We start from the raw sequence: 56,055 nt of genomic DNA, 5'->3' as shown, positions 1-56,055 counted from the left end.
TGCAGCTCCGCATGTTCCACCGCAGCGGCCCGCGCCTGATCATGGCCGCAAGCCGGGCACCACAGCCGGGCGGGATAGACCAGATGGCCACAACTGCAACATTGGCTGACCTTGATGCTCATGGTTCCTCCCGGGCCAACACCGCGGCGTTGGCGCACATGCCGTAACGCAACTGCACCATGCCGTAGCCGGTGGCCACGCCGTGGCGCGCGCCGCGCACCTGCCGGTCACCCGCCTGTCCCAGCAACTGGCGAACCACCTCGACCAAGCCATGCATGCCGCCCGCCGTGCCGGCTTGCCCGGCGGACAACTGGCCGCCGGCGGTATTGACCGGCAAGTCGCGGCTGGCCAGGCGGCGCGCGATGAAACCGGGCAGATCGTCCGCCTTCGCGAAGCCCAGATCGCACAGCTGCGCGAGCGCCATGGCGGGATAGTCGTCATAGACACTGACCACGTCCACCTGCTCCGGCCCCAGGCCCGCACGCTGCCAGAGCGCAGGCGCAAAGCCGGCGATGCCGGTCTGCAGCCCGTCTCCTTCCTGCTGGTCGCCGTTATAGCGGGCATCGCTGGCCAATAGCCTGACGCGGATCCCCGCCGGACGCGCGCTCAGCACCAGGGCGCAAGCGCCGCTGACCACGGGCACGCAATCCATGCGCCCCAAGGGAGGCGCGACCATGGGCGCCGCCAGGTACTGTTCCAGGCTCAGGGGTTGGCGATACGCGGCATTAGGATTCGCCGCCGCCCATTGCCGCTGCGCCACGCACAGCGCGCCATAGTCTTCCCGCGTGAGCCCCGTCTGCGCCATCTGCCGTTGCGTGAGCATCGCGAACAAGGGGTTCGGGCCCTCGCAGCCCAAGGGGCTGAGATAGTCGCGCGCGCTGCGGTTATAGCCGCGCACCAGTCCGGCGAAATCGGCCCCGATGAAATGGTCTCCCGCCACCAGCACGATCGTCCTGGCCTGCCCGGCTTCCAGCGCGAGCCAGGCCTGCCGCAGCAGATTGATGGCGCTGGCGCCCCCCATCTCGTCCTGCATGCACCAGTTCAGCCGCAGCCCCAACTGCCACGCCAGATCGATGGCGCGGTCCGGACGCAGCGTGAACGAGGCCACGCCCAATCCGTCCACGCGATCTGGCGCCAACCCCGCGCTGCGCAGCGCCTGGGCGATCGCCTCGGCCATCAGGCCGGCCGTGCTGATCATGGGACCGGGATGGCGCAGGGCGGGCGTTTCGCCCACGCCGACGATGCCCGGGCCGCGGGCCGCGCTCACGCCGACTCCTCGCGCGGCGGTTCGCGCGTCAGCAACAAGGTCAGCACGGTAACCGCGGCCATGCCCACCAGGAACCACGCCACGGGCGTCGCCGATTCATACTTGCGCAATAGCGCCATGGCGATCAACGGCGACAAGCCCCCGGCGAAAACAGAGGCCAGCTCATGTCCCAACGCCAGTCCCGTGTAGCGGACTTCCGCGGGGAACAGTTCGGCGAAGTACGCCGGCTGGGTCCCGATCATGGCGGCATGGCACACCGTGTTGCCCAGGAAAAACGCCAGGAAGATCCACACCGGCTCCTTGGTCTGCACCAGCCAGAAGAACGGAAAAGCCACCAACACCAGGCCGGCCGAACCGATCAGGTACACCGTGCGCCGGCCGATCCGGTCGGACAGGTGGCCAAACCAGACCAGGGTCCCCAGTTCGATAAACATCGACAGCAACACGCCGCCCAGCATGACGTCGTTGGGTATGCCAAGGAACTTGCCATAGGCCAGCGCGAACGCCAGGAAGATGTACGAGCCGCCGTTCTCGGCCACGCGCAGCCCCATCGCGGTAAAGACCTGGCGCGGATAGCGGCGGAACACCTCCACTGCCGGCATGCCGCGCTTGGCCGTCTTGGCGGCCTGCACGAACTCATCGCTTTCCGGGATGTGCTTGCGGATGTACAGGCCCACGCCGAAGATCAGCACGCTCAAGAGAAACGGCAGGCGCCAACCCCAGCTCATGAAGGCCTCCTGCGGCAGCTGCTGCGCCAGCATGAAGACGCCCGACGACAGCACGAAGCCGCCCGCCACGCCCAATTGGCTGAAGGACGAGAAGTAGCCGCGGCGCTTGCCCCCGACCGCCTCGCTGATCAGCAACACGCCGCCGCCCCACTCCCCGCCCGCAGCCGCGCCCTGCAAGATGCGCAGCACCACCATGGCCACCGGCGCCCAGAAGCCCACCTGATCGTAGGTGGGCAGCAGCCCGATCAGGAACGTGGCCGCACCCATCAGGCCCAGGGTCCATTCCAGCGCCAGCTTGCGGCCGTAGCGGTCGCCGATATGGCCGAAGATCACGCCGCCCAGCGGCCGCGCCAGGAATCCCACGGCGAAGCCCGCAAAGGCCCCCATGGTGCCCAGCAGCGGATCGGTGCCCTTGGGAAAGAACAATTCGCCGAACACCAGCGCCGCCGCCGTGCCGTAGATGAAGAAGTCATACCATTCCATCGCGTTGCCTGCGACGGAGGCCATCACCACGCGCCGCGTGCGCTTTCTGCGCGCATCGTCGCCAGCGGCCGCGGCCGCCCCCTTGTATGCCATCGTCATTGCCGCCCCTTGTATGTTTTGAATGGAACCATGGCGCTCAGCGCGCCACGCGATAGCCGGCGGCGTCCCGGTCCCAGGCGTCGCCAGTGATACCTTCATCCCGCAACTGGAACTTGCGGATCTTGCCGTTCTCGGTGCGCGGCAGGTCGTCCAGCACGCGCAGATAGCGCGGCACGGCGAAATACGGCATGCGAGGCTGGCAGAAATCAAGCAGCGACTGAGGCGGGACGGCCTGCCCGGCCTTGTAGACCAGCGCCGCCATGACCTCGTCCTCGGCCAATTCCGAACGCACCGCATAGACCGCCACGGCAGCAACCGATGGATGCGCCAGCAGCACCTGCTCCACCTCGTACGAGGAAATGTTCTCGCCGCGCCGGCGGATCGCGTCCTTCATGCGGTCCAGGAAGCGGAAGTAGCCGTCCGCGTCGCGAACCACGCGGTCCCCTGTGTGGAACCAGAGGTTGCGCCATGCGTCCACCGTCTTGTCGTCCATGCCGAAATAGCCGGTGGCGATGGCGAACGGCATGCGCGCGCGCAGCAGCAGTTCGCCCGGCGTGCCGTCGGGCACTGCGGCGTCGTGCTCGTCGGCCGCCATCGCGTCGAATTCGGGCGCGGCGCGACCCATCGTGCCTGGGCGCTGTCCGGCCAGCGTGCCGCCCAGCGCGAAATTGGTCTCGGTGGAGCCGTAGCCTTCCAGCAGCGCGATGCCGGTGCGCTCGGCAAACGCCGCGTGGAAGCGTTCGGGTACTCCTGGCGCCAGCGCAATCCGCGCACGGTGGCGCCGTTCGGCCGCGGCAGGCGGCTGCGCCAACAGCATGGGCACCATGGCGCCCAGCAGATAGGTCACCGTGGCGCCCGTGGCCTCGAGCCGGTCGAAATAGCGGCTGGCCGAAAAGCGTTCATCGCAAACGATGGTCGCGCCCGTGACCAGGGCCTGGAAGCAGGCGTTCAAGGCATTGGTATGAAAAAGCGGAAGGCTCGTGTAGAGCACATCGCTGTCGGTGATTTCCAGATTGCGCGCGGCGATCCTGCCCCACCAATAGAACTGCGCGTGCGGACAGCACACGCCCTTGGACAGGCCGGACGTGCCCGAGGTGTACAGGATGGCCAGGGTATCTCCCGGCCCGACGTCGGCCGCCGGCGGGAGCGGCGTGTCCGGGGCGGGCGGCGGCGCGCTGGACGGGACCGGGAGCGCGTCGGCATCCCCGTCCAGCAGCCAGATGCGGTTCAAGGCCAGGGACTGCGTGTCCAGTACCGCCAACGCGGGACAGGACGCGGCGTCGGCCACCAGCAACCGGCAACCGCTGTTGGCCAGGATGTGCTGCAACTGCATGCCGCGCGACGCCGTGTTGATGGGCACCACCACCGCGCCCAGCCAGCCGCAGCCCAACACGATGGACAGGAATTCATGCCGGTTGCCGGCCATCAAGCCGACCCGGTCGCCCCTGGCGACGCCGGCCGCGGCCAGGCGCGCCGCCCACGCCGCCGCATGATCGGGCGCATCGCCATAGCGCAGCGAGCCGCCCGGCGCCTGCACCCACGTCCGTTCGCCCCAACGGGCGCCCTGTTCCAGCAACAACGACGGCAGTGTCAACGCATGCATGGCGGTGCTTCCCCTGTGTTGCGGCCATCGGCAAGCGTTGCCCCAGCCCTTTGAAATTAGTCTAGGAATCAACTATTTATATGTCAAATTTATGGATATTATTTATCTTATAAATCAGGCTGATATGAGAGGCATGCATGGACTTCGATCTGAACCTCATGAGGGTTTTCCTGACCGTGCTGCACGAGCGCAGCGTCACCCGGGCGGCGCAGCGCCTGAACCTGACGCAGCCCGCCGTGAGCTACGCGCTGGCGCGCCTGCGCGAAAAGTTCGACGATCCCTTGTTTGCCCGCACCGCGTCCGGCATGCAGCCCACGCCGGTGGCGTTTGCCCTGGCCGAACCCATCGAACGCGGCATGAACAGCTTCGCCGAAGCCGTGAGCCTGCGGCAGCGCTTCGAGCCGGCCAGCAGCACCCGGCGCTTCCGCCTGTCCATGTCCGATATCGGCGAAATGGTGTTCCTGCCGTCACTGATGGAACGCATCCACGCCCTGGCGCCGCGCCTGCAAGTCGAGGTATTGGAGATTCCATTGGAACGGCTGCCGCAGGCGCTCAAGGAAGGCGAGGTCGATCTCGCCATCGGCAACCTGGCCGGGCTGGGCAGCGAAACCTGCCATGCCGAACTGTTCAGCGAGCGCTACACCTGCATGGGACGGCGCGGCCATCCGGTCTTGTCGGCCGGCCTGACGCGCAGCCAGTTCAAGCGGCTGGACCACATCCTGGTGGCCTCGCGCGCCAGCGCCCACCGCTTGCTGGACGACGTGCTGAGCGAGGCCGGGCTGCCGCGCCGGCCGTATCTGACCTTGCCGCATTTTTCAGCGGCGGCCGAGATCGTGCGGCGCACCGATCTCACCATGACCTTGCCCCTGCGGGCGGCGATCTGGTTCAACCGGGACGACGCCTTTCAGATACGTCCATTGCCCATCGTCCTGCCGCCGCTGTCCGTGACCGTGCATTGGCACGCGCGCTTCGAAAGCGACCCCGGCACGGTCTGGTTGCGCCGCCTGGTGGTGGAGACGCTGGCGGACCCTGCGTGAGCCAGAGCTGGCCACGCAGGCTCTTACCGCCGCGCACTACCTGATCGCGGCCAGCATCAGGTCCAGGTTCTGCACCGCCGCGCCCGACGCGCCCTTGCCCAGGTTGTCGAACACCGCCGTCAGCAGCACCTGTCCCTCCCGAGCATTGCCATAGACCGCCAGGCGCAGATCGTTGGTGCCATTCAAGGCCTGTGGATCCAGGTGGGTATGGGCGGCCGCCTCCTGCGGCGCCACCACCTGCACGTGCCGCGCGCCCTCGTAATGCTGTTGCAGGCAGGCGTGCAGGCGCTGCATGTCCACGCCCTCAGGCAGCAGGCGCAACTGCAGCGGCACCGTCAGCACGATGCCCTGGCGATAGGCGCCATAGGCCGGCACGAACACCGGCCGCTGCGTCAGGCCGGCATGGCGTTCGATTTCCGGCGTGTGCTTGTGCGCCAAGCCCAGCCCATAGAGCTGGAACGCCGGTCCGCCGCTGCCATCCGCGGCCTCGTAGGCGTCCACCGCGGCGCGGCCGCCGCCGGAGTACCCCGACACAGCATGGATCACCACGGGATAGTCGGCCGGCACCAGCCCCGCCCGCAGCAACGGACCCAGCAAGGCAATCGCGCCCGTGGGATAGCAGCCGGGATTGCTCACGCGCCGGGCCTGGGCGATCAGCCCGGCCTGTTCCGCATTCATTTCCGGGAAACCGTAGACCCAGCCTGGCGTCGTGCGGTGGGCGGAACTGGCGTCTATCACCCGGACTGCGGGATTGACGATGGAAGCGGCGGCCTGCCGGGCGGGTTCGTCGGGCAGGCACAGGATGGCGATATCGCAGCCGTTGATGGCCTGCGCGCGGCGCTGCGGGTCCTTGCGTTCCGCCTCGGGCAGCGTCAGCAGCCGCAGGTCCGTGCGCCCATTCAGGCGTTCGTGGATCTGCAGGCCGGTGGTGCCCTGGTCGCCGTCGATGAAAACTAGAGGATGGGTCATGGCGCTTGCGTCCTGGATCAAAGGGGGCGCCGGAAGGTTCCGGGCGCAGGACCTCATCATCGGTCCAGATCGTAGATAACAAAAGTCGAATATCATGACTGTCCAATTCAGCTTTCCTGAACGAGACCGTCATGCGTGAAATCAGCCTGGACCGCCTGCGCACCCTGGTCGCCATCGCCGACCTGGGCTCGTTCGCCGACGCGGCCCGCGCGCTGCACCTGGCGCCGCCCACCATCAGCCTGCACGTGGCCGACCTGGAGGCCCGCATCGGCGCGCCGCTGCTCACGCGCAAGCGCGGCCAGGTCCGGCCCACCTCCATTGGCGAAACCCTGCTGGAGCGCGCGCGCCGCCTGCTGGCCGACGCCGACCAGGCGCTGGATGACGTGCAGCGGCAGGTGCAGGGGCTGGCCGGGCGCGTGCGGCTGGGCGCCTCCACCGGCGCCATCGCCCATCTGCTGCCGCAGGCCCTGGAAACGCTGGGGCGCAATCATCCCGGCATCGACGTGCAGGTGGCCGTGCTGACTTCCCAGGAGACCCTGTTGCGCCTGGTCGACGGCTCTCTGGATGTGGGCCTGGTGGCTCTGCCCCAGCCGCCGCTGGAAGGTCTGGTGCTGCGCCCGTGGCGGCGCGACCCGGTCATGGCCTTCCTGCCCGCAAGCTGGAAGGCGCCCGCGCGCCTGACGCCGGCCTGGCTGGCCGAACGGCCGCTGATCCTGAACGACGCCAGCACGCGGCTGTCGCGCCTGACCGGAGAATGGTTCGCTGCCGCGGGCCTGAACCCGCGCGCCCGTATCCAGCTGAACTACAACGACGCGATCAAGAGCCTGGTGGCCGCGGGCTACGGCGCCACCCTGCTGCCGCACGAAGCCACCGCGCCGCAGCCGGATCCGCGCATCGAAATGCGCCCGCTGCGGCCCGCACTATGGCGTCCGCTGGGCATCGCGCACCGCGCCGGGCAAGTGGAGCAAGCCACCCGGCACGTGCTGGACGTCTTGTGGGAACTGCGGGTCTCAGCGGCCCGCTGAAGGCGTGCGGCGGAAGTAGGCGTTGCGCTGGCTTTCCTCGCGCAGCCGCCGCGCGCGCGAGCGGAACAGGTCCTTGCGCCCCACGATGCCCACCAGCCGGCCGTTGGCCCGGTCCAGGATGGGCACGCGCCCCGCGCCGGTCAGCGCCATGCGGTCGGCGATCTGGCTGGCCAGCTCCTCGGGATGGCCGTACACCAGGTCGCGGCCTTGCAGGGCATCACCCAGCGTGCGTCCGGACTGCTCGTCGTCGATCGCCCAGGCCAGGGTGTCGGCGCGCGTGACCTCGCCCACCACCACGCCTTGCGCGTCCAGCACCGGGTAGCTGGTATGCACCGGCTGCGCCGTCGTGAAATGCGCGATGGCCTGCGCCACCGTCCAGTCGGCCGGCAGGGTCTCGACCGGCGTGGTCATGACCTGGCTGACGCGCAGCAAGTCGAAAGGATCGACGCGGTACTCGCGGCTGATATGGTGGCCGCGCCGCGCGATTTTCTCGGTCAGGATGGATCGCTTCAGCAGCAGCACGGTGACCCCATACGCGAACACGCAGGCCGCCAGCACCGGCAAGAGCGCACCCATGTCGCCGGTCAGCTCCACCGCGAACAAGGTCGCGGTCAGCGGCGCGCGCATGGTGCCGCCCATCATCGCGGCCATGCCCAGCAACGCCCAAAAGCCCGGATCGGCCTGCGGCAGCAGAGGCGTCGCCAGCGCGCCCAACGCGCCGCCGAATATCAGCAGCGGCGCCAGCACCCCGCCCGAGGTCCCCGAGCCCAGCGCGACGGACCAGATGATGACCTTGACCACCAGCAACAGCAGCACGGCCTGGAACGCCAGATCGCCCGCCAGCAGATGGCGGATGTTGTCATAGCCCACGCCCAGCGCCGCCGGCTCGATCAGCCCGCCGATGCCGATGACCAGGCCGCCAAAGGCCGGCCACCACATCCAGTGCAGAGGCAGTTTTTCGAACAGGTCCTCGGCGGTGTAGACCATGGACGTCAGCACGCCCGACCCCAGGCCCGCCAGCACGCCTACGACGGCGCAGGCCAGCAGATGCGCGGGCGTGAACGACAGCGCGCCGGCGTAGGCGAAGATCGGTCCGGCATCCAGCACGAAGGCGCGCGTGGCCGCCGCCACCAACGCGGCCATGGCCACCGGCAGGAAGCTGCGCGGCTTCCATTCGAACAGCAGCAGCTCGACCGCCAGCAGCACCGCCGCCAGCGGCGTGGCAAAGATGGCCGTCATGCCCGCGGCGGCGCCGGCCACCAGCAGGGTCTTGCGCTCGCCGTCGTCCAGGTGGATGGTCTGCGCCAGCAGCGAGCCGATGGCGCCGCCCGTCATGATGATGGGGCCCTCGGCGCCAAACGGGCCGCCCGTGCCGATGGAGATGGCGGAAGACACCGGCTTCAACACCGCCACCTTGGGCTGGATGCGGCTCTTGCCGATCAGGATGGCCTCCATGGCTTCCGGAATGCCGTGGCCGCGGATCTTCTCTGAGCCATAGCGCGCCATCAGACCAATGATGAGACAGCCCACGACGGGAATGGCGACCGAGGCCAGCCCCAGTTGCCCCGTCGTAATCGGCATGTCCGCGAACGAGAACTGGTGGTGATAAGCCAGGTTGGTGCACAGCGCGATCAGGCGCAGCAAGGCCCAGGCCGCAGCCACGCTGGCCAGGCCGACCGGAATGGCCAGGCCCATGAGCAGAACCACGCGCTTGTCCGTGGTGAAGTCGCCCAGGCGCAGCGCGGCCCGGGCAGAGGAAGAAGTGGGAGGCATGTTCGAAGGGAGGAAGAATCTCGCAGGGATTTGCGAAATGTCATATATATCGTATCACGACATATATTAGAATTGGTCGGGTGAAACAGCACCCGCCCCCTCCCCAGTTGACCGCCACGGACTACGAACTGCTGGCCGACTTCCGCTACGCGCTGCGCCGCTTTGCCGCCTTCAGCGAAAACGCCGCCGCCGGCCTGGACCTGATGCCGCAGCAGCACCAGGCCCTGCTCGCCATCAAAGGCACCCGCAAGAGCACGCCCAGCCGCCGCGGCCTGTATGTGGGCGAAATCGCCGAACGCCTGCTGATCCGTCCCCACACCGCCGCCGAACTGGTAGGCCGGCTGGCGCGCCTGGATCTGGTCAGCCGCGAAGCCGACCCCGAGGACGGCCGCCGCGTCGAAGTGGTGCTGACCGCCCGCGCCGAGCGCATGCTGGAAGACCTGTCGGCCTCGCACCTGGAAGAATTGCGCGCCATGCGCCCGCTGCTGACGCGCCTGCTGACCCGCATCGGCGACGAACCCGGCGACGCCTGAACCCGCCTGGCTGCATAAGCTTATTCAGCGCCGCCAGTCCCCGCGTGATAAATTGTCGCCCCGCGACATATCGATGCGCGAGGAGATCGTTTTGGGTGTAGCAATAAAGCGCTGGCTGGGCTCGTTCGCGCCAGCGCCGGTGGGCGTCAACGGACGCGAGAAACTTTACGGCGTGCTGGGCGCGCTGCTCGGCCTGTTCTGCACGGAATGGGTGGGCCGCCACGCGCTGGGCGACGCCAGCCCCTGGTTCATCGCCCCCATGGGCGCCTCCGCGGTGCTGCTATTCGCCGCCCCCGCCAGCCCGCTCGCCCAGCCTTGGTCCATCATGGCCGGCAACCTGGTATCGGCCCTGATCGGCGTGTTCTGCGCCCAATTCATCCCCGTGCCTGGCGTGGCCGCCGCTGCGGCGGTGGCCCTGGCCATCGGCGCCATGTTCTCGCTGCGCTGCCTGCATCCGCCCAGCGGCGCGGTGGCGCTGACCGCCGTGCTGGGCGGCCCCAGCGTCGCCAGCCTGGGCTACGGCTTCGCGCTGTGGCCGGTGGCGCTGAACTCCGCCATCTTGCTGTGCATCGCCGTGGTCTTCAATGGCGCGCTCAAGCGCAACTATCCGCGCCGCCACGCCGACGCGGCCGCGGGCCACAACACGCGCGACCTGGCGCCCAGCGCCCGCCTGGGCTTCAGCCTGGCCGACCTGGACGACGCGCTCACGCAGCGCGGCGAGCTGCTGGACATCAGTAAGGAAGACCTGGAAGAAATCGTGCTGGCCGCGGAAATGCGCGCCAGCGTGCGCCGCTTCGGCGACGTGCATTGCGCCGACATCATGTCGCGCGACGTGGTGACGGTGCAGGCCCAGGACCCGCTGGACTACGCCGTGCGCCTGTTCGACAAGCACCGCCTGCAGGCGCTGCCGGTGCTCGATTCGGCCGGGCGCTACGCAGGCATGGTCAGCCAGGGCGACGTGCTCGCGCGCCGTAGCCGGTTGGCGGCCGTGGTGGCGGACGCGGACGCCGCGCCCGACCTGCTGGTGGCCGACTGCATGCGCAGCGAAGTTCCCTTCGCTACCCCCGGCCTGCCCGCCATCGAGCTGGCCCGCCCCATGTCGGACAGCCTGCATTGCGTGCCGGTGCTGGATGAAGCGCGCAACCTGGTCGGACTGGTCACGCAATCGGACCTGGTGGCGGCGCTCTACCAGATCGCGCTCGCGGCCAGTTCGCAGGCGCCGGACCCGCATGCCCAGCGGCTGGCCGCGTAAGCGCCAGCCCTCCGTAGCCCTACGGATTCCTGCCCGCGCCGGCCGCAAGGCATAATTTCAGGCGTGAATCCCCTATCGCGCGCACGCGCCTTCTTCTGCTGGCTGGTCCTGTTCGCCCTCGGCGCCCTGTGGATCGGGCGGCAGGATTACGTCGACCAGTACGAGCGCTTCACCCAGAGCACCAGCGTGGCACAGCGCATGCTGAGCCAGAAGACGGTGCAGCATGAAGCCGTGCTGGCGACCCTGGCCGCCCTCTCCCATCCTCCGGCTCCCGAACGCCTGTATCCCAGCCTGCAACCTGCCATGCCGCAGTTGCTGGGGCTGGGCTACCTGCCTGGCGGCGCCTGGAGCGGCAGCGTGGCGGAACCTGCCGGCCTTGCAGCCGCCGTCGAACGCGCGCGCGGCCTGGCGCGCCCGGTGACGCTGCCGGTGGACAATGCCCGCTACTGGCTGGTGGCGCCTTCAGGCTGGAGCCTGCTGTTGGACGCCCGCCAACTGGTGCCCGCCGCCGACTTTCCTTCCGGGCTGGCCAACCTGACCCTGACCGTGGACCAGACGCCGCTACCGCTCCTGGACAAGCAGCCCGACGCCGGCGTCCTGGGCTGGCCGCTGGCCCTGCAAAAGCCGCTGGGCGCGGCCAGCCAACCCTTCCAGATGCGCAGCACGCGCAAGCTGACCCCGGGGGTCTGGCCCTGGGCCACCTGGCTGGCCTGGGGTCTGGCCAGCGCGCTGCTGGTGGCCGGCGCCGCCGCCTGGCAGCGTTCGCGCGCCCAGGCCCGCCGCCAGCAGGAGCAACTGCGCCTGGGCGCCATGGCGCGCCTGAGCACGCTGGGCGAAATGGCCGCCGGCATCGCCCACGAACTGAACCAGCCGCTGACCGCCATCCTGGCCCAGACCCGCGCCGCCGAGCGCCTGCTGGACGACGAAGAAGAACGGCCTGCCGTGCGCCATGCGCTACTGGCCAGCGCCGAACAGGCCAAACGCGCCGCCGACATCATCAGCCGCATGCGCGCCCTGGTGCAGCCCAGTTCGCCCGCCCGCCGCGAAGCGCTGGATCCCGACGCGCTGGTGGCATCGCTGCGCTTCCTGCGCGAAGCCGAACTGGCGCGGCAGGGCATACGGCTGAGCTGGCACAACGCCAGTCCCGGCGTGCGCCCGCTGGGCGACCGCGTGGCCCTGGAGCAGATCCTGCATAACCTGGTGCAGAACGCCGCCGATGCCCTGGCTGGCGTTGCGGGCCCGCGCCAGATTTCACTGGCAGGCCGCGTCGAAGGCGACGACTACCTGTTCAGCGTCAGCGACACCGGCCCCGGCATCGCCGCCGACGCGTTGCCGCGCCTGTTCGCCCCCTTCTACACCACACGGCCGCAAGGCATGGGCCTGGGACTGGCGCTGTGCGAAACGCTGGCCGGCTCCATGGACGGCCGCATCGCCGCGCGCAATCTCAGCCCGGCAGGCGCCTGCTTCACGGTAAGCCTGCCGCGCTCCGGCGCCGCCGCATGACTACGCAGGACATTCCCATGCTCGAACAATCCCCGCTGGTATATCTGGTCGACGACGACGACGCCGTGCGCGACGGCCTGGCGCTGCTCTTGCGCAGCGTCGGCCTGCGCAGCGAGGGTCACGGCGATCCGCTGGCCTTCCTGGCCCAGCTGCATCCGCAGGCCATCGGCTGCGTGGTGCTGGACATTCGCATGCCCGGCATCAGCGGCCTGGACGTGCTGAGCCGGCTGGCCGAACAATCGGACCTGCCGGTGGTCATGCTGACCGGTCACGCCAACGTGGACCTGTGCCGCCGCGCCTTCAAGGGCGGCGCCATGGAGTTCCTGCAAAAGCCGGTGGACGACGACGTCTTCCTCGACGCCGTGCAGGCCGCCGTGCGCACCCACATCGCCAGCCGCGAGAAGCTCGCGGTGACCCAGGCCGCGCAGGAACGCCTGGACAAGTTGTCGGGGCGCGAACGCGACGTGCTGGAACGCGTCGTCCAGGGCCTCAGCAACAAGGAGATCGCGCGCGAATTCGACTTGTCGCCGCGCACTGTCGAGACCTACCGCGCCAATGTCTTCGCCAAGCTGGAAGCGGAAAACCTGGCCGGGCTGATCCGCGAATACGCGGGGCTGCTGGGCTAACGCCCGCGCACGCTGCAAGCAGCCTTGCGCAGTCCGCCTCCGTAGCCCTACGGAGCCCCCAGCGTAGCCGACCGAATACCGCGGATCGGCCGCCATCCTTAAGCTGTCTGTTCCTGTCACCGACCCACTAAGGACACAGACATGTCGCCCAAACTCATCGCCTTCGCCACCCTGTTCGCCTGCGCCGGCGCCGCCAATGCCGCCGTGCTCACCGAAAGCAACCTGTCCATGGCCGACGCGCAGAAGCTGGCGACGGCCACCGTCGCCGCCTGCCAGGCCAAGGGCTACAACGTCAGCGCCTCGGTGGTGGACCGCGCCGGCCTGCTCAAGGCTTTCGCCCGCTCGGACAATGCCGGCCCGCACACCATCGAAGCCAGCCGCGCCAAGGCATTCACCGCCGCGTCGGCCAAGACCCCGACGCTGACCATGCTGGAAAACGTGCAGAAGAACCCGGCCGCGGCCACCCTGACCGACATCCCGGGCTTCCTGGTGCTGGGCGGCGGCGTGCCCGTCAAGGCCGGTACCGCCGTGATCGGCGCCATCGGCGTGGCGGGCGCGCCCGGCGGCAACCTGGACGCGCAGTGCGCCGACACCGCCCTGCAAGAGAACGCCGCGCTGTTCAAGTAAGCCGCAGCAGGACTGGGCGCGGCGCGTTTGCCGCGCCGGCGGCATCGCGGTAGGCTTGGGGCGCCATGCCCCAGCCTGCCTCCCTGTCCCTGCTCGACGCCGTCTTGCGCCGCACCGCCCGGCGCTATCGCGTGCCGGCCGTTTCCAAGATAGCTGTCGAGGGCGCCCCGCCCGCCACCGCGCTGGCCGTCGCCATCGAACAGGCCCGCCTGTCGCTAGAAACCGGCCCCCCCCCCGCCCGCCATCAAACAGGCCTTTCTCGATGCCCTGGCGCGCCTGATCCGCGACGCCATGCGCGAGTCCGACGGCGATCCCGTGTTCCAGGCCATGCTGTTGCGGCACCGCCTGGCTCCCGTGCGCGAGTACGCCTCCCTGGCCGCCCGCGCCGCCCAGGACCGCCGTGAGGTCATCGCCGCCGCCAACGCCATCGCCCATCCCGCCAGGATCGAACGCATGCCAGTCGGCGCGGCGCGCGAGGCCATGGCGGCCCTGCAGGCGGCGGCAGCATCCGAATCATGGACGGCATTGCCGGAAGCCGCGCGTCGTCTTCTGAGCCTGCCTGCCGAATCGCAGCCCGCCGCAGCCTCAACCGTCCTCGACCGCCTGCTCGCAAGCCCAGCGCTGGCGCATCTGCAACGACTGGACGTCCTGGCCGCCGATGCCGACGTGCGCCGCTACCGCGCGCTGTGGGAACGGCAGGGCCCGCGTCCGGGCAGCGCCACTGCCCTTGCTGAAGGCAACGCGTCGCGGCTGCGCGGCGACGCCGTTGAAGCGCAGGCCTTGCAGGCGCTGGAAGCCCTGGCCCGCCGCCTCAACGACGCCGATGGCCCAGACAGCTACCAGGCCGTGTCCTCCATGCGCGTGCCGCCGTCGCTGCCCGCCAACGCCGAACGCGCCAAGAGCGAATGGGACGCCGCCCTGCTCCGCAAGACGGAAGACGCCAATGCGCCGCCGGCTTGGGATCTGTACCTGCTGCTCGAAGCCAAGGCCTCGGCCGACGCCGCCGCCACCGACTTCCCGCGCCTGTTGCGCGGCCTGCGCCTGCTGGCGCACGCGGACCCTCACACCGACTATGCCTTCAGCACGCGCCAGGGCCGCATCCCCCTGCGCGGCGCATCGCTGCGCGCGCTGCCCGCCGACGGCCCAGGGCTCGACACCCGCGTGCTCTATTTCTGCGACGGCCCGGCGGATGCCATTCCGCGCCTGCTCAGCGCCGCCAGCCGCATGCAGCTGCTATCCGCCCAACCCAGCCTGGACTACGCCGGCTGCTTGGCGCAGGGACTGGACGCGGCCCCGGAAACCCTGGAGCCGGTCTGGCGCCTGCTGCTGGAATCGGCGCAATGGACCGGCGTGCTGCAGCAGTACCCGACGCTATGCCAGGCGCGTGAGCTGATGGTGCATCCGGATGACCTGATGGCCGCGATCGAAGGCGCCACGCCCTGAGGCCGGCACCCGCCAGCCTATCAGCTCATTCCCGCCCGATCAGCCGGAAGTCCTGGCTGCCTTCGCGCTCCAGCTGCGCCACCAGCCCTAGCTCCCAGTCCAGGTAGTCCCGGAAGCCCTGATCCCGCGCAGCCAGATCCTCGAACAGATAGGGGCTGACGCTGTGGTCGTCGTCCCCGGTCAGCACGTCTTGCGCGCCACGCGCCAGTTCCAGGCCTTGCGCCGTCCAGGCGCGCGTGCCGCCCAGCAGGTAGCGCACTTGCCGCTGGCTGCGCCACGCCAGCTCGGCCGCCACAACGCTGGCCAGCACGCCGTCGGCGGAGGTCAGCACGACGGTCCGTCCACTATCCTCGGGCAGGAACTCGGCAACGCGGTCCGGCGCCGCGAACCGCGAACCCGGCACGTGGCCGCGCTCGTACGCGACCCGGGTATCGATGTCGAACAGCACGGCTTGACCGCTATCCAGCGCGGCGCGCAAGGCTTGCGGCCGCCACCCGCCCGCGTCTGGCCGATGCCGCAGCACCCGCCGCGGCTCGGGCCCGCTCTGCAATGCGGCCGACGCTGGAGGTCGGTACAGATAGACCTCCACCGCGCCCAACTGCGCCAGCCAGGCGCCGGTGGTCAAGGCGCGCACGCCGTCCCAATCCGCCAACACCACGCGGGCGCGGCGCGTCGCCAGGTACTCGTCCGTGGCCTGCACCAGCTGGCCGCCGGGCGCCCAGCGCCAGCCTTCGAGATGGCCGGTCTCGTACTCCTCGCGGGTGCGCACATCGAACCTGTAGAGCGTGCGCGCGCCCTGGTCCGCCTCGAATGCCTGCAAGGTGGCGGTATCGATATGCGCAATGCCCGCGCGGCGCGCAACATCGGCCGCCTGCTGGCGGGCCGCCGCCAGCGCCTCGGTTCCCGGTTCCGGCAGCGCGGCGTGCCTGCCATGGGCCAGTTCGCGACCCGACAGCAGCCATTCCATGGTGCCGTTGCGCAGCGACGCCACGCGGTTGGGTATGCCGGCGTCGATCAGCGTCTGCGCGCCGACGATGCTGCGCGTGCGTCCCGCACAGTTCACCACCACAAAGGTCCCAGGGTCCGGCGCCAGCTCGCGGATGCGATAGACCAGTTCCGCCCCGGGCAGACTGTGCGCGAAGGGCAGCGTGAAGTTGTGGAATTCCTCCGGCGTGCGACTGTCCACCACCACGATGTTGTCGCCGCGCGCCACGCGCTCGTCGAGTTCGTCCACGTCTATCCAGGGAGTGCGTTTCTCGTGTTCGATGACTTCGCCGAACGCCTTGCTGGGTACATTGGTGCCGGAGAACAATTCGCGCCCTTCCCGCTCCCAGGCGTCCGTCCCGCCGGCCAGCACCGAAATGTCGGTCCAACCCAGGCGCGCCAGCTTGGCCGCCGCCTGGTGCGCCAGCGTCTCGTTATCATCCACCAGCACGATGCGTGCATCGCGGCGCGGCGCCAGCCTGTCGATCAGCAGCTCCAGGCGCCATAAGGGCGCGGGCACCGCGTGCAGCAGATGGCGGCGCGCATGGCGGCCGGCTTCGCGCACGTCCAGCAAGGCGATCTCGCCCACGCCGCGCAATTCGTCCTGCAGGGATTGAGGGGAGATGCGCGCATGGTAGATCGCCGCAGGCGGCGAGAATGTGCGGTACGTGCCGCCCGCGGTGCTCTCGAACACCACGCGGCCATGCAGGCGGTCCAGCGCCAGCCCATAGAAATGCAGATGCGCGCCGGGTTCGTCACCCACCAGTTCGATCGTGTGCACGTCCTGCGGCCCCAGCACGATGGAGCTGCCAGGCGCCACATCCACGCGCTTGACGTGGCTCAGCACGTCGCGCAGGGGATCGGCACTGCGTTCGCGCGCATAGACCTCGTTGCGCTCGTTGCCTTGCACGCCGGCGATGATGGCCCAGGTCGTGTGGTCGTGCGGCGGCTGGGCCTTGCCCGGCGCGCCCAGAGACAAGTACAAGGCATGTCCGCCGTCCAGGTCCTCGGCCAGCCGGTAGATGGCGGTCGGCCTGCCCGGGACCACGGCAAACGCCTCCTCCGGGAACAGTTCCCGGCGCCGTCCCAGCGCCTCCAGCAGCGTTGCCACTTGGGCCAATTGTTCGCGCGTGGTGCTGGCGGCGTCGGGCGCCAGCCGCCGCGCGTGCGCGATGAATTCGCGCACAGCCTGCGCGCGTTGGTTGTGGATGTTCGCGGCCGCTGACGACGGTACAGATGTGCTCATGGGATGACCCTGGATTCCGTGGGGAAGAAAAGGTCAGCCTACTTGCGCGGCGTCGCAAGGGAAACGAAGCGATGCAACTATGGTTATGCGCAAGACGGTGGCGCGTCCGCCTATTGCCTCAGCCCGCGCCCTTCAGCTCGCGTTCAACGATCTCGCGCGTCAAGGTCGGCACGAACATCTCGACGAAATGGAAGGCGTAGCCGCGCAGCCATGCGCCGCGCCGTATCGCCAGCCGCGTCAGGTTGATCTCGAACAGGTGGCGGGCGTCGATGGCGCACAGGCGCGTGTCGCGTTCGGCATCCCATGCCACCGAGGCCACGATGCCCAGGCCCAGCCCCAATTCCACATAGGTCTTGATCACGTCCGCATCCATGGCGGTCATGACGATGTCGGGCGTGATGCCGGCCCGCGCGAAGGCCTCGTCGATATGCGCGCGGCCCGTGTAGCCGCGCCCGTAGGTAATGATGGGGAAGCGCGCAAGCTGCGACAGGCTGACGCCTTCTGGCTGGCGCTCCAGCGGATGGCCGCGGGGCACGATGATGCTGTGGCTCCAACGGTAGCAAGGCAGGTTGACCAGCCCCGGATAGTCGGCCACCGCTTCCGTCGCCACGCCGATGTCGGCCTCGCCCTCCAGCAGCATTTCCGAAACCTGCTTGGGCGAGCCCTGGTGCAGGTGCAGCACCACCTCGGGATAGCGTTCGCGGAACTCCTTGACGACGGGCGGCAAGGCGTAGCGCGCCTGCGAGTGGGTCGCCGCGATGGACAGCACGCCGGTCCTGCTGTCCGCGTATTCGGCGCCAGCGTGCCGGATGTTGTCCGCGCATTGCAGGATCTGCTCGACCAGCGGCAGGATCAATTCGCCAGGCGGGGTCAGGCCGATGAGCCGCTTGCCCGAACGCACGAAAATGTCCACGCCCACCTCTTCCTCGAGTTCGCGGATCTGACGGCTGACGCCGGGCTGCGAGGTATGCAGGCTTTCGGACACGTCGGTCAGGTTGAAATCCTGGCGCACGGCTTCGCGCACGGAACGCAATTGCTGAAAATTCATCGCGCGCCTCAGCCCAGGAAAGCCAGCTGATTGCCTGACGGATCTTTCACGTACATCACGCGCGGCTCGGCATCGGGCAAGGAACAGACCGGATGGAGACCCGCCAGGCGCAGCCGCGCCAGGATGTCGTCGTAGGCGCGGGTCTTCAGCGCCAGATAGTCGGGCCTGACCTCGCGGCTGACCTCGTCCACCGGAGACAGCGACAAGGTCGCCTCGCCCAACGCGAACAACAAGCGCTGGCCGCCGGCCCCGGCCACTTCATCCAAACCGATGATGTGACTATAGAACTCGCGTACCGCCTCCTGTCGTTGAGCAAGAAAGGAAAGCTGCACCGACCCGATGGAATGAATAGTAGACATGCCCTGCCGCCAATCATGGAACAGGGCAAATTCTAGTGGTCGCGGGTACCAACGGACAAAGAGGTATATGTTGCTTCTACATAGCCGGAAACCCTAAAGAAAACCGCTCATTTGCATATGCTTCAAGCACTGCGCCGCAGAGCTTCGCGCGTGGCCGCGAAAGCGCGCTCCAGGTCGGCGATCAGGTCCAGCGGACTTTCCAGCCCGATGTGCAGGCGCACCACCGATTGCGTCTGCGGCCCATCCTGCCAATAGCTGTGCTCGGCCAGGCGCTCGGGCGCGGCCTCCAGTGCCAGGCTTTCGTAGCCGCCCCAGGAGGCGCCGATCGAAAAATAGCGCAAGGCATCGATGAAGCGCGCCGCGGCCGTGGCATCGGCATGCCGGAACGCGAACGACACCAGGCCGCTGGCCCCGCTGAAATCCCGCCGCCACAGGGCGTGACCCGGGTCCTGCTCCAGCGCCGGGTAATAGACGCTTGCGACATCTTCATGCCGCGCCAGATATCCAGCCACGGCAAGCGCGTTCTTATGGTGCCGCGCAAGCCGCACGTCCAGCGTGCGCAGGCCGCGCAGGGTCAGATAGGCGTCGTCCGCGCCCACCGACAGGCCCAGCGCGTCGTGCGTTGCCGCGACTTGCCGGGCCAAGTCGGGACTGTCCACTGTGACCACGCCCATCATCACGTCGGAATGCCCCGCCAGATACTTGGTCGCCGCCTGGATGGAAATATGCGCGCCCAGTGCCAGCGGCTGATAGTACAGGCCGCCACTCCAGGTATTGTCCGCCGCCACCAGCACGCCATGGCGCCGCGCCACGGCCGCCAGCGCCGGCAGGTCCTGCACCTCGTACAAGAGCGAACTGGGCGACTCCAGATACAGCAGGCGCGTGTTCGGGCGGATCAGCGGCTCCAGTTCGTCGCGCGTGGCGGAAAAGTACTCCACCTCGATTCCATAGCGTTGCAACAGCGCGCGGTCCACCTTGCGCACCGGCGAGTAGACGCTGTCAGCCACCAGCGCGTGTTCCCCCGGCGCCAGCGTCGCCAACAGCACCAGCACAATGGCCGACAAGCCCGAAGGCGCCAGCAAGGTGCGATAGCCGCCTTCCAGCGAAGCCACCGCCTGCTCCAGCGCCTGATGGGTGTCCAGGCCATGGCGGCCATAGGTCGCCACGCGCTCGCCGGCGGCGCGTTGCCGGCCCAAGGCCGCCTGCGCGGCCGTGTCGGCAAAACGCACAGTGCTGGTGCGCACCACCGGCACGTTCACCGGCCCCGCTCCCTGCTTCAGGTTGGGCGATCCGGCATGCACCAGCCGGGTCTGGACGCGAGCGTCTGCCAGGCTCATGCGCGCACCTCGGCAAGGTTGGAGATCGGGGATACGAAAGTCATGTGCAGCTCCATCATGGTTCACACTGCCAGACGCAGCGGATCGAAATTCAAGTAGGCCTGTATGGGATCGGCAACGCTTTCCGGTGGCGGCGCCGCGCCGACCGCCCGTTGCAGGAAGGCACGGGTGCGTTCGCTGGCGGGCGCCCCGAACATGCGCGCCGGCGGACCGGACTCGACGACGCGGCCGGCTTCGGTGAAATACACGATGTCGCTGACCTCTTCGGCAAAGCGCATTTCATGGGTCACCAGCACGCAGGTCAGGCCGTCCTGCACCAGTTCGCGGATCACGGTCAGGACTTCACCGACCATCTCCGGATCCAGCGCGGAAGTCACTTCATCGAACAGGATCAGTTCCGGCTGCAAGGCCAGCGCGCGCGCAATCGCCACCCGCTGCTGCTGGCCGCCGGACAGTTCGCCGGGATAGGCGTGCGCCTTGTGCTCCATCCGCACCTTGGCCAACAGCTCGCGGGCACGCGCCTCGGCCTCCGCCCGTGGCAGGCCGCCCACCTTGATGGGCGAGATCGTCAGGTTGTGCAGCACGCTCAAGTGCGGGAACAGGTTGTACTGCTGGAACACGAAGCCCACGCGCTTGCGCAGGCCAATCAGTTCGGCTTCCGTCTTCAAGGCATCGACGCGCACGCCGCCGACCTGGATGCGGCCGCGCTGCGGCCTTAGCAGTCCGGTCATGCAGCGCAGGATGGTGGACTTGCCCGATCCGGAGGGACCGATGATGGACACGGCCTGGCCCTGCTGCACCTCGACGTCCATGCCCTTGAGCACCTCGGTCTGGCCAAAGGCCAGATGCACATCCCGCAGGCTGACCAGAGCGGTCTGGGCGGCGGCGCGCGCCTCGAATTCAATAATGCTCATGACGTCTTTCCAGATACCGCGTCCAACGCGCGATGGGATAGCAATAGGCGAAGAACAGCGCCAATAGCGTGAAATAAACCAGTATGGTGAAGTCGGTGCGCGACACGGTATTGCTGGCCACCGTGGCTGCGTCGACCAGATCGTGCACGCCCACCAGCGAGGCCAGCGACGTGCTCATGGTGATGCTGGCGTACAGGTTCATCCAGGACGGCAGCATCCGCCGCAGGCACTGCGGCAGCACGATCATGCGGAAGATCTGCGAGCGCCGGAATGCCAGCGATTGCGCGGCCTCCCATTGCGCGCTGGGAATGGACTGGATCGCGCCGCGGAAGATCTCGGCCACGTTGGCGCTGGCCGGCAAGCCCAGGCCGATGACGACCTTGATCCAGTCCGGAAACGGCAGGCTCCATCCGCCCAGCCTCAGCTCGAAGGGAAACACATAGGTGGTGAAGTACACCAGCACCAGGATGGGCGCATTGCGGAACAGCAGCACATAGGTGCGAGTCAGCCGGCGCAGCAGCGGCGATGGCGACAGCGATACCGCGCCCACCACCAGCCCGGCCAATGTGCCCAGCATCATGGCCAGCACGCTGAGCTGGATGTTCATCGCCAGCCCGCGCAACAAGGCGGGCGACCACTGCCACAGCGCTCGCACCGCGGCCGGCGCCGTGCCGCTGGCCGCCCATGCCAGGTTCAGGGCCGCCAGCGCCAGGAATATTGCAAGCCAGGGATCGCGCAACGCCGCCGGCAACCGACGCCCCGCTGCCCCCGCCCGCAACGCCAAGTCATTGGCCATAGCCAGGCATCCTCAAGCGTTCCTCCAGCCATCTCCCGCCCAGGCCGACCAGCCAGGTCAGCAAACCGAAGTACAGCAGGATCAGCAGCAACAGTTCCAGCACGTTGTCGCGATACGACCAGATCATGATCGATTCATAGGTCACGTCGCCCACTGCGATAGCGGAAGCGATGGCGCTCATCTTCACCAGGTCCACCAGGTTGTTCACCAGCGACGGCAAGGCAAAGCGCAACGCCAGCGGCAGTTGCACCTGGGTCAGGATCTGGCGGTGCGAAAACGCCAGCGAGCGCGCCGCCTCCATCGTCACAGCGGGCACCGCTTCGATGCCAGCGCGCAGAGCCTCGGCATGGAATACCCCCTTGTGCAGCGCCACCACGATCACCACCCAGGCGAACGGGGCTATTGGACTGCCGCCGCCCAGCTTTTGCGTGATCAGCATGTTCAACACCAGGAAGGCGCAATACAGCTGCACCAGCGTCGGCGTGTTGCGCGTGACTTCCACAAAAGCCTGCAACGGCCGGGCCAGCCAGGCGCGACCGCTGGTCAGGCCCGCCGCGATCAGCACGCCGAACAGCAGGCTCGCCGGTATGGTCCAGGCGCACAACTGCAGGGTGACCAGCAGCCCTCGGCCGAACGCAGACAGCTCGCCCGCGTCCAGCACAAAGCTGTAGTTCAGCCCCAGCGGCTTGAAAAAGCCGACCCAGGCTTGCAATGCCGATTCGAACATGCCCGGTCCGCCTCAGCTGCCCTGCTTGTACTTCGCGTGCAGCTCCTGCAGCAGCGGCTGGGGCGGCGCGATACCCAGGCGTGCTTCCGTGGCGATCAGCCAGCCCCTGCGGTGCCAGTCCTGCACCACCTTGTCCACGGCGGCGATGGTGTCGGCCTCGCCCTTGCGGGCCCAGACCACCGAATTGGCCGGCAGCACCTCGGAGGCGATGGGCGCGTGGTAGTCCTTCCATTCCGGGTTGCTGCGCAGCAGCGGCTGGATCAGGGTCGAGTCATGCACGGCCGCGACGCACTGGCCGCCGCGCAGCGCCAGCAGCGAATCCGACGAGCTCTTGTAGCCCTTGACCACCGCGCCGTAGTCGGCCGACAAAGGCCGCGCGAAGCTGCTGCCCTGCGACACGCACACCGGCTTGCCGCGCAGGTCTTCCCATTTGGCGATGCCGCTGGTCTTGAGCGTGGCGGCCGTGCCGCCCACCCGGAAGAACGGCGTAGGCGCATAGCCCAGGATCTCGGCGCGCTCGGGGTTGAGTTCCATGGACGCGATCAGCAAGTCCACCTTGCCGGAAATCAGGAACTGCGTGCGCGTGGCGGTCTGCACCTGCACCAGTTCCGCCTTTACGCCCAGATCCTTGGCCAGCTCGCGGGCCAACTCCGGGTTCCAGCCCACCAACTGCTGCGTGGCCGGATCCAGCGAGCCGAACACGCCGCCATTGGCCAGCACGCCGATGGTGATGGTGCCGCGTTCCTTGACCTTGTCCAGCGTGGCGTCGGCCTGCGCCGCGCCGGCGGCCAAGGCCAGCGCCAGGGAGATTGCGATGCGGGCGGCGCCCGGAGTCTTGCGAGTTGCCATGTCGTTGTCGATGGATATGCATTGAACGGACCTCCATGCTGAGTGCGAGTAAGCCCTGGAGCAAAGAAGACTTTCAGATATGAATATGCGGATGCCCTCTGCGCCCGGGCACGAACAGAAAACAGATATCCACATGCGAATTCAATCGTTCTGGCCCGACTTCGCATCGGCCAGACTGCCCGCTTCCGTCAAGCAAAATCAGGAAACGCGATGTCCATACCCTCAGTCACCGGACTGGACCACTACATCATCCGGGTGCATGATCTGCAGGCCGCAACCGAGCAATATCAGAAGCTGGGATTCGCCCTGGCGCCGCAAGGCCGGCATCATCGCGGCACGCGCAACCAAACGCTGATCCTGGACGCGAACTACCTGGAACTGCTGGCCTTTCCGCCGGAACTGCGCGACCAGTCGCGCTTTGCAGGCTTCGACGACGCCTACGAAGGTCCAGTATCCGTCGCGCTGCAAACCACCGACAGCAGCGCCGTGCACGCGGAGCTGGCCCGCCTGGGCATAGAAGCCGAGCCGCCTCAGCGCGGCGGTCGCCCGGTGCACTTGCCGCAAGGCAGCGAGGACGCGGCCTGGAACAACACCCAGTTTCCCGCCGGCCTGTTCGCGGTGCCGGATTTCTTCACCTGCGGCCATCTCACGCGCCATCTGGTGTACCGCCCCGAATGGCAGGACCATGCCAATGGCGCGCGCCGCATCGAATCGCTGATCGCCGTGCATCCCGAGCCGCAAGCCCTACGCCCCGCGTATGAACGCGTGCTCGGCTCTATTGCCATCAGCGAGCTTCCGGACCAAGGCCTGCAAGTGCGGCGCGGCAGCCTGCGCATCGACTTCCTCACGCCCGCCGCCTTCGAACAGCGCTTTCCCCATGTGCGCGTGCCAGCGGGCCTGCCCGCCAGCAGCCAGGGCGGCTGGTTCGCCGGTTCCGTCATCGGCGTGCGCGATATCGGGCAGACGCGCGCGTGGCTCGACAGCAAACAAGTCCCCTACCGCGCCAACGCGCAAGGCGAACTGGCGGTAGCGCCCGAGCATGCCGCGGGCGCGCTGCAAGTCTTCGTGCAGGAGGCATGATGGGCCAGCCCCTGCCCGACTACTGGAATTGCTTTTCCACCGGCTACGCGGCGGCGCGCGAGGCTTTCGTGACGGCCGCCGCCGCACGCGGCGCCGCGCTCTCGCGCCACGAGCACCCCACGGCCAAGGACCCGCAAGGCCGGCCGCTGACGGTAGACGTGGCAGTGCTGGGCCGCCCGGACGCCACCCGCAGCCATCTGGCCATCAGCGGCACCCACGGCCTGGAAGGCGCCGCCGGCTCGGCGGTGCAGCTGGCCTGGCTGCAGGCGGACGGCAGCCTGCCCTTGCCGGACGACGTCAACGTGGTGCTGGTGCATGCGCTGAATCCCTACGGCTATGCCCATGACACGCGCACGACCGAGAACAACGTCGACCTGAACCGCAACTTTATCGACCACACCCGGCCCGCGCCTGCCAACCCGCACTATGCCACCCTGCATCCACACCTGATTCCGCGGCATTGGACAGAGGCCGCGCTCGATGCCGGCGCCGACGCGCTCGAACGCTTCCGCCAGCAGCATGGCGCGGATGTGCTGTTCAACGTGACGGCCAGCGGCCAATACACGCATCCGGATGGGCTGGTCTACGGCGGCAGCGGCCCCGAATGGTCCAACCGCACGCTGCGGCGCATCGTTGACGAGCACCTGGGCGCAAGCGAGCGCGTGGCCTTCATCGACTGGCACACCGGCATAGGCGAATACGGCGAGCCCTTCTTCCTGTGCTTCAACCCGGACGGCAGCGCGGAACAGGCGCAGGCCGCCGCCTGGTGGGGCGCCGAGCGCGTGTTGGGACAGCGCCCGCACGGTCTGGCCCGCCCCGACTACCAGGGTCTGGTGTTCCGCGGCGTGCAACAGGCCCTGGGCGCGCGGCCGCTGGCCGGCGCGGTGGTCGAGTTCGGCACGCGCGGCTTGCAAATGCGGCCGGCCCTGAGGCTGGACCAATGGCTGCGTTTCAAAGCCCCCGCCGCGCCTGACGCGGCGCGCGACGCGCAGTTGCGCGCGGACCTGGTCGACGCCTTCGTTCCCGTATCCAGCGTCTGGCGCCGCAATGTGGTAGCCCACGGCCTGCAGATCACGCGCCAGGCCATCGCAGGCCTGGCGGCGTGGTGAATCTTCCCTTTACCCACACTTCAAGACACTCATGAAAGCCATTGTTTTGCGTGAACACGGCGGCAGCGACAAGCTGCGCCTGGAAACCGAATTCCCCGATCCCGTCGCCGGTCCCGATGACGTGGTGATCCGCGTCCAGGCCTCGTCGCTGAACTACCACGACGTGTTCACCCGCCGCGGCATGCCCGGCATCAAACTGCCCTTTCCCGTCATCATCGGCCTGGACGTGGCCGGCGTAGTGGTGCAGACCGGCGCCAACGTGCGCGACTGGAAGGCGGGCGACCGCGTGCTGGTCGACCCGATAGACCGGGTCGACGGCGGCCTGGTGGGCGAGACCATCCACGGCGGCCTGGCCGAACTGTGCCGCGTGCCGGCGCATCAGCTGCTGCGCCTGCCCGACGAGGTCAGTTTCGACCAAGCCGCCGCGCTGCCCGTGGCCTACGGCACCGCCCTGCGCATGATGAACCGCATCGGCCAGGTCCAGCCCGGCGAGAAAGTCCTGATCCTGGGCGCCAGCGGCGGCGTGGGCGTGTGCGCCGTGCAACTGGCCAAGCTGGCTGGCGCCGAAGTCATCGCCTGCGCCGGCAGTCCCGAGAAGGCCGAAACGCTGCGCGCCCTGGGCGCGGACCACATCATCCTGTACACCGAGGAAGACTTCCTCAAGGCGGTCCAGGAGCGTTTCGGCAAGCCGTCGCGCCGCCGCTCCGGCAAGCCCGGCGGCGTGGACGTGGTGGTCAATTTCACCGGCGGCGACACCTGGGTCAAGTCGCTGCGCTGCCTGCGCCTGGGCGGCCGCCTGTTGACCTGCGGCGCGACCGCGGGCTTCGACCCCAAGGAAGACCTGCGCTATATCTGGACCTTTGAACTGCAGATCCGCGGCTCCAACGGCTGGGAACGCGAGGACCTGCACGAACTGCTGACGCTGGTGCGCGACGGCCGGCTGCGGGTCCATGTGGACCGCAAGTGGCCTCTGGAACAAGGCGCCCAAGCGCTGGCCTCGCTGGAAGATCGCAAGATCGTCGGCAAAGTGCTGGTGTCGGCATGAGCGCGAATCCAAAACCGCCCGCCGCCACCCTGGACGCAGCCGCCATCCAGGCCAAGTTCGACGATTCGCCGTTCATCGCCTGGCTCGGCCTGTCGGTGCGCGACGTCAATCACGAGCAAGGCGAGTTGACCGTGCTGGCCCCCATGCGCCCCGAATTCGAGCGTGGCGCCGCCAGCGGCCAATGGCATGGCGGACCGCTGGCCGCCGTGATCGACACCGTGGGCGATTTCGCCGTGGGCATGCTGCTGGGCCGGGGCCTGCCAACCATCAACTTCCGCGTCGACTACCTGCGCCCCGCCGTCAATACCGCGCTGACCGCCGTGGCCCGCGTGCGCCGCAACGGCCGCAGCGTGGGCGTGGCCGACGTGGATCTCTACAACGACCAGGGCGCGCTGGTGGCCATCGGCCGCGCCAGCTACGCCACGCTCAGCCAGGGCTGAGCGGACTCTCATCTTCAAGGACACCATCATGACCACCGCGCAGCGCCCCGGACGGCGCGCATTCCTGACCCGTACCGCCGCGGGCGGCCTGGCCGCCGGCCTCGGCATCGCGCCCCAGGCGCTACTGGCCGCGACGTCCCAACCCGGCGCCGACGCCGGTCCCGCCCGCAAGGGCGGCACCCTGGTCGCGAGCTGGGGCGGCCTGGAGCCGCAAGCCCTGTTCGTGCCGGGCGGCGGCGGCTCCAGTCCGTTCCAGACCGCGACCAAGATCCTGGAACGCCTGCTCAAGCTGGACGCCGACCTGAAGTTCCAGCCCGCGCTGGCCCTGTCCGTCACGCCGGCTGCGGACTTCCGCAGCTACACCATCAAGCTGCGCGAAGGCGTCACCTGGCATGACGGCGCGCCCTTCACGTCCGCCGACGTCGTCTACAACGTGCTGCAGCATTGGAAGCCGATCTCGGCCGGCATCGCGCTCAAGTCGCTGACCGGCGCCACTGCGTCCGATCCGCTGACCGTGGTGCTGAGCTTCGACGCGCCGGTGCCGGAGTTCTTCCTGAAGTCCACACTGGCCGGCCAGTTCCAGCTGCTGCTGCCCAAGCACCTGTACGACGGCCGCGACATCATCACCAACCCGCTGAACAACACGCCGGTCGGCACCGGCCCCTGGAAGTACGGCAAGTGGGTGCGCGGCAGCCACGTCGAATACCTGCGCAACGACAGCTACTGGCATGCCGGCCAGCCCAACCTGGACCGCCTCATCATCCGCTGGTGGGGCGACCCCGCCACCCGCGGCGCCGCGCTGGAGACCGGCGAACTGGGCCTGGCCTACTCCAACCCGGTCCCGGCGCGCGACATCGACCGCCTGCTCAAGACCGGCAAGGTGGTGGCGGACACGCGCGGCTACCAGAACTCGGCCTGGACCGTGACCGCCGAATTCAACCAGCGCCGCGACATCGTCAACCGCCGCGAGGTCCGCCAGGCCATCCTGCACGCCATCGACCGCCAGTTCATCGTCGACACCATCTACTACGGCCGCGGCAAGCCGGCCATCGCGCCCGTCTTCAGCAGCAACCCGCTGTTCTACACCGAGGACGTGCCGCGCTATCCGTTCGACCCGAAGAAGGCCGCCGCGCTGCTGGACGCCGCCGGCCTGCCGCTCAAGGACGGCAAGCGTTTCACCGTAAACCTGGTGGCCGCCGCCTGGTTCGAGGAAAACGCCAAGCTCGGCCAATACCTGAAGCAGGCGCTGCAAGACGTGGGCATCGAGGTCAAGCTGGATTCGGTGGATCGTGCCACGGCGCTCAAGCGCATCTATGGCGACTACGACTACGACATCGCAGTCTCCAACTTCACGGCGCCGCTGGAACTGGTGCCTACGGTGACCCAGTTCTACACCACCGACGGAATCGTCAAGGGCGCCGCCTTCCGCAACGCCACCGGCTACTCCAATCCCGAGATGGACGCGCTGGTGGCCAAGCTGACCCAGGAGACCGCCCCGGACGCGCGCCGAACGCTTGCGCACCAGTTCGCGCGCCTGGCCTCCACCGACGTGCCCCACGTGCCGCTGGTGGAGATCCAGTCGTTCACGCTGGCCGGCAGGAACGTACGCAACTTCACCACCGGCGCCAACGTCCAGGGCGAGAGCCTGGCCGACGTCTGGCTGCAGGGCTGAGGCGCGCGCATGTCGATCCGACTGATCTTGCGCCGGCTGGCCCAGGCCATCCCGCTGCTGCTCGGCGTGGTGGTGCTGAACTTCGCGCTCATCCAATCCGTGCCCGGCACCTTCTTGGACGTGATGACGGCCGAGCAGCAGGTCACCGATCCGGCGCTAATCGAGCGCCTGCGCGTGACCTACGGCATGGACCAGCCGCCCGCGGTCCAGCTGCTGAAGTACGTCGGTTCCGTGGCGCGCGGCGACCTGGGCTATTCCTACCGCCACAACCTGCCGGTGCTGGACGTGATCCTGGCGCACCTGCCGGCCACGCTGCTGCTCATGGGCGCAAGCCTGGCCATCGCGGTGCTGGTGGGCATGACGGCCGGCATCGTGTCGGCCGTCAAGGTCAACACCTGGTGGGACAGCGCCGTGTCGGTGTTCGCGGTGCTGTGCTTTGCCGCACCCAGCTTCTGGCTGGGCATCATGTTGATCGTGCTGTTCTCCGTGAAGCTAGGCTGGTTTCCGGTGGGCGGCATGGTCACCATCGGGTTGGCCGGCGGCGCCTGGCGCCAGGCGCTGGACGTGCTGCACCACCTGGCGCTGCCGGCGCTGGCGCTGGGGCTGTTCTATTCCGCCGCCTATGCCCGCGTGATGCGCGCCTCGATGCTGGAAGTCAGCCGCATGGACTTCGTGCGCACCGCCTACGCCAAGGGCCTGACGCGCAGCGCCGTGGTGCTGCGCCATGTGCTGCGCAATGCCTTCCTGCCCATCGTCACGCTGCTGGGCCTGCAACTGGGCGCGGTGCTGGGCGGCAGCATCGTGGTCGAAGCCGTGTTCAGCTGGCCCGGCATCGGCGCCGTGCTGTTCGACAGCGTCATGAGCCGCAACTATCCCGTGGTCCTGGGCATCCTGGTGCTCAGCTCCTTCGTGGTGATCATCGCCAATATCGCCGTCGACCTGATCTACACGCGGCTGGACCCGCGCATCAAGGCTGCCTGACATGTCCGCATCCCCTACCCTTGCACCTCCCCTGCCCGCGGCGCCTTCCTACCGCCGCGCCTCCTTTGCCGCCCGCTTTGCCCGCAACCGGGGCGCCGTCGCCGGCGCCGCGCTGCTGGCCCTGGTGGCCTTCCTGGCGGCGGGCGCCGGCTGGCTATACCCCACCGACCCGCTGCGCATCGTCGGCGCGCCGGAAATCTGGCCGTTCGAATCCTGGCGCCATCCGCTGGGCACAGATTCCATGGGCCGCGACATCGCCGCCATGATCGCCCATGGCGCGCGCGCCACGTTGCTGATCGGCCTGGTGGCTGCGGCCACCGCCACGTTGATCGGCGTGAGCGTGGGCGCAGCCGCGGCCTGGGCCGGCGGCTGGGTGGATGAAGGCCTGATGCGCGTGGCCGAACTGTTCCAGATCATCCCCAACGTGGTGTTCGTGCTGACGGTGGTTTCCATCCTGGGGCCGCGCATCGAGCACATCACGCTGGCGGTCGGGCTGGTGTCCTGGCCGCCCATCGCCCGGCTGACCCGCGCCGAGTTCCTGTCCTTCAAGGAACGCGAATTCGTGCAGGCCTGCCGGGCGCTGGGCATGAGCCCGCTGCGCATCGTCGCCGCCGAAATCCTGCCCAACGCCCTGCCGCCCGTGATCGTGATGTCTTCGCTGGTAGTGGCCGGCGCCATCCTCTACGAATCGGTCGTGTCCTTCCTGGGCCTGGGCGATCCCAACATCGCCAGCTGGGGCCGGCTGGTCGGCGAAGGCCGCAGCCTGATCCGCTCATCCTGGTACATCTGCGCCGTGCCGGGCGTGGCCATCATGCTTGCGGTGCTGTCGTTGAACCTGGTCGGCGACGGCCTGAACGACGCGCTCAATCCCAAGCTGCAAAAGCGCTGAGCCGCATATTTTCGGAAAAACCATGACGCATTCCCTGCTCAACCTGGGCCATCTGGCCGATCCGGAACTGTCTTCCGATCTGCCCGCCATCATCGACCTGCGCCTGCCCGACGCACCGCTGCATTACACCCATGCCCAGGTCCGCCTGCTGGCGGGCGGCGTGGCCGCCTGGCTGGCCGCGCGCGGGCTGGCGCCGGGCAGCCGCGTCGCGATCGCCGCGCTGAACCGGGCCGAGTACCTGGTCGCGTACTTCGGCATCATGCGGGCCGGCTACGTGGCCGTGCCCATCAACATCAAGCAATCGCAAGAGAACATCGACTACGTGCTGCGCGACGCCGGCATCACACTCGCGCTGGTGGACGGCCCGCGCCGCGCCGCCTTCGAGGCCCAGGTGCCGGTGCTGGACTTCGACGATCCCGGCCCGCAAGGCTTTGCCGCGCAGATCGCGCCCACGGACTTCGGCTTCGTCACGCCGCTGGACGACGACATCGCCCAGATGCTGTACACGTCCGGATCCACCGGCAAGCCCAAGGGCGTGCCGCTGACGCACCGCGGCCAGCTCTGGGCGCTGGCGGCCACCTCAGGCGCCGTCGTCGCCCGCGCCGGCACGCAGGAACGCTATCTGCTGGCCCAGCCGCTGTTCCACATGAACGGCTTGTTCATGGCCAAGCGCGCCTTCGCCGGCAACAGCCTGCTGGTGATTCAACCCTCGTTTGACGTGGCCGCCTACGCCGACGCGCTGGAGCGCTACCGCATCTCGGTCCTGACCGCGGTGCCGACCATGTTCGCCCGGCTGGTCAAGGATCCTGCGCTGCTGCAGGGACGCGACCTGTCCGCGCTGACCCGCGTCATGCTGGGCTCGGCTCCCATGACCGTGGCATTGCTGGAACGCATCCAGCGCGCGCTGCCCGGCGTGCGCGTGACCCACGGCTACGGCACCACCGAGGCCGGTCCCGCCGTGTTCGGCCCGCATCCCGACGGCCTGCCCACGCCCGCGCTGGCGCTGGGCTACCCGCTGGATCCCGCCCAGGTACGGCTCGCGGACGGCCCCGGCCCGGACCAGGGCGTGCTGCTGATGAAGAACCCTGCCGTACTCGCCGGCTATCACAACCTGCCCGAAAAGAGCGCCCAAGTGCTCAAGGACGGCTGGTACCACAGCGGCGACGTGCTGCGGCGCGACGCCGACGGCTTCTATTACTTCGTCGGCCGCGCCGACGACATGTTCGTCTGCTCCGGCGAGAACATCTATCCGGTCGAGGTCGAGAAGCTGCTGGAATCGCACCCCGACGTGCGCCAGAGCTGCGTGGTGCCGCTGGCCGACGAAGAACGCGGCCACATCCCGGTCGCCTTCGTCGTGCGCCGAGACGGCAGCCGGCTGCACGTCGACGCGCTCAAGCGCCACGCTCTCGAGCATGGCCCTGCCTACCAGCACCCCCGCCGCATCCGCTTCGTGGATGAACTGCCCTGGGCCGGCACCAACAAGGTCGACCGCAACGCGCTGCTGCTTGCCGCGCGCCAACTGGAAGCGCAACATGCGTGGACCCAAGCCGAAACGGAGACGGCATGAGCCAGACTGAATTCCCCGACAGCCTCGCCGGCAAGACTGCGCTCGTCACTGGCGCCAGCCGCGGCATCGGCCGCGCCATCGCGCTGGCCCTGGGCCGGCGCGGCGCGCGCGTCGCCGTGCACTACAACGCCGCCAGCGACGCCGCCGACGAGGTCGTCCGCCAGATCGAGGCGGCAGGCGGCCAAGCCTGGGCCTTGCAGGCCGACCTGGCGCAAGCGGACGCCGCAGCAGTGTTGGCGCGGAGCTTGCGCGCCTCGCTCAAGGAACGCTACACCGACGACGGCCTGGACATCCTGGTCAACAACGCCGGCGTGGGCCTGCGCGCCCGCCTGCCGGAAGTCACGCCGGACGCGTTCGACCGGGTGCTGCAAGTGAACCTGAAAACCCCGTTCTTCCTGATCCAGCAGACCCTGCCCTTCCTGCGCGACCATGGCCGCATCGTGAACATCTCCTCCATGGGTACTCGCGCCGCCTATCCCGAGATGAGCGTCTACGCGCCCGCCAAGGCCGGTCTGGAGGCCCTGACCCTGCTGCTGGCCAGCGAACTCGGCGCACGCGGCATCACCGTCAACGCGGTCCTGCCCGGCGCCACGGCCACGGACCTCAATGCCCGGGCGCGCGATCCCGAGCAAAGCAGGCTCATCGCCAAGACCATTGCGCTCGGACGCGTAGGACAGCCTGAGGATATTGCGGACATCGTCGCCTTTCTGGCTTCGCATGAGGGGCGCTGGATCACGGGGCAGCGTATCGACGCAACGGGCGGGCAGCGGCTGTAGGGGGGAGGTGAATCCATTCCCAAGGCGGGCGGCGGAGGCGGCAAAAGGGAGGTCAGATCCCTGCCATATGGCGTCTTCCTTCAAGGTAGATCGGCCGCTTTGTGCACATTTCGCGACAATGGTTTTCCCTGATATTCAAGGCGCTCGCCACGCCTGACCGGCATTCCGCAGTCGTCTGCAAGAGAGTGCGCTCCATTCGAGCCGAATGCCCGATAGCACTCGGAATCGCCACTGCCGGGTGGGTTCCCTCAGCGCGTCATTCTCAAAATCGCATCTCGGGCGTGTCGGTCAATCGACGCGTGCCATCGCGCATCGCGTATCGCACATTTGCACTAGGCCAAAAGTAGTAGTAGGGTTTTATGGCGTTCATGTTGTGTCTGCTCGAAAGGACGACGCATCGATGTTCCTGCAGCGTCCAGATTGACTTCCGGTCACATTCCGTCTGCCAGGAGCCGCTCGTGAAATGCGCAGAACATGAAAATGTCCCCCAGGTTTTTCAATCGCCGAAGCTCGCGGCTCGTGTCGCCATCGGGCTTGCCACGTCCCTCGGCGCTTCGGCGGCGATTGCAGACGAGGTCCCCCAAGGCACCTACACCACCCCCTTTCAGGTTGTCGCCGGCCAAGAAAAGACGTTTGTTGGCGGCACGGTCATCACGCCTGTCCCGCCCTACCCCCCACCCTTGGGCGGTACGGGTATTCAGGTCCAGGGTGGATTGGCCATTCTGGACCCCTCGCTCGGGAACGGCACGCCCATCCGCATAAGCGTCAACGGCAATGCCATCGACGGCTTGTATGTCAGAAGCGGCGGCCAGATGATAGTCAGGCCGGGAGGCGTCTATGTGTATGCCACCGGCGGCAGCGTGCGAGGCATCTACAACGTCGGGTCGACAGGCCTTCCGGCACAGTTTGATGGTTCGAACGTATACGTCACGACGGATTTCGCCGACTCCCATGCCCTGCGCACCTATGGCGCGAGCGCCACGACCGTACTGCGGAATTCGACGCTGACCACCTTGCAGAACGGCTCCAAAGGCGCCGAGGTGTGGCAAGGCGCCAAAGCCTCCCTGCACGACACCGCCATCCTGACCAAGGGCACGACCGCGTACGGCGCCCACGTCTTCCAGAACGGCAGCGAACTCACGGCCACAAACGGATCGATCACCACCGAAGGCACCACCGCATACGGCGTTCTGGTGCAGGACTACGGCAAGTTCGCCGGCACCGGCACGTCTGTTCGCGCGCAAAACGCGATCGGCGTCTATGTCTTTACCAACGGCATATTCCAGGCCGATGGGATGGCCATCCAGTCCGACCGCACTTACGGCATGTACGTCAACGGCGGCAGCGCCACCTTGAAAGACACCCAGGTGAGCACGCTGGCCGCCGGCTCGTTTGCGCTGTTCGTTAACGGCGGGCCGCCCGCGACCGTGGACGGCGGGCAGATTCTGACCTTCGGCGACCGTTCAGTGGCCGTGCGTACCCAGTCCGGCGCCGTGGCGAACATCAACGGCACCCGGATGAGCACGCTGGGACAGGCGGCGTACGGCATCCACGTCGAGGGCTGGGGTACGGTCAATCTGGGCCGCGACGGCGAGACGGGAAGCCTGGTCGACACCCAGGGCGCGGACGCCGATGCCGTCCGCGTGTCGGTCAACGCCACGCGCTTCAGCGCCACCGGCGCGACGCTGCAAACCTCAGGCGCAAATGCCCAGGGCTTGTATCTGACCGGGGCGGCGGGCGCCGCGGCGAAGACGTACACCCTTGTGGATTCCAAGATTGCCTCAGCCCAAGCCGACGGCATACATCTGTCGGAGGGTCCCGCCAGCGTGTCTTTGAGCGGCTCCTCCGTCACCGGCGGCAATGCCGCCATCAACGTCGGCGCCACTGCCGTCGCGACCGCGGATATCGGCGCCAGCGGCACCTTGATCCAGGGCCGCGTGCTGACGCAGCCTGGCAGCACGACCAATCTTTCCATGAGCAATGACAGCACCTGGCAGGTGACGGGAAACTCCAACCTCACGAACCTGGTCAATACCAACAGCCTCATCGACTTCACGCCCCCGCAAGCCGGCAGCTACAAGACCATCACGACGCGCAACTACGGCGGGAACGGCACCATCGCGCTCAATACCTACTTGGGAGATGACAGTTCTCCGTCGGACAAGCTCATCGTCAATGGCGGGAGCGCCACGGGCACATCGCAACTGCGCATAAAGAACACTGGCGGCCCCGGCGCGTTGACGACGGCAAGCGGGATTCAGGTCGTCGAGGTGGCCAATGGCGGCGTATCCGGGGCGGGTGCGTTCGCGCTGTCCGGTCGCGCGGTGGCTGGCCCCTACGAGTATCGGCTCTATCAGGGAACCGCGGCAGCACCGACCGATCAGAACTGGTACTTGCGGTCTGAAAAGGAAGCGCCTCCGCCGCCGCCCCCTCCTCCACCTCCACCCCCACCTCCGCCTCCTCCACCGCCACCGCCGCCTCCTCCGCCGCCGGACCCGGAGCCCGAGCCCGAGCCCTTGTATCGGCCCGAAGTCGCGGCTTACCTGGCCAACCAACGCCTGGTGGGGCAGATGTTCGTGCAGAGCATGCACGACCGTTTGGGTGAACCTCAATTCATCGAATCGCAACCGTTCGCGGCCGACGGCAGCAAGCGTAATTCGCTCTGGCTGCGCACCTCAGGAAAATGGGAAGGCAGCCACAGCCGCGACGGCAACTTTGACGTGAGCACCGACCTGTTCCTGTTGCAGGGCGGCGGCGATCTTGCGCAATGGAAGCTCTTTTCCGAGACAGATCGATTGCACCTCGGTGCCATGCTCGGATACGGGACGGCTGACAGCACTGCCCGCGCCGACGGCAATCCATACAAGGCAAAAGGCCGCGTCAACGGCTACAGCGCAGGCGTCTATGGCACATGGTTTCAAAACGACGAGACCAAACTCGGCGCCTACGTGGACACCTGGTTCCAGTACGGCTGGTTCAACAACCGAGTGCAAGGCGCCGAACTGCCGCGCGTGGACTACGACTCGCAGGCTTGGGCGATATCTGCGGAAGCCGGCTACGCATTCAAGTTGCGGGAAAACTGGACGCTGGAGCCGCAGGCTCAAATCATCTATGTCGACAGCAACACCGACAGCATCACCGAGCAGAACGGCACCCGGGTAGACCGCGCCGATTCGAACGGGACCATTACCCGCCTTGGTGTGCGCACCTTCACCACATTTGACCTTGGCAACAACCGCCAGGCCCAACCTTTCGCAACCGTGAACTGGTGGCACAGCAACGTCGACAGTTCTGTGTCTTTCAATCAATTACCCATCGGAGACCTGTATCCCAAGGACCGATATGAATTGAAGCTGGGGGTGCACGCCAACTTCACCAAGGGCTGGACGGGATGGGTCAATGCTTCCGGCAGCTGGGGCGCGCAAGACTATCACCAGTATGTGGGGCGGATCGGCGTGAAGTACACGTGGTGAAGCCAGCCTGTAGGGAAGGCGTCGGATGGAATCGGCTGACTAAAAGATCGGCCGATTCAAGATGCGCTCGTATTGAAGAAGGTCTTCTGGTGAAAAGCAGCAGAAGATCACCTCCTGGATAGAGGAGTCCCCAGCGAGGCTTTCGCGCACAGTCCTGACTGCCACCTCCGCTGCCAATTCAATGGGATACCCATATACCCCCGTGCTGATGCTGGGAAACGCAATCGATGTGACCGCCCTTTCCTCGGCAAGCTCGATGCACCGGCGATAGCAGCTGGCCAGCAGCGCCGGTTCCCCGCTATCTCCACCCCGCCATACCGGGCCCACCGTATGGATGATGTACCGAGCGGCCAGGCGATAGGCTTGGGTCACCTTGGCATCCCCGGTCTTGCAGCCGCCCAGCAAACTACATTCCTGCAGCAGATCCGGGCCAGCCGCGCGATGGATGGCGCCATCGACGCCTCCACCGCCAAGCAATGAGGAATTTGCAGCATTGACGATGGCATCCACCTGGAGCTTCGTAATATCTGAACGGATTGCGCGCAGGCTTGTGGACATGATCTTGCTCCTTGCGGCACTGAATAATTTATGACTTCCCAAGTTCGGATAATGGATGCCAGTCTAAAATTCCGCCTGCCTGACACAGCCAAAATTGTAGACCGACATCCCCCCTCACATGCAACGACGCCTTCTTAATGCCCTGCTGATTGCCCTCCTCGCCAGCTTCGGCGTGCCAGGCAGTCCGACGCGGGCCCAAACCCAATCGGCTCCAAAGATACAGCCTGGCGAGGGACGCCCCTACGAAATCGCCGATAGCGAAGTATGGGACGTGCCCGACCCCATGTCGGGCCGCGGCTACCAGGTCTTCGTCGCCTTGCCGCCTTCCTATGCGAAGCAGCCGCAGCGGCGCTACCCCGTGCTTTATGTGACCGACGCCGACTATGCTTTCCCCGTCATCCGGCAGTTAGGACGCCGCCTGAACGTTGAAGGGCCGCAAATCGAGGAATTCATTCTTGTCGGCCTGTCCTATGGCAAGGGCGAGGACGGCGGAGTCAGCCGTCAGCGCGACTACACGCCGACCCCGAACGGCCCAAGCACCGCGCCACCCAACGCGATCCATGGCCAGGCGCGTGCCTATCAACAGTACCTGCGCGATCAGGTAAAGCCTTTCGTCGCCGCCCGCTATCGGGCCGACGCGGCGAGAGCCCTCTTTCTCGGTCACTCCTACGGCGCCCTGCTAGGGACGCAGATCCTTTTCACCGAACCCGGCATGTTCAACGGCTATATCCTGGGCAGTCCTTCTCTCTGGTATGACAAGCGATATGCATTGAAGCTCGAAGCGCGCTATGCGCAGCAGCATCAGGATCTGGCGGCGAACATCTTTACGTCGGCGCCTATGAGGCCCTGCGCAAAGGTGACCGGCGCTACAACCAGACGGTGGACATGGTCGCCGACAACCGAGCTCTGGAGACGGCGCTGCAAGGCCGGAAATATCCGGGCTTGAAACTGAAGTCCGTAGTCCTGAACGACGAGGACCATCTCACCGTGGCGCCGCGCGGCTTCACGCAGGCCCTGAAGTATCTGTTGCCGGTGCGCTGAGCAATTACACAGATCTGGCCTGAATCCACGTCGGATAAGCCTGCCCTAGATCGCAGGCCCCTTCAGTTCGATCTGATTGCCGTCGGGATCGAAGCAATAGATCGAAGGCCCTTCGCCTTCCGCGCCATATCGCATCACGGCCTTGTCCGCCGTTACGCCGAAAGTTCGCAGATGCTCGAGGATGGCCGTTTCATCGAACGGATCGACCCGCAGGCAAAAGTGGTCGAGATTGTGCCGGTCTTTCCCTGGGGCTCCGCCGCCTGCCGCCCCCAATGGTCCTTGCACGTCGACCAGATCGATCATGGAGCCGCCTGCGCCCAGATGGATCATGGCGTACTCATCGTTTTTCTTCTTGATGGAACAGCCTAGCACCTTGGTATAAAACTCCAGGCTACGCGCCATGTCTTGCACTCTAAGGACGACGTGATCCAAGTGCTTGATCTGAAATACCGGCATGATGATCCTCCTGGGCAGAGTGAGATTCGGTTGGATATTGGCCAACGCCAGACAGATGGCGGTCCTCAAAGGGATGATCGGAACTTCACGAACACGAGTTCAGGGTCGCCGTCATCCAGATTTTCGATTTGGCCGCTACTGATAAAGCCCAGCTGGCCAAGCAATTGGCGCATCGCGATGTTTGAAGTATTGGTCGACGTGAACAGTTTTCCTCCCTGGCATTGCAACTCCAGCGTCCGCAGGATTGCCGTAGCGACGCCACGGCGCCGTGCCGAATCTCTAACGACGACCAGCGGAATGAAATCGTGTTCGAAGAACGAGTGGTCAAGCACCCCGTAGCCGATCAGCGCCGAAGCATCGTCTGCTTCCGTCGCGGCCCAGCATTGGCCGGCAGCCACCGCATGGGCAATAAATGTCCTCCTGCCCGGTTCTTGCCTGGCGATCGGATCCAGTTCAACCATCGAATCGATGTCTCCCCTCTGGGCTATACGGACGTGCGTTTGGAGAGACATGGTCGCCGGGCATCGGGATAGGAGGATTCTTAGTCTACCGTGCCAGCTAGAACCGATCGAGCTTCAGCCCAGCCGCCAGATAATCCACAAAAGCGCGCACCTTGGCGGGCGGAAGCCTGTTCTCCTGCCACAGCGCGTGTATCGGCACCGGCTTGGACTCGAAATTTTCCAATATGACTTCCACCTGTCCCGTATCCAGCAGGTGCCTGATCTGCCACAGCGGCGAATAGCCGATACCGAGCCCGGCGCTGACGGCGGAATAGATCGCCGCCATCGTATTGGTCCGGAACGGGCCCCGGACCCCGACGTTGCGCCGTTTGCCGTCTATCTGAAACGCCCATTGCCCCGACTGTTGATCGACGGTCCTGACGATACAGGCATGCTGGCGCAGTTCCGAAGGATGCGCGGGGCGGCCATGATGTTCGAAATAGGAAGGCGCTCCGAACACGACTCTGCGCAAGGCTCCCAATCGCCGCCCTTGCAAGCCGGAGTCCGGCAGATCGGCGATGCGCACGACCAGATCAAGGCCTGCGGCGGCAAGATCGACAAAGGCGTCCGTCAGCTGCAGATCGACCTCGATCTGCGGGTACTCGCGCATGTATTCCGCGATGACCGGAACCAGGAAGTCCGGGCCGAAAAGTACCGGGGCGCCGACACGCAACAGGCCCGAGGGCGCGGCTCGACGGTCGGCGACTTCCAGCCGGGCCTCGCCTATCTCTTCCATTGCCGGCTTGACCCGCCGGAAGAAGGCCTCGCCCGCCTCGCTGAGCGAGGAATGCCGCGTGGTGCGATGGACCAGTTGAACGCCCACATCCTCTTCCAGCGCTGCGAGAGAACGGCTGACGGCCTGTAGCGAGCGGCCAAGGTTTCGCGCGGCCTTGGTCAGGCTTCCGGTTTCAGCGATATGGATGAACGCTTCCAGGTCTTCGATGCGGCTCATTATTTATCTCGATTATCGTGATTCAAATTCACTTTCTACAAATATTGTTCCACTAATCAGTAGAAAATACACTGCCTTCGTACTCACACGCATACGAAGGAGAAACCCTGTGAACGGCACTCAACCTATCGTTTTGGTCGTCGGGGCCACCGGCAAATTCGCAAGCCTGGTGGTTCCTGAATTGCAGCGGCGCAAGGTCACGGTCCGGGCGCTCGTACGGGACGAGGCACGCGCCGCGAGGGCCCGCTCGCTGGGCGCGACAGGGACCGCCATCGGCGACCTCCGCGACGTCGACAGTCTCGCGGCCGCCACGCAAGGCGTGGACGGCGTGTTTCATATCGGCCCGGCGTTCACCGCGGACGAAGCGCCGATGGGGGTCGCCTTGGTCAAGGCGGCCGAGCGCAGCGGCGTGAGGAAGTTCGTCTTTTCATCGGTCATCCAGCCGACGAACATGCGCCTGGCCAATCACGCCAGCAAGATTCCGGTGGAGGATGCCCTCTATTCCTCACGGCTGGAATATACGATCCTGCATCCCGCCAACTTCATGCAGAACATCGGTTTGGCCTGGCCATCGATCCGCGACCATTCCAGCTACGCCGAGCCCTTTCCCCGGGACACAAGAATCGCTCGCGTGGACTATCGCGATGTGGCCGAGACTGCCGCCATCGCCCTGACCGGGGACAGGCTGGCCTACGCGACCTTGGAGCTGTGCGCCGGCATGTACAGCCGCACGGACATTGTCGCGGCCTTGACCGAGGAACTGGGATCTCCGGTCGCTGCGCTGGATCCCGGCTTCAGCGCATGGGCGGAAAACGCCCGCCTGCCTTATGGCGACCAGCAGTTGCCTTTGCTGTCGAAGGTTTTCGATCACTATCGCGCCTATGGGCTTGGGGGAAATAGTCTGGCGCTAAGGGCTGCGCTCGAACGCGAGCCGCGCTCGCTGCGCGCGTACATCAAAGACCTGATCGCCGAGAAAAACTCAGCTCGGAATGGCGGGGAGTATTGAAATGCCCAAGAACCCGACTAGATCCCCCCTGAAGAAACTCCCATTGCGCTACGCACCCTTCCTGATGCCGCTGGTTCTTTCGGTTTTCATGTCGGCCATCGTTTCCGCAGTGGCGACTGCCACGAGCGTGGGCGTGGGCTCCGACTTTGCCATCAACTGGCCCAGCGCCTGGGGCGCCTCCTGGATCGTGGCCTTTCCCAGCCTCTTGCTGCTGCTGCCGGTCGTGCGCCGGATAGTCGCCTGGATGGTGGTCCAGCCCTAGGCTGGGCAGCGCCGGCATCAATCCCGCGTGGCTGCGCCGGCGTGCGTCAACCGGCCGGCCACGCAAGCATCGCGGCATCGATGATCATATTGAGCTTCTTCACGCCGGCGCCGTCGCGGGCCTGGATCGAGAGGCCTTCCAGCACGGTCGTGTAGAACGCGGCAAGCTGACGGACATCGGCGGACGGCGCAAGGTCGCCCTCGGCCATGCCTCGGGCCAGACGGTCCCTCAGCATCGATTCGCCATCCTTCCGGTTTGCGGCAAGAAACGCGCGCACGCTTTCGTTTTCGGGCGCGCCCAGCAACGATGACAACACGACCATGCAACCCCGCGGCCCCTCGGCCACGGCATAGGCGCGCGCGTTCGATCGCAGCATGGTTTCGACGGCCTCGCGCGCCGTGCGGGCCACGTTGAGGCTCTGCGACGTCGCCCGCCCCTCGACACGGTCGTAGAGTTCGACTGCTTGCCGGAAGATCTCTTCCTTGCAACCGAAGGTCGCATAAAGGCTGGGCTTGTTGACGCCGGTGGCGCTGACGAGATCCTGGATGGAGGTGCCTTCATAGCCTTGCGTCCAGAAGGTTTGCATGGCCGCCAGCAAGGCCTGGTCCTTGTCGAACTCCTTGGGACGCCCGATTTTCGGCGCGGGGGCCGATTTTGCTTGCTTGTCAGAATTCACGATTCGATTATCCGCAGGCCCGCCACACCAACGCCGATCAGCCCCAGGAACAACAGTTTGGCCGATGACATCTGCTCGCCGAGCACCAATGTTCCGAAAACCGCCACGCCGAAAGCGCCGATACCCACCCAGATTGCGTAAGCAGTGCCCACAGGCAGATGCTTCAGGGCCAAGGCGAGCAGCAACAGGCTCAGCATGGCGACGCTGATGCCGATCAAGCTCGGCCAGAATCTCGTCAAGCCGTCTGCCTGCTTCAGCGCCAAGGCCCAGACGATTTCGAGCATGCCGGCCAGAACCAGGAGTCCCCAGGCCATTTGAACCCCCATTCCTGTTTGACTGCGATTGGATCATGCCACCAACGGCTCCGCCCATGCGGAAATCCTAGGCGGTAAAGCCGCCATCGATCGCGAGCGATGCGCCGGTGATGAATTGGCTCTCGGCCCCTGCGAGATAAGCCACGGCCGCCGCAATTTCCCCGGGCTCGGCATAGCGCTTGACCGCCATGAGCTCCAGCTCGGCGGCTACCGTCGGGCCATCGGCGGGATTCATATCCGTGTCGGTCGACCCGGGATCGACAATGTTGACCGTAATGCCCCGGTGGCCGACCTCGCGCGCGAGGCCCTTGGTGAATCCGATGAGCGCGGACTTGCTCATCGCATAGAGCGTCACGCCTCCATACGGCACGCGTTGGGCGAAGCAGGAGCCGATGGAAATGATGCGGCCGCCGGCCCCCATGTAAGCCAGCGCGGCTTGCGAGGCCACGAACACCGCCTTGGCGTGGATCGCCAGGGTGTCGTCGAGTTCTTCGAGCGTGGCGTCCTCGACCGGCCCGTAAGGGAACACGCCGGCGCTATTGACCAGTATGTCCAGCCTGCCCAATTCGCCGGCAGTCTGTTCTACCGCCGCCCGGACGGCGGCCGGATCGCGGCTGTCCGCTTTGATCGCGAGGACCTTGACGCCGGTTTTGCCAAGTTCACGGGCGTAGTCTTGCGCCGTCTGATCCGACCGGGCGTAGGTGAAGGCGACATCGGCGCCCCGTTCTGCAAACCTACGAACGATGGCGGCGCCGATGCCCCGCGTTCCTCCAGTGACCAGCGCGACCTTGCCTTGGAATTCCATTGCGAAAGCTCCTTTTATACCGATCGGTTAAAAAGATACTACGCGAGGCGGAATTCATCGTCAAGCATCACCGCCTGCGCAGATACCCGTCCCGCGTTTGCGGCAGCTTCATCCCAAGCACCGCGGAAGCGACCTGGGTACGCAGGATCTGCGCCGTGCCGCCCGCGATCGTGAACATGCGCGCATCGCGCACGTGGCGTTCCATCGGCATGTCGCGCCCGTAACCGGACGAGCCATGCAGCTGCAAGGCGTCGTTGGTCACGCGCTGCGCCGTTTCGGCGGCAAAGATCTTGGCCTGCGCGGCCAACGACAGGTCTGGAAAGCCGAAGGTCCGCGGGGTGCCGCTGCGCGCGGCCGCGTGCAGCATGTGCCGCGCCGCATTCAGCTGGATGGCCATGTCGGCAACCATCCACTGCAAGCCCTGGAACTCCGCTATCGGCCGGCCGAACTGCTGGCGTTGCTTGACGTAGTCCACGGCTTCCTCGAAGGCGCCCTGCGCGATGCCCAGCGCCACGGTGCCCGCCCCCACGCGCTGGGCGTTGTAGGCCTGCATCAGGCCGGCGAAGCCGCGCTTGAGCCCCTCCGGCGGGACTACCAGCATGGACTTGTGCACCTTGAGGTCATGGAACTTGATGTAGGTCTCGGGTATGCCCCGCACGCCCATAGCGTAGGAGCGCTTGGCGATCTCCAGCCCATCATCCGCGCCGTCCGGTTCGCGCACGTGGATGAACGCGCCTATGCCCAGATCCTCGCCGTCGTCGATGACCCGCGCAAAGATCAAGTGCAGGCGCGACACCCCGCCTCCGGTGATCCAGTACTTCTCGCCGTTGATGAGATAGTCGTCGCCCTTGCGGACTGCCCGGGTGCCCATTTCACTGGCTGCGCTGCCGGCCTGGGGTTCCGAGATGCAGATGGCGGGCTTGTCGCCCCCCAGAACGCAACCGGCGGCCAGTGTCTTCTGCTCATGGCTGCCGTACTGCATGATGGCGCCGATTGCGCCCATATTGGCTTCCACCGTGATACGTCCCATGGTGGCGCAGGCGCGGGCCATTTCCTCCACGACCAGGACAGTATCGAGATAGCTCAGCCCCTGTCCGCCGTACTCCCTTGGAATCGTCATGCCCATGAAGCCGCCTTCGCGCAGCAGGGCCACATTGTCCCAGGGATACTGTTCGGATTGGTCGGTGGCCGCGGCCGTCGGTTTGAATACGGTCTGCGCCAGTTCGCGCGCGCGCTGTTGCAGCGCCAATTGGTCTTGGGAAAGTTCAGTCATGGTTCATCCTTGCTACGTGCAAAACTCCGGCCAGGCCACTAGGCCCGCCGGCATCAACCCACCTTGATATCCGCGCGCCGCGCCACCTCGGCCCAGCGTTCGACCTCGCTGCGCGTCAGCGCCGCCAGTTCTTGGGGCGTGCCTCCGCCCGCATCGGCGCCCAGCGCGATCCAGCGCTGCACGAATACTGGATCGGCAAACGCGTCGTTGACCGCCGCGTTGAGCACTCGCACCACGTCCGCGGACGTGGATGGCGGCGCATAGATGCCATACCAGCTGGTCGCGTCGTAATTGGCCGCGCCACTCTCCGCCGCCGTGGGCACGTCGGGCAGGCTGGGCGAGCGCACCTTGGAAGTCACCGCGATGGCCCGCACGCTGCCGGCCCGGATGTGCTGAATGGCCGACGGCATGGTTTCGAACATCATGTGCACGTTCCCCGCAATGATGTCCACGATCGCCGGCGCGGAACCGCGGTAAGGCACATGCATCATCTGGGTACCGGTGACGTTCTTGAAGTACTCGGCCATCAGATGCTGCATGGTGCCAGCGCCCGGCGTGGCATAGCTGTACTTGTCCGGATTGGCCTTCAGCAGCGCCACCAGCTCCTGCACGTTCTGCGCGGGCAGATCCTTGTTGACGATCAGCGCATGGTTGACGCGTCCCAGAAAACCCACCGCCGTCATCTCGCGGATGTCGTATCCCAGCTTCGGATACACGGATTGGGCGATTGCATGATGCACCGCGCCGAACAGGATCGCGTAGCCGTCGGGACGGGCCTTGGCCACAGCGTCCGCCCCCAGCGTACCGCCGGCGCCGCCACGGTTCTCCACAATGACCGACTGGGCCAGGCTCGCACGCATCGGCTCAGCCAGTTGCCGCGACAGGATGTCCACGGTGCCGCCCGGCGCGTAGGGCGCAATCAACCTGATGCTCTGCGTGGGGTACTTGCCTTGCGCAAATGCCCGGCTCAATGGCGTCAATGCAGCAAGCGCCAACAACTGTCTCCTATCCATGCCTCTCTCCTCGTGTATCCGCCCTCGTCCGGGGCGATGTGGTCTAAGGTTTGTGCCGCCAGAGTCCTGGGCGCATGCCTTGGAAACGCCCTACTCCTGGCGGCCGCCTCCCGCTGTCGTCCAATCGGCCAGGATCTGCTGCGCGTGCTCGTCCAGGCGGGGTGGCGGCCTGCGGTAGGAGACCGGCGTGGCGGACAGCTTCAAAGGATTCGCCAACAGGTTCAGCTCGCCGCCTTGCGCCCATGCGCAAGGCATGCGCAGATGCGCGCCGCGGGCCTGGACGTGCGGATCATTGAACACATCGCGCAAATCGTTGACCGGGCCGCAAGGCACGCCCACGGCTTCCAGCTGTTCCAGCCAGGTTTTTCTAGGGCGCAGGGCCAGCGCTTCCTGTACCCGCTCGCACAGTTCCGCGCGATGGGCGACGCGGGCGGCATTGGACGCGTAGCGCGCGTCGTCAGCCAGGCCGGCCACGCCGGCCACCTCGCAGAAACGCCGGAACTGCGCATCGTTGCCCACGGCAAGAATCATGGGGCCGTCCGCGGCGTCGAACACCTGGTAAGGCACGATGTTCGGATGGCCGTTGCCCAGCCGCGCGGGCGGCTCTTGCGCCGCAAGATAGTTGGTCCCCGCGTTCACCAGCCAGGCGATCTGGCTGTCCAGCAGCGAGATGTCGATGTGCTGCCCCAAGCCGGTCACGTCCCGATGGCGCAGCGCCGCCAGGATGCCGACGGCGGCATACATGCCGGTCATGACATCCGCGATGCCCACGCCCACCTTCATGGGCGCGCCCTGCGGCTCGCCGGTAAGGCTCATGATCCCGCCCATGCCCTGGATCAGGAAGTCGTAGCCGGCGCGCTTCGCGTAGGGACCCGTCTGGCCGAAGCCCGTGATGGAGCAATAGACCAGGCGCGGATAGCTGTTCTTGAGCTGCGCATAGTCCAGCCCATACTTGGCCAGGCCGCCCACTTTGTAGTTCTCGACCAGCACGTCGGCATGGGCCAAAAGCTGATGCAGCGTTTCGCGACCCGCTACGGTGGCGATGTCGAGCGCGATGGATCGCTTGTTGCGGTTGGCGCTCAGGTAGTAGGCGCTTTCCGTGGTCGCGCGGCCGTCCTGGTCGTTGATGTAAGGCGGCCCCCATTTACGGGTGTCATCGCCCTCGTCCGGCTTTTCCACCTTGACCACGTCCGCGCCCAGGTCGCCCAATAGCTGCGTCGCGCTCGGTCCCGCCAGGATGCGCGAGAGGTCCAGGACACGCACGCCGCTGAGCGCGGAAGCTTCCACTGACTGCATACGCCTTCTCCATCAGAGTCGATCGATGCAGTCTAGAATTCGCAATCTTCACCTTCAATTGAGTTTTTTTTCAATATGAAGGGAACTTGCCGCGCGTCCCGGCAGGTGGCCGCACGGCTTTACTTGACCGGGAACTTCAGCTTGGGCGCAGCCTCCCTGACCATGGTCCAGAAGGCATGCGCGGCCGGCGAAAGCCTGCGTTCGTTCAGGCATGCCAGGCCCATCCTGCGCTTGGAAGCGGGGCTGATCTTCCTGTAGACCAGCCCGTCGTAGGCCTGCGGCAGCACCAGCGACGCAAGCACCGAGATACCCTGCCCGCGTCTGACGAACTCCAGTATCGACATGATCTGCGAGAGGTCGTGCGCGATATGCGGCTTGGCGCCGGCGCGCTCGAACATGCGCGTGATGACCGGTTGCGAGCCCGCTCGCGTCATGATCAGGGGATAGTCGATCAGGTCCTTCACTGCAATCGTCTTGAGCGCCGCCAGCGGATGGTCGGCGGGAAGCACCACCATCAATTCATCGGTGACCAACGACAGCGTGTCGAAATCCGGCTTGGGCAAGGCCACCACGCCGATCTCGATGCGGCGCTCGACCAGCGCGCGCTCCAGTTCGGGGTCCGGCTTCTCGGTGACGAACACGTCGACGCCTGGATAGCGGGCTTTGAACATCTCCAGCAGTTGAGGCAGGATGTTCAAGGAGGAACTCGCGCCCAGGGAACCGAGATTCAGCAGGCCCGAGCGCAGGCCCGCGCTGGCGTTCGCCGTCGCCCGCACGATCTGCAGGGAAGCGAAAACGTCCCTGACGTGCGGCAGGATCTGTTGCCCGGCATAGGTAAGCTGCACGCCCGACGCATTGCGGTCCAGCATGGGCGCTCCCAGCGTGGCCTCCAGCGTGCGCAGGGCATGGCTGGTGGCCGAGGGCGTCATGCCCAGCCGCGCGCCAGCGCCCGCGATGCTGTCGGCCGAAGCCAGCGCCAACAACAGTTCGAGCTGCCTGAGGGAGAGGGATTTTGCTGCCTGATCCGGCATGGCCGTCGCTCCTTGGTCCTAATTCGCCAGCGCCTGCGCCAGCCCCAACGCCCGCGCCAGAAACGCCGACGCATCGTCCTTGCGATAACTGACAATCACCGGCGACACAAAGGTATCGGCGTCGATCGGCACATGCGCCACATCCTGGCGCTGCAACCGCTGCACCGACGCAGGCACCACCGTCACCCCCAACCCCGCCGCCACCAGTCCGATGGCGGTCTGCAGTTCATTGGCTTCCTGCACCACTTGCGGCGCGTGCCCCGCCGCACGAAACAGCCCCAGCACATGGTCGGAGAAATTCGGCCGCGGGCGCGCCGGGTATAGCACAAAGGGTTCGCGCGCCAGACGTTCGACGGACACCCGTCGCAGACGCGCCAGCGGGTGGCCCAGCGGCACTGCCGCCATCAGGGGTTCGGTCATCAGCACGCGCCGTTCGATGGCCGGATCGTCGAACAGGATACGGCCTATGCCCAGGTCGATGCGTCCGGCCTTCAACGCCTCCAGTTGCGGCAAGGTGGTCATTTCCGTGAGGCCCACTTCGACCTGCGGGTCCGCATTGCGCAGTTGCCGGATCAACTCGGGCACGAAGCCGTAGAGCGTGGACGGCACGAAGCCTATGCCGAACCAGCGCCGCTGGGTCTGCCCCAGCCGACGCGTGCCTTCCAGCACTTCTTCCAGGCGCGCCGTCAGCAGTCGCGACTGCTCCAGCAGGAAACGGCCCGCTTCAGTGAGGCGCAGCGCCCGCGTGGTGCGTTCGAACAACTGCACGCCCAGTTCTTCCTCGAACAGGCGGATCTGACGGCTGAGCGGCGGCTGGGCCATGTGCAGCCGGGCGGCCGCGCGCGTAAAGCTGCCTTCTTCCGCCACGGCCTGGAAATAGCGCAGTTGCCTCAATTGCATTGCATGGCCCCATACATACCAAAAAGGTATCAATCGGAACCCATATAGTCTTGGACTCCCATGGAAAACGCAAGCCATACTGAGCCATCGCACGAACCTGATCGTAAAAGTATGAATCCCGGGAGTTTCCTCCGGCGAGTCTGCGGACCATCGGCGCGTGGCGACACAATAATTCGAGCACTACGGAGACCATCATGCGCTTGCGCCCTGTATTCAAACGACTCGCCCAGGCCTGCGTGGGCCTCGCGCTGCTGGGCGGCGCGTCCGCGGCGCTGGCGCAGACGTATCCGGATCATCCGGTCAAGTGGATCGTGCCCTTCCCGCCGGGCGGCGCGATGGACAGCATCGCCCGCACCCTGGGCGAATCCATGGGCAAGCAGCTCAACACCACCTTCATCGTGGAAAACCGCGCGGGCGCCGGCGGTAATATCGGTGCGGCCAGCGTGGCCCGCGCCAAGCCCGACGGCTACACCATCCTGATCGTCGCCAATGGCATGGCCGTCAATCCGGCGCTGTACACGGACCTGAACTACGACCCGATCAAGGACTTCGCGCCGATCTCGCTGCTGGCCGTGGTGCCGAATGTACTGGTCACCAATCCCGCGCGCACCGGCGCCACCAGCGTGCAGGACGTAATCGCCAAGGCCAAGGCGCAGCCCAACCACTACACCTACGCCTCGGCCGGCGTGGGTACCTCCATCCACCTGGCGGGCGAGTTGTTCCTGTCCATGGCGCAGGTGGACATGCTGCACGTGCCCTACAAGGGCAGCGGCCCCGCCGTCGCCGATCTGCTGGGCGGCCAAGTGGACTACATGTTCGACAGCATCACCTCCGCCAAGCCGCACATCGAAGCCGGCAAGCTGCGGGCGCTGGCGGTGACCACCAGCAAGCGTTCCGCCGCCCTGCCCGACGTGCCCACCGTGGCGGAAAGCGGATTGCCCGGCTACGAACTGATGCCGTGGTTCGCGGCATTCGCCCCCGCCGGCACGCCGCCCGAGGTGGTCACGAAACTGAACGCCGCCATGCGCGCCGCGCTGAATGATGCCAAGGTGCGCGCCACGCTGGATTCGATCGGCGCCGAGCCCATCGGCGGCACGCCGGATGAATTGCGCGACCACCTGGCGCGCGAGACCGCGCAATGGAAGACGCTGGTCAAGGAACGGAATATCAAGATCAATTGAGGCCCGTGCAGTCTGCGTCTACTCACCCATGATCGCCATCAACGCCCCCCTTGGTCGAACAATGCTAAATCCGGCTTCGACCAAGGATTGTCCGATCCCGCTCCGATAGCCACAGCCTAGAGCGACACGCTGTGCCAGGAGTGTCTGGAAGCCGCTGCCCGCAACGCCGCAACCACCGTGGCGCGAGGGTAGATCGGTGAATATGCAGGCAAAAGAGTACTTCGCAGCCCGTCTGAAGCAAACGCATTTCCCCTTGCGGCTTTACGGCCTGGTCGACGCGCTGCTGCACAATGAGGTTTCGGCTACCCATCCCTTATCCCGCTCCTCATCTTGCGTAGCGCTGTTCGACGGCACGCCTGATGAAGCGCTGGCCCATGCCGGCCCATGGCTGCTGGATTGCTCCGCCGACGGGAATCCCCATATCGCTGCGCTGCAACGCCTGGCCGAAAGCGGGCTTGGTTGTATCTGGATCGTCAGCAGCTACGCCATCGATGATCTGGCCGAAGCCTTGCAGGCGCGATTGAATGTACGCATGCCCAATGGATCCACTGCATTGCTGCGCTATTACGACGCAAGACTCGCGAACGACATAGCTGCGTTGCTAACCTCCGAGCAACGAGCCGCGTTCTTTGCCCCCTTCGTGTCGACGGAGTGCCTGCTGCAGGAGAGGAAAGGAAACTACGGCAGTTTCATCGATGAAGACGGAGAGCAAGCCGGTTGGTTTGGCGGCTTCAAGACCATGCGCTTACAAGCCAGCCGCCAGGCAGGCGCGGTTCGTACCAACCCTCCCGCAAGATTAAGATGGTATTTCCAAACTCCAAGAACGCAGGCACTGCTGCGGCAGCTGCTGAACAGCCTGGGCGCGGAATCCGTTGTAGTTCCCTGACGAGAAAGACATGCTTATCACATGCCAATTTAAAGACCCAACACATCAGTCCGGAGATTTTCCGGAAATGCTTCGTCGGCTGCGCGCGATCACAGCGTTGCTGGCAGGCAAGTCCGACGGATTGACGGAATGGTTCTCGCAGGGTGAGTCGATTGACGAAGCCAGGTTGTATCCTGCCTTCGAGGGCGACGAACCCTCGAATGCGTTCCTTGCCGTGTTGAACAACGAATATCGGCTTGACAGGTCATTTACTGCCATCTCTATTTGGAATGGCGCTGAAGAACAACGCGATGGCGTAGTTCTTGAGTTGCAAGGCAACAATAAAGGCGGTCCGTGCACTCTGACCATCTCTTACCATAAGCGGCGCGACGACCGCTTTGGCGGCGCCGCCTCGGTAAAAGATATCGTCGCCGCGATCGCCGAGCTCTTTGTCACGCAGTATGTAACTGTCTCTCCACGCTATTACTACGAGAAGCAGGTTTTCGACGACAAACCCGGCGTCGGCTGGATGCTATACCTTCCGCAAGTGATCACCGCCGAGCAAGTCCCGGAAGCCCAGGCTCTGATTCCCGTTCCTGCTGCCGGAAAAAAACAGACCGGCACCATCATCGTCAGCGTCGCGAACGAAGTGTTTTCGCTGGACAACGCCAGCCACGTCGAATTGGCGAACCGCATCGAAATGCGTCTGGTGGACCAGGATCTGCTGCCGCGCTACGCGGACCTCTAGTCAACCCGCCGCCGCTTCGGCCTCGCTCCGTCCCACGGATACCCATCGAACGTATCCTTCACCAGCTCCCGCAGCCAGATGATGGCCGGGTCCTGGTGAAAACGCGGATGCCAATGCTGCCGCAGCGCGAAGGACGGCAGCGACAATGGCGGCTCCAGCACCTTGACCACACCATAGCCGCCGAACACATTGCCCAGCTCCTGCGGCACCGTGGCGATCAGGTCCGGGTGCTGGTCCAGCAACAGCGGCACCACCAGGAAGTGCGGCGTGGACAGGAAGATGTTGCGCTTGACGCCCTGCTCCTCCAGCGCGCTGTCATAGGCTTCGGACGAACGCCCCGCCAACGTCACCACGATCTGCGGCATGCGCTGGAACTGTTCCAGCGTCAGCTCGTCGCCCACCTCCTTGTTCTTCACGCTGACCAGCGTCACGAAGCGATGCATGAACAGCTGCTGCTGAAACAGGCCCTGCGGCGCCGCGCGCAGCGATCCCAGCACCAGGTCCACCTCGCCCGAGGCCAGCAGCGGCTCGACCTGCTGCAGCGGCACCTGGCGCGTGCGCAGGGTGCAGTGCGGCGCCAGTTCGCGCAGGCGCTTGATCAGCGGCGGCAGGAACACCAGCTCGCCCATGTCCGTCATGCACAGGGTGAAGACGCGCATGGCCGAGGCCGGATCGAACTGCGCCTGCGACAGTACCTGTCCGCGTATGGTCGCCATCAGCGCCAGGATGGTCGGCGCCAGGCTCTCTGATTTCGGCGTGGGCAGCATGCCCTGGCCGGTCTTCACGAACAGCGGATCGTCGAAGAACGCGCGCAAGCGGTTCACGGCATGGCTCATGGCGCTTTGCGACAGGCCCAGCTGTTCGCCGGCGCGAGTCACGCTGCGTTCGCGCATCAGGCTGTCGAAGACCGCGAGCAGGTTGAGGTCCAGTTTCTCGTTATGCATAACGTGCATTTCCAGAATCAGGTTCATGATATTGACGCATATTCCGCCGCTATCTATCGTCTTGTCAAACGCCGCGCAGACCGGCGTTTCCACAAGGAGACAAGATCTTGAAGCCCCTTCTACACCCCGTGCGCGCGGTGCTGGTTTCGTGCGCCCTGCTGTCCTGTAGCGCCGCCTCGGCCGATGTCGGCGTAGGCGTCATCCTGTCGCTCACCGGCCCGGCCGCGTCGCTGGGCGGCCCCGCCAAAAATGCAATAGACCTGCTGCCACGCGAAGTCGCGGGCGAGGCGGTGCGCTACATCGTGCTGGACGACGCGTCCGACGCCACAGGTGCGGCCCGCGCCTTCCGGCGGCTGGTCGACGAGCACAACGTGGACGTGGTGCTGGGCACCTCGGTCACCCCCGCCACCCTGACCCTGCTGCCCATCGCGCAGGAGAAGAAGGTGCCCTTGATGAGCCTGGCGGCCGGGGCCAAGCTGGTCGAACCCATGGACGCGCAACGCCACTGGGTATTCAAGGTGGTGCAAAACGAGAACCTGATGGTGGCCAGCACCATTGCGCACATGCAGGCCGCCGGCGTGAAGTCGCTGGGCTACATCGGCTTCGCCGACGCCTACGGCGACAGCTGGCTGGCCGAAGTCTCCGCGCAGGCTGCGCGCGCCGGCATCAAGCTGGTCGCCACCGAACGCTACGTGAAGACCGACACCAGCGTCACGGCGCAGACCCTGAAGCTGCTGGCCGCGAAGCCGGACGCGGTCATCGTGGCGGCGTCCGGCACGCCCGGGGCGCTGCCGCAGAAATCGCTGCGCGAGCGCGGCTATGCCGGCCGCATCTACCAGACCTACGGCATCGCCAACCGCGAGTTCCTGCGCATCGCCGGCAAGGACGCCGAAGGCGCGCTATTCGCGGTGGGCCCGGTCGTGGTCGCCAGCCAGCTGGACGCAGCCAATCCCATACGCGCGGTCGCCATGGACCTGACGCAGCGCTATGAAGCGGCCCACGGCAAGGATTCGATGTCGGTGTTCGCGGCCAACGCCTGGGACGCCGGCATCGTGTTGCAGCAGGCATTGAAGACCACCTTGCCCAAGGCCAAGCCGGGCACGCCGGAGTTCAGGGCGGGCCTGCGCGATGCGCTGGAAGCCACGCGCGACGCCGTCACCTCGCAGGGCGTGTCCACCATGTCGCCCACCGATCACGTGGGCTATGACGAACGCGCCGCTGTCATGGTGCAGATCAAGGACGGCGCCTGGCGCTACGTCAAGTAAACACAGGAGCAAACCCATGTTCATCAAAAACACCTGGTACGTCGCGGCATGGGACCAGGAAGTCGGCGCCAACGGCCTGTTCTCGCGCACCATCATCGGCGTGCCCGTGCTCATGTACCGCGACGCTGCGGGCCGGCTGGTGGCGCTGGAAGACCGCTGCTGCCACCGCGGCGCGCCCTTGTCGGTGGGCCGGCGCGAAGGCGATTGCGTGCGCTGCATGTACCACGGCCTGAAGTTCGACCCGACCGGCGCCTGTGTCGAGGCGCCGGCGCAGGCGCGCATTCCGCCGCAGGCCAGGGTACGCACCTTCCCGGTGGTGGAGCGGCACCGCTGGATCTGGATCTGGATGGGCGATCCGGAACGCGCCGACCCGGCCCTCATCCCCGACACGCAATGGCTGGATCATCCCGACTGGCGCAGCCTGGACGGCTACATCCATTACGACGTCAACTATCTGCTGATCGCCGACAATCTGCTCGATTTCTCGCATCTGCCCTTCGTGCATCCGACCACCCTGGGCGGCAGCGAAGACTATGCCGCGGTATCGCCCAAGGTCGACCGGCTGCCCGATGGCGTGCGCATCACGCGCTGGACGCTCAATACCGAAGCGCCACCCTTCGCAAAGAAGGTCCGCGAATGGCCGGGCCTGGTGGACCGCTGGAACATCTACAACTTCACGCTGCCCGGCATCCTGCTGATGGACTCGGGCATGGCCGCGGCCGGCAACGGCGCGCAGGAAGGCAATCGCGCAGGCGCCATCGAATTCCGTGGCTGCCAGGCGCTGACGCCCGAAACCGCGACCTCGACGCACTACTTCTTCGCGCATCCGCACAACTTCTCCATCGACCAGCCCGAGGTCACCGCATCCATCCACCAGAGCGTGGTGGAAGCGTTCGACGAAGACCGCGACATCATCACCGCGCAGCAGCGCTCCTTATCCCTGGCGCCCGACTTCAAGATGGTGCCGCTGTCCATCGACGCCGCGCTGTCCCAGTTCCGCTGGGTGGTGGCGCGCCGCGTCGAGGAAGAGCAGCAGCAGGCCGCGGCTGGCGGGTCCGGCGTGCGCGCGGCGCAGGCGGTGGCCTAAGATGCGGCGCTTGATCGTCAGCCGCATCGTGCGCGAAGCGAGCGGCGTGCTTGGCCTGCACCTGCGCAGCCCCGACGGCGCCATGCTGCCGGCCTTCGAAGCCGGCGCGCATGTGGATGTGGCGCTGGGCAATGGCCTGCTCAGGCAGTACTCCCTATGCGGCGATCCGGCAGAGCGGGACGTCTACCGGCTGGGCGTCGGCCTGGCGCCCGGCTCGCGCGGCGGTTCGCGCTACGTCCATGATCAGCTGCGCGCAGGCGACCTGGTGGATATCGGCGAGCCCAGGCAATTGTTCGGACTGCACGCGCAGGCCGCCAGCCATGTCTTCATCGCGGGCGGCATAGGCATCACGCCCATCCTCAGCATGATCCATGCGTGCGTAAGGCGCGGCGAGCCCTGGCGGCTGCTGTACTGCGTGCGCGACCGCGACGCGGCCGCCTACCTGTCCGAACTTGCCGTGCACGGCGAGCGCGTGGCGCTGCACGTCGACCGCGAACAAGGTGGCGCGCGCTGCGACCTGGACGCCTACCTGGGCGGGCAGCGGGAACCGGGCCAGCATATCTATTGCTGCGGACCCGGGCCGCTGATGGACGCCGTGGCCGCCGCCTGCACACGCGCCGGCATCGCCGCGGCCCGCGTGCATTTCGAACGCTTCAGCGCCGCCACGGCCGCCGCGCCCGAGCCGGGCGCGGCCTTCACGGTACGGCTGGCGCGCAGCGGCGGCTGTCATGCAGTGCCGGCGGATAAGTCGGTGCTGGATGTACTGGAAGCGGCCGGCGTCGCCTGGCCATACTCCTGCCGCGAAGGCCTGTGCCGCAGTTGCGAAGCCGGCGTGCTGTCCGGCGCGGTGGATCACCGCGACTACGTGCTCAGCGACGAAGAACGCGCCGCCAACCGCAGCATGATGGTCTGCGTGTCGCGCGGCTGCGGCACGCTGGAACTGGACGTTTAAGCGTCAGGCCGGTTCCTGCAAGGCCGACGCATCCAGCAGATGATCGACGATGGCGAGTATCTGCTCGGCGGCCTCGGCGATGTGCCGCTCCAGCGCGGCCTCGGCCTCTTCCGCCCGGCCCTGGCGGGCGAGCGTGATCAGTTCGCTGTGTTCGTCATGGGCCTGTTGGCGGATCGGCGCGTTGACGATCTGGAAGCGGAAGTAGCGTTCGGATTTTTCGTGCAGCGCGCGCACCATGGCCAGCGCGGCGGGCCGTTGCGCCGAGCGGTACAGCAGTTCATGCAGCTGCCAGTTCAGGCGGCCCCATTGCTCGGGCTCGGCGGCGTCCATCTGCGCCACCACCTGGCTGGCCAGGTCCAGATCCTGGACCTCGCGCTGCTGCACGGCCAGGCGGAACAGCCACGGCTCCAGCCGCAGGCGGATATCGAAGAACTCCTGCACCTCGGCGCGCGACAGCATGGACACATAGGCGCCGCGGTGCGGGATCATGTCGATCAGCCCTTCGGCGCTGAGCTGGCGGATGGCCTCGCGCACCGGCAGGCGGCTCACGCCCAGTTCCTCGGCGAACAATTCCTGGCGCAGCGCGGAACCGGGAGGAATCGCGCCCGACAGGATGCGGTCGCGCAGTTCGTCGACCACCAGTTCGACGGCGGTCTTGCGCACGAGGCGG

Annotated in this window: 54 protein-coding genes and 1 pseudogene (1 of these 55 running past the window's edge); 27 read left to right on the top strand and 28 right to left on the bottom strand. The window is 66.5% G+C overall.

Translation table 11 applies throughout. From position 1 onward, the window contains the following. The 4 genes in view from AC3WOB_RS11255 to AC3WOB_RS11240 are tightly spaced (at most 37 nt apart) and all read right to left on the bottom strand, a layout consistent with a single transcriptional unit that may run on beyond the window. A protein-coding gene (locus AC3WOB_RS11255; protein WP_492275034.1) for a zinc ribbon domain-containing protein crosses the window boundary here: on the bottom strand, nt 1-122 show its start. 202 nt of this gene lie to the left of the window's left edge; only the first 122 of its 324 coding nucleotides appear in the window; the start codon lies at nt 120-122; its stop codon lies off the left edge, out of view. Continuing rightward, nucleotides 119-1,267 (bottom strand): thiolase family protein, encoded by a 1,149-nt coding sequence (locus tag AC3WOB_RS11250; protein WP_492275033.1) that lies wholly within the window; start codon nt 1,265-1,267, stop codon nt 119-121. Before AC3WOB_RS11250 ends, AC3WOB_RS11255 begins: the two co-directional genes overlap by 4 nt. Beyond that, nucleotides 1,264-2,577: an MFS transporter gene (locus tag AC3WOB_RS11245; protein ID WP_013393676.1), complete on the bottom strand. Its 1,314-nt coding sequence runs from the start codon at nt 2,575-2,577 to the stop codon at nt 1,264-1,266. Before AC3WOB_RS11245 ends, AC3WOB_RS11250 begins: the two co-directional genes overlap by 4 nt. 37 nt (nt 2,578-2,614) lie before the next feature. After that, nucleotides 2,615-4,237, bottom strand: coding sequence for an ATP-dependent acyl-CoA ligase (locus AC3WOB_RS11240; RefSeq protein ID WP_492275343.1), 1,623 nt, complete (start codon nt 4,235-4,237; stop codon nt 2,615-2,617). Nucleotides 4,238-4,317: 80 nt separating this feature from the next. Between AC3WOB_RS11240 and AC3WOB_RS11235 the strand changes: the two genes are divergently transcribed. Further along, nucleotides 4,318-5,217: a LysR family transcriptional regulator gene (locus AC3WOB_RS11235; RefSeq protein ID WP_492275032.1), complete on the top strand. Its 900-nt coding sequence runs from the start codon at nt 4,318-4,320 to the stop codon at nt 5,215-5,217. Nucleotides 5,218-5,253: 36 nt separating this feature from the next. Here the strand turns inward: AC3WOB_RS11235 and argC are convergent, their stop codons facing one another. Next, nucleotides 5,254-6,186 carry an N-acetyl-gamma-glutamyl-phosphate reductase gene (gene argC, locus AC3WOB_RS11230; protein WP_492275031.1) on the bottom strand — a complete coding sequence of 311 codons (933 nt, stop codon included), beginning with the start codon at nt 6,184-6,186 and terminating at the stop codon, nt 5,254-5,256. Nucleotides 6,187-6,317: 131 nt separating this feature from the next. On the opposite strand from argC, the gene AC3WOB_RS11225 reads away from it, so the two are divergent. Then, entirely contained in the window at nt 6,318-7,211 is an 894-nt protein-coding gene (locus tag AC3WOB_RS11225) for a LysR family transcriptional regulator (RefSeq protein WP_492275030.1), read from the top strand. Here AC3WOB_RS11225 and AC3WOB_RS11220 read toward each other — a convergent pair. Next, nucleotides 7,197-8,984, bottom strand: a complete 1,788-nt coding sequence (locus AC3WOB_RS11220) for a chloride channel protein (protein WP_492275029.1) — start codon at nt 8,982-8,984, stop codon at nt 7,197-7,199. The two genes, AC3WOB_RS11225 and AC3WOB_RS11220, sit on opposite strands and share 15 nt — an antisense overlap. 80 nt (nt 8,985-9,064) lie before the next feature. Here AC3WOB_RS11220 and AC3WOB_RS11215 point away from each other — a divergent pair, with 80 nt between their 5' ends. From AC3WOB_RS11215 to AC3WOB_RS11190, 6 genes and pseudogenes are all read left to right on the top strand, one after another. Continuing rightward, nucleotides 9,065-9,517, top strand: coding sequence for a MarR family winged helix-turn-helix transcriptional regulator (locus AC3WOB_RS11215; protein ID WP_492275028.1), 453 nt, complete (start codon nt 9,065-9,067; stop codon nt 9,515-9,517). Between the two features lie 73 nt (nt 9,518-9,590). Beyond that, nucleotides 9,591-10,769 carry an HPP family protein gene (locus tag AC3WOB_RS11210; RefSeq protein WP_492275027.1) on the top strand — a complete coding sequence of 393 codons (1,179 nt, stop codon included), beginning with the start codon at nt 9,591-9,593 and terminating at the stop codon, nt 10,767-10,769. A gap of 63 nt (nt 10,770-10,832) precedes the next feature. Continuing rightward, a complete protein-coding gene (locus AC3WOB_RS11205) occupies nt 10,833-12,272 on the top strand; it encodes a sensor histidine kinase (protein ID WP_492275026.1) in 1,440 nt (479 codons plus the stop codon). Nucleotides 12,273-12,289: 17 nt separating this feature from the next. After that, the gene (locus tag AC3WOB_RS11200) at nt 12,290-12,898 is read left to right on the top strand and encodes a response regulator transcription factor (RefSeq protein WP_492275025.1); all 609 of its coding nucleotides are present in this window, start codon (nt 12,290-12,292) and stop codon (nt 12,896-12,898) included. 141 nt (nt 12,899-13,039) lie between these two features. Next, nucleotides 13,040-13,525 carry a GlcG/HbpS family heme-binding protein gene (locus AC3WOB_RS11195; RefSeq protein ID WP_492275024.1) on the top strand — a complete coding sequence of 162 codons (486 nt, stop codon included), beginning with the start codon at nt 13,040-13,042 and terminating at the stop codon, nt 13,523-13,525. Nucleotides 13,526-13,590: 65 nt separating this feature from the next. Continuing rightward, nucleotides 13,591-14,968 (top strand): annotated as a pseudogene (locus tag AC3WOB_RS11190) (3-deoxy-D-arabino-heptulosonate 7-phosphate synthase). Nucleotides 14,969-14,993: 25 nt separating this feature from the next. On the opposite strand, the gene AC3WOB_RS11185 reads toward AC3WOB_RS11190, so the two are convergent. From AC3WOB_RS11185 to AC3WOB_RS11150, 8 genes are all read right to left on the bottom strand, one after another. Continuing rightward, the gene (locus AC3WOB_RS11185) at nt 14,994-17,198 is read right to left on the bottom strand and encodes a rhodanese-like domain-containing protein (protein WP_492275023.1); all 2,205 of its coding nucleotides are present in this window, start codon (nt 17,196-17,198) and stop codon (nt 14,994-14,996) included. 118 nt (nt 17,199-17,316) lie between these two features. Then, nucleotides 17,317-18,246, bottom strand: coding sequence for a CysB family HTH-type transcriptional regulator (locus AC3WOB_RS11180; RefSeq protein WP_492275022.1), 930 nt, complete (start codon nt 18,244-18,246; stop codon nt 17,317-17,319). Between the two features lie 8 nt (nt 18,247-18,254). Next, on the bottom strand, nt 18,255-18,605 hold the full coding sequence (locus AC3WOB_RS11175; protein WP_492275021.1) for a VOC family protein: 351 nt from the start codon (nt 18,603-18,605) through the stop codon (nt 18,255-18,257). Between the two features lie 122 nt (nt 18,606-18,727). After that, nucleotides 18,728-19,942: a cystathionine beta-lyase gene (metC, locus tag AC3WOB_RS11170; protein WP_492275020.1), complete on the bottom strand. Its 1,215-nt coding sequence runs from the start codon at nt 19,940-19,942 to the stop codon at nt 18,728-18,730. A 62-nt stretch (nt 19,943-20,004) separates the two neighbouring features. Further along, nucleotides 20,005-20,856, bottom strand: coding sequence for an amino acid ABC transporter ATP-binding protein (locus AC3WOB_RS11165; protein WP_492275019.1), 852 nt, complete (start codon nt 20,854-20,856; stop codon nt 20,005-20,007). Then, nucleotides 20,843-21,652 (bottom strand): amino acid ABC transporter permease, encoded by an 810-nt coding sequence (locus AC3WOB_RS11160; protein ID WP_492275018.1) that lies wholly within the window; start codon nt 21,650-21,652, stop codon nt 20,843-20,845. The genes AC3WOB_RS11165 and AC3WOB_RS11160 overlap by 14 nt, the downstream gene beginning before the upstream one ends. Further along, nucleotides 21,642-22,379: an amino acid ABC transporter permease gene (locus AC3WOB_RS11155; RefSeq protein WP_492275017.1), complete on the bottom strand. Its 738-nt coding sequence runs from the start codon at nt 22,377-22,379 to the stop codon at nt 21,642-21,644. The genes AC3WOB_RS11160 and AC3WOB_RS11155 overlap by 11 nt, the downstream gene beginning before the upstream one ends. A gap of 12 nt (nt 22,380-22,391) precedes the next feature. Continuing rightward, nucleotides 22,392-23,228 (bottom strand): transporter substrate-binding domain-containing protein, encoded by an 837-nt coding sequence (locus AC3WOB_RS11150; protein WP_492275016.1) that lies wholly within the window; start codon nt 23,226-23,228, stop codon nt 22,392-22,394. A gap of 210 nt (nt 23,229-23,438) precedes the next feature. Here AC3WOB_RS11150 and AC3WOB_RS11145 point away from each other — a divergent pair, with 210 nt between their 5' ends. The 10 genes from AC3WOB_RS11145 (at nt 23,439) to AC3WOB_RS11100 (ending at nt 36,260) form a co-directional block, all read left to right on the top strand. Beyond that, nucleotides 23,439-24,308: a VOC family protein gene (locus AC3WOB_RS11145; RefSeq protein ID WP_492275015.1), complete on the top strand. Its 870-nt coding sequence runs from the start codon at nt 23,439-23,441 to the stop codon at nt 24,306-24,308. Next, nucleotides 24,308-25,417 carry a DUF2817 domain-containing protein gene (locus AC3WOB_RS11140; protein ID WP_492275342.1) on the top strand — a complete coding sequence of 370 codons (1,110 nt, stop codon included), beginning with the start codon at nt 24,308-24,310 and terminating at the stop codon, nt 25,415-25,417. The genes AC3WOB_RS11145 and AC3WOB_RS11140 overlap by 1 nt, the downstream gene beginning before the upstream one ends. Nucleotides 25,418-25,448: 31 nt before the next feature. Further along, nucleotides 25,449-26,462, top strand: coding sequence for a quinone oxidoreductase family protein (locus AC3WOB_RS11135; protein WP_492275014.1), 1,014 nt, complete (start codon nt 25,449-25,451; stop codon nt 26,460-26,462). After that, nucleotides 26,459-26,902 (top strand): PaaI family thioesterase, encoded by a 444-nt coding sequence (locus AC3WOB_RS11130; protein ID WP_492275013.1) that lies wholly within the window; start codon nt 26,459-26,461, stop codon nt 26,900-26,902. The genes AC3WOB_RS11135 and AC3WOB_RS11130 overlap by 4 nt, the downstream gene beginning before the upstream one ends. A 28-nt stretch (nt 26,903-26,930) precedes the next feature. Continuing rightward, a complete protein-coding gene (locus tag AC3WOB_RS11125; protein WP_492275012.1) occupies nt 26,931-28,574 on the top strand; it encodes an ABC transporter substrate-binding protein in 1,644 nt (547 codons plus the stop codon). Between the two features lie 9 nt (nt 28,575-28,583). Continuing rightward, nucleotides 28,584-29,555: an ABC transporter permease gene (locus AC3WOB_RS11120; protein ID WP_492275011.1), complete on the top strand. Its 972-nt coding sequence runs from the start codon at nt 28,584-28,586 to the stop codon at nt 29,553-29,555. Between the two features lies 1 nt (nt 29,556). After that, entirely contained in the window at nt 29,557-30,444 is an 888-nt protein-coding gene (locus AC3WOB_RS11115) for an ABC transporter permease (RefSeq protein ID WP_492275010.1), read from the top strand. A 22-nt stretch (nt 30,445-30,466) separates the two neighbouring features. Continuing rightward, nucleotides 30,467-32,011, top strand: a complete 1,545-nt coding sequence (locus AC3WOB_RS11110; RefSeq protein ID WP_492275009.1) for a class I adenylate-forming enzyme family protein — start codon at nt 30,467-30,469, stop codon at nt 32,009-32,011. Continuing rightward, entirely contained in the window at nt 32,008-32,787 is a 780-nt protein-coding gene (locus tag AC3WOB_RS11105; RefSeq protein WP_492275008.1) for an SDR family oxidoreductase, read from the top strand. Before AC3WOB_RS11110 ends, AC3WOB_RS11105 begins: the two co-directional genes overlap by 4 nt. Nucleotides 32,788-33,245: 458 nt before the next feature. After that, nucleotides 33,246-36,260: an autotransporter family protein gene (locus AC3WOB_RS11100; RefSeq protein WP_492275007.1), complete on the top strand. Its 3,015-nt coding sequence runs from the start codon at nt 33,246-33,248 to the stop codon at nt 36,258-36,260. A 39-nt stretch (nt 36,261-36,299) separates the two neighbouring features. Here the strand turns inward: AC3WOB_RS11100 and AC3WOB_RS11095 are convergent, their stop codons facing one another. Further along, complete coding sequence (locus AC3WOB_RS11095) at nt 36,300-36,818, bottom strand: O-acetyl-ADP-ribose deacetylase (protein ID WP_492275006.1); 519 nt, start codon at nt 36,816-36,818, stop codon at nt 36,300-36,302. A 118-nt stretch (nt 36,819-36,936) separates the two neighbouring features. On the opposite strand from AC3WOB_RS11095, the gene AC3WOB_RS11090 reads away from it, so the two are divergent. After that, nucleotides 36,937-37,764 carry an alpha/beta hydrolase gene (locus AC3WOB_RS11090; RefSeq protein ID WP_492275005.1) on the top strand — a complete coding sequence of 276 codons (828 nt, stop codon included), beginning with the start codon at nt 36,937-36,939 and terminating at the stop codon, nt 37,762-37,764. Nucleotides 37,765-37,904: 140 nt separating this feature from the next. Here the strand turns inward: AC3WOB_RS11090 and AC3WOB_RS11085 are convergent, their stop codons facing one another. From AC3WOB_RS11085 to AC3WOB_RS11075, 3 genes are all read right to left on the bottom strand, one after another. Next, nucleotides 37,905-38,315, bottom strand: coding sequence for a VOC family protein (locus AC3WOB_RS11085; protein WP_424243032.1), 411 nt, complete (start codon nt 38,313-38,315; stop codon nt 37,905-37,907). A gap of 65 nt (nt 38,316-38,380) precedes the next feature. Then, complete coding sequence (locus AC3WOB_RS11080) at nt 38,381-38,776, bottom strand: GNAT family N-acetyltransferase (RefSeq protein WP_492275004.1); 396 nt, start codon at nt 38,774-38,776, stop codon at nt 38,381-38,383. Between the two features lie 97 nt (nt 38,777-38,873). After that, on the bottom strand, nt 38,874-39,767 hold the full coding sequence (locus AC3WOB_RS11075) for a LysR family transcriptional regulator (RefSeq protein WP_492275003.1): 894 nt from the start codon (nt 39,765-39,767) through the stop codon (nt 38,874-38,876). Between the two features lie 109 nt (nt 39,768-39,876). Between AC3WOB_RS11075 and AC3WOB_RS11070 the strand changes: the two genes are divergently transcribed. Together AC3WOB_RS11070 and AC3WOB_RS11065 are read left to right on the top strand one after the other, a co-directional pair. After that, nucleotides 39,877-40,773, top strand: coding sequence for an NmrA/HSCARG family protein (locus tag AC3WOB_RS11070; RefSeq protein WP_492275002.1), 897 nt, complete (start codon nt 39,877-39,879; stop codon nt 40,771-40,773). Nucleotides 40,774-40,816: 43 nt separating this feature from the next. Then, nucleotides 40,817-41,035: a DUF2798 domain-containing protein gene (locus AC3WOB_RS11065; RefSeq protein ID WP_492275001.1), complete on the top strand. Its 219-nt coding sequence runs from the start codon at nt 40,817-40,819 to the stop codon at nt 41,033-41,035. A gap of 46 nt (nt 41,036-41,081) precedes the next feature. Here AC3WOB_RS11065 and AC3WOB_RS11060 read toward each other — a convergent pair whose 3' ends face one another. The 8 genes from AC3WOB_RS11060 to AC3WOB_RS11025 all read right to left on the bottom strand — a co-directional run bounded on the left by AC3WOB_RS11060 (nt 41,082) and on the right by AC3WOB_RS11025 (nt 48,343). Further along, nucleotides 41,082-41,711 carry a TetR/AcrR family transcriptional regulator gene (locus AC3WOB_RS11060; protein WP_492275000.1) on the bottom strand — a complete coding sequence of 210 codons (630 nt, stop codon included), beginning with the start codon at nt 41,709-41,711 and terminating at the stop codon, nt 41,082-41,084. After that, nucleotides 41,708-42,025, bottom strand: a complete 318-nt coding sequence (locus AC3WOB_RS11055; protein ID WP_013393636.1) for a DMT family transporter — start codon at nt 42,023-42,025, stop codon at nt 41,708-41,710. The genes AC3WOB_RS11060 and AC3WOB_RS11055 overlap by 4 nt, the downstream gene beginning before the upstream one ends. A gap of 67 nt (nt 42,026-42,092) precedes the next feature. Beyond that, nucleotides 42,093-42,830 carry an SDR family oxidoreductase gene (locus AC3WOB_RS11050; RefSeq protein WP_492274999.1) on the bottom strand — a complete coding sequence of 246 codons (738 nt, stop codon included), beginning with the start codon at nt 42,828-42,830 and terminating at the stop codon, nt 42,093-42,095. A gap of 67 nt (nt 42,831-42,897) precedes the next feature. After that, nucleotides 42,898-44,103 (bottom strand): 3-sulfinopropanoyl-CoA desulfinase, encoded by a 1,206-nt coding sequence (gene acdA / locus AC3WOB_RS11045; protein ID WP_492274998.1) that lies wholly within the window; start codon nt 44,101-44,103, stop codon nt 42,898-42,900. 53 nt (nt 44,104-44,156) lie between these two features. After that, the gene (locus tag AC3WOB_RS11040; RefSeq protein WP_492274997.1) at nt 44,157-45,116 is read right to left on the bottom strand and encodes a Bug family tripartite tricarboxylate transporter substrate binding protein; all 960 of its coding nucleotides are present in this window, start codon (nt 45,114-45,116) and stop codon (nt 44,157-44,159) included. Nucleotides 45,117-45,206: 90 nt separating this feature from the next. Further along, nucleotides 45,207-46,412 carry a CaiB/BaiF CoA transferase family protein gene (locus AC3WOB_RS11035; RefSeq protein WP_492274996.1) on the bottom strand — a complete coding sequence of 402 codons (1,206 nt, stop codon included), beginning with the start codon at nt 46,410-46,412 and terminating at the stop codon, nt 45,207-45,209. A gap of 119 nt (nt 46,413-46,531) precedes the next feature. After that, nucleotides 46,532-47,443, bottom strand: coding sequence for a LysR family transcriptional regulator (locus tag AC3WOB_RS11030; RefSeq protein ID WP_492274995.1), 912 nt, complete (start codon nt 47,441-47,443; stop codon nt 46,532-46,534). A gap of 18 nt (nt 47,444-47,461) precedes the next feature. Next, on the bottom strand, nt 47,462-48,343 hold the full coding sequence (locus AC3WOB_RS11025; RefSeq protein WP_492274994.1) for a LysR family transcriptional regulator: 882 nt from the start codon (nt 48,341-48,343) through the stop codon (nt 47,462-47,464). A gap of 194 nt (nt 48,344-48,537) precedes the next feature. Here AC3WOB_RS11025 and AC3WOB_RS11020 point away from each other — a divergent pair, with 194 nt between their 5' ends. The 3 genes from AC3WOB_RS11020 to AC3WOB_RS11010 all read left to right on the top strand — a co-directional run bounded on the left by AC3WOB_RS11020 (nt 48,538) and on the right by AC3WOB_RS11010 (nt 51,137). Beyond that, nucleotides 48,538-49,524 carry a Bug family tripartite tricarboxylate transporter substrate binding protein gene (locus AC3WOB_RS11020; RefSeq protein WP_492274993.1) on the top strand — a complete coding sequence of 329 codons (987 nt, stop codon included), beginning with the start codon at nt 48,538-48,540 and terminating at the stop codon, nt 49,522-49,524. Nucleotides 49,525-49,726: 202 nt separating this feature from the next. Continuing rightward, entirely contained in the window at nt 49,727-50,410 is a 684-nt protein-coding gene (locus AC3WOB_RS11015; RefSeq protein ID WP_492275341.1) for a DUF4123 domain-containing protein, read from the top strand. A gap of 10 nt (nt 50,411-50,420) precedes the next feature. Further along, complete coding sequence (locus AC3WOB_RS11010) at nt 50,421-51,137, top strand: immunity 52 family protein (protein WP_041653506.1); 717 nt, start codon at nt 50,421-50,423, stop codon at nt 51,135-51,137. Here AC3WOB_RS11010 and AC3WOB_RS11005 read toward each other — a convergent pair. Further along, nucleotides 51,134-52,081 (bottom strand): LysR family transcriptional regulator, encoded by a 948-nt coding sequence (locus tag AC3WOB_RS11005; protein ID WP_492274992.1) that lies wholly within the window; start codon nt 52,079-52,081, stop codon nt 51,134-51,136. The two genes, AC3WOB_RS11010 and AC3WOB_RS11005, sit on opposite strands and share 4 nt — an antisense overlap. 107 nt (nt 52,082-52,188) lie before the next feature. On the opposite strand from AC3WOB_RS11005, the gene AC3WOB_RS11000 reads away from it, so the two are divergent. From AC3WOB_RS11000 to AC3WOB_RS10990, 3 genes are read left to right on the top strand one after another with little or no spacing between them, the layout of a single operon-like run. Next, nucleotides 52,189-53,346, top strand: a complete 1,158-nt coding sequence (locus AC3WOB_RS11000) for an ABC transporter substrate-binding protein (protein ID WP_013393623.1) — start codon at nt 52,189-52,191, stop codon at nt 53,344-53,346. A gap of 16 nt (nt 53,347-53,362) precedes the next feature. Beyond that, complete coding sequence (locus AC3WOB_RS10995; RefSeq protein ID WP_492274991.1) at nt 53,363-54,433, top strand: aromatic ring-hydroxylating dioxygenase subunit alpha; 1,071 nt, start codon at nt 53,363-53,365, stop codon at nt 54,431-54,433. A gap of 1 nt (nt 54,434) precedes the next feature. After that, entirely contained in the window at nt 54,435-55,385 is a 951-nt protein-coding gene (locus tag AC3WOB_RS10990; RefSeq protein ID WP_492274990.1) for a PDR/VanB family oxidoreductase, read from the top strand. A gap of 3 nt (nt 55,386-55,388) precedes the next feature. Here AC3WOB_RS10990 and AC3WOB_RS10985 read toward each other — a convergent pair whose 3' ends face one another. Then, the gene (locus AC3WOB_RS10985; RefSeq protein ID WP_013393620.1) at nt 55,389-56,048 is read right to left on the bottom strand and encodes a GntR family transcriptional regulator; all 660 of its coding nucleotides are present in this window, start codon (nt 56,046-56,048) and stop codon (nt 55,389-55,391) included. Nucleotides 56,049-56,055 lie beyond the last annotated feature (7 nt).

It is taken from the genome of Achromobacter sp. FW305-C-30-7 (assembly GCF_058783105.1).
The sequence above is the reverse complement of the archived record's forward strand: the minus strand, read 5'-3'. Positions and strand labels throughout refer to the sequence as shown.

Bases quoted from the DNA above. Each gene is read 5' to 3' on its own strand.
- AC3WOB_RS10990 (WP_492274990.1), top strand. From the start codon at position 54,435: ATGCGGCGCTTGATCGTCAGCCGCATCGTGCGCGAAGCGAGCGGCGTG.
- AC3WOB_RS11195 (WP_492275024.1), top strand. From the start codon at position 13,040: ATGTCGCCCAAACTCATCGCCTTCGCCACCCTGTTCGCCTGCGCCGGC.
- AC3WOB_RS11130 (WP_492275013.1), top strand. From the start codon at position 26,459: ATGAGCGCGAATCCAAAACCGCCCGCCGCCACCCTGGACGCAGCCGCC.
- AC3WOB_RS11015 (WP_492275341.1), top strand. From the start codon at position 49,727: ATGCAGGCAAAAGAGTACTTCGCAGCCCGTCTGAAGCAAACGCATTTC.
- AC3WOB_RS11010 (WP_041653506.1), top strand. From the start codon at position 50,421: ATGCTTATCACATGCCAATTTAAAGACCCAACACATCAGTCCGGAGAT.
- AC3WOB_RS11125 (WP_492275012.1), top strand. From the start codon at position 26,931: ATGACCACCGCGCAGCGCCCCGGACGGCGCGCATTCCTGACCCGTACC.
- AC3WOB_RS11080 (WP_492275004.1), bottom strand. From the start codon at position 38,776: ATGGTTGAACTGGATCCGATCGCCAGGCAAGAACCGGGCAGGAGGACA.
- AC3WOB_RS11140 (WP_492275342.1), top strand. From the start codon at position 24,308: ATGGGCCAGCCCCTGCCCGACTACTGGAATTGCTTTTCCACCGGCTAC.
- AC3WOB_RS11245 (WP_013393676.1), bottom strand. From the start codon at position 2,577: ATGACGATGGCATACAAGGGGGCGGCCGCGGCCGCTGGCGACGATGCG.
- AC3WOB_RS11050 (WP_492274999.1), bottom strand. From the start codon at position 42,830: ATGGAATTCCAAGGCAAGGTCGCGCTGGTCACTGGAGGAACGCGGGGC.
- AC3WOB_RS11040 (WP_492274997.1), bottom strand. From the start codon at position 45,116: ATGGATAGGAGACAGTTGTTGGCGCTTGCTGCATTGACGCCATTGAGC.
- AC3WOB_RS11085 (WP_424243032.1), bottom strand. From the start codon at position 38,315: ATGCCGGTATTTCAGATCAAGCACTTGGATCACGTCGTCCTTAGAGTG.
- AC3WOB_RS11095 (WP_492275006.1), bottom strand. From the start codon at position 36,818: ATGTCCACAAGCCTGCGCGCAATCCGTTCAGATATTACGAAGCTCCAG.
- AC3WOB_RS11210 (WP_492275027.1), top strand. From the start codon at position 9,591: ATGCGCGAGGAGATCGTTTTGGGTGTAGCAATAAAGCGCTGGCTGGGC.
- AC3WOB_RS11055 (WP_013393636.1), bottom strand. From the start codon at position 42,025: ATGGCCTGGGGACTCCTGGTTCTGGCCGGCATGCTCGAAATCGTCTGG.
- AC3WOB_RS11225 (WP_492275030.1), top strand. From the start codon at position 6,318: ATGCGTGAAATCAGCCTGGACCGCCTGCGCACCCTGGTCGCCATCGCC.
- AC3WOB_RS11155 (WP_492275017.1), bottom strand. From the start codon at position 22,379: ATGTTCGAATCGGCATTGCAAGCCTGGGTCGGCTTTTTCAAGCCGCTG.
- argC (WP_492275031.1), bottom strand. From the start codon at position 6,186: ATGACCCATCCTCTAGTTTTCATCGACGGCGACCAGGGCACCACCGGC.
- AC3WOB_RS11235 (WP_492275032.1), top strand. From the start codon at position 4,318: ATGGACTTCGATCTGAACCTCATGAGGGTTTTCCTGACCGTGCTGCAC.
- AC3WOB_RS11150 (WP_492275016.1), bottom strand. From the start codon at position 23,228: ATGGCAACTCGCAAGACTCCGGGCGCCGCCCGCATCGCAATCTCCCTG.
- AC3WOB_RS10995 (WP_492274991.1), top strand. From the start codon at position 53,363: ATGTTCATCAAAAACACCTGGTACGTCGCGGCATGGGACCAGGAAGTC.
- AC3WOB_RS11185 (WP_492275023.1), bottom strand. From the start codon at position 17,198: ATGAGCACATCTGTACCGTCGTCAGCGGCCGCGAACATCCACAACCAA.
- AC3WOB_RS11105 (WP_492275008.1), top strand. From the start codon at position 32,008: ATGAGCCAGACTGAATTCCCCGACAGCCTCGCCGGCAAGACTGCGCTC.
- AC3WOB_RS11160 (WP_492275018.1), bottom strand. From the start codon at position 21,652: ATGGCCAATGACTTGGCGTTGCGGGCGGGGGCAGCGGGGCGTCGGTTG.
- acdA (WP_492274998.1), bottom strand. From the start codon at position 44,103: ATGACTGAACTTTCCCAAGACCAATTGGCGCTGCAACAGCGCGCGCGC.
- AC3WOB_RS11020 (WP_492274993.1), top strand. From the start codon at position 48,538: ATGCGCTTGCGCCCTGTATTCAAACGACTCGCCCAGGCCTGCGTGGGC.
- AC3WOB_RS11005 (WP_492274992.1), bottom strand. From the start codon at position 52,081: ATGCATAACGAGAAACTGGACCTCAACCTGCTCGCGGTCTTCGACAGC.
- AC3WOB_RS11165 (WP_492275019.1), bottom strand. From the start codon at position 20,856: ATGAGCATTATTGAATTCGAGGCGCGCGCCGCCGCCCAGACCGCTCTG.
- AC3WOB_RS11180 (WP_492275022.1), bottom strand. From the start codon at position 18,246: ATGAATTTTCAGCAATTGCGTTCCGTGCGCGAAGCCGTGCGCCAGGAT.
- AC3WOB_RS11120 (WP_492275011.1), top strand. From the start codon at position 28,584: ATGTCGATCCGACTGATCTTGCGCCGGCTGGCCCAGGCCATCCCGCTG.
- AC3WOB_RS11025 (WP_492274994.1), bottom strand. From the start codon at position 48,343: ATGCAATTGAGGCAACTGCGCTATTTCCAGGCCGTGGCGGAAGAAGGC.
- AC3WOB_RS11115 (WP_492275010.1), top strand. From the start codon at position 29,557: ATGTCCGCATCCCCTACCCTTGCACCTCCCCTGCCCGCGGCGCCTTCC.
- AC3WOB_RS11090 (WP_492275005.1), top strand. From the start codon at position 36,937: ATGCAACGACGCCTTCTTAATGCCCTGCTGATTGCCCTCCTCGCCAGC.
- AC3WOB_RS11075 (WP_492275003.1), bottom strand. From the start codon at position 39,767: ATGAGCCGCATCGAAGACCTGGAAGCGTTCATCCATATCGCTGAAACC.
- AC3WOB_RS11035 (WP_492274996.1), bottom strand. From the start codon at position 46,412: ATGCAGTCAGTGGAAGCTTCCGCGCTCAGCGGCGTGCGTGTCCTGGAC.
- AC3WOB_RS11110 (WP_492275009.1), top strand. From the start codon at position 30,467: ATGACGCATTCCCTGCTCAACCTGGGCCATCTGGCCGATCCGGAACTG.
- AC3WOB_RS11220 (WP_492275029.1), bottom strand. From the start codon at position 8,984: ATGCCTCCCACTTCTTCCTCTGCCCGGGCCGCGCTGCGCCTGGGCGAC.
- AC3WOB_RS11030 (WP_492274995.1), bottom strand. From the start codon at position 47,443: ATGCCGGATCAGGCAGCAAAATCCCTCTCCCTCAGGCAGCTCGAACTG.
- metC (WP_492275020.1), bottom strand. From the start codon at position 19,942: ATGAGCCTGGCAGACGCTCGCGTCCAGACCCGGCTGGTGCATGCCGGA.
- AC3WOB_RS11175 (WP_492275021.1), bottom strand. From the start codon at position 18,605: ATGTCTACTATTCATTCCATCGGGTCGGTGCAGCTTTCCTTTCTTGCT.
- AC3WOB_RS11135 (WP_492275014.1), top strand. From the start codon at position 25,449: ATGAAAGCCATTGTTTTGCGTGAACACGGCGGCAGCGACAAGCTGCGC.
- AC3WOB_RS11200 (WP_492275025.1), top strand. From the start codon at position 12,290: ATGCTCGAACAATCCCCGCTGGTATATCTGGTCGACGACGACGACGCC.
- AC3WOB_RS11145 (WP_492275015.1), top strand. From the start codon at position 23,439: ATGTCCATACCCTCAGTCACCGGACTGGACCACTACATCATCCGGGTG.